The sequence below is a fragment of the Paraburkholderia sp. JHI869 genome (genome assembly GCF_038900775.1).
In the GTDB taxonomy this organism is placed as follows: Bacteria; Pseudomonadota; Gammaproteobacteria; order Burkholderiales; family Burkholderiaceae; genus Paraburkholderia.
Genome location: NZ_JAYMSC010000022.1, coordinates 1 through 56511, shown reverse-complemented (window position 1 = coordinate 56511; position 56511 = coordinate 1). Strand labels below are relative to the sequence as shown.

The following is a 56511-nucleotide window of genomic DNA, read 5'->3' as shown; positions in this document are numbered from 1 at the left end:
CAGTTCCAGAACCTCGGCTCGGTCAATGCAGGCGGAAGCTACGGCACGCTGTACCACGGCGGTACGGCCACGTTCAATTCTGGAGAACTGAACGTCAAGTACGCCGTCAATCCCAGTCTGACGCTTGCCGCAGCCTATATCTATACCCACAACAGCGGCGCCGGCAACTACGATAGTGCGCACTACAACCAGGTCAACCTGGGCGCGACTTATGCCGTCACGAAGCGCACTTCGCTCTATGCGGATGGCTTCTATCAAGCGGCTGCAGGTACGGATTCGACTGGCAAGGCCGCCGTGGCGAACTTCAGCGGCTCGACGTACTCGAGCACGAGCCACGCGGTTGCGGCTATAGTCGGGATCACGCATCGCTTCTAGAATTTGGTTATATCGATCCATCGGTTCACATGCGTGACCCGCATTGATACGATCGCTGGGTCTTCTCCGAGACACCTTGAAGTGGAGTTGCCCGCCGCACGAAACGCGGCGGGCATTTTTTATTTCCGATCGCTCAGTGTCACGAGCCATATCCAGGCGGTGCCTGAAACCCGCCGTACGCTTCCTCAAGCAAGCGGGCGAACGCGATTGGCGTGCGATCTTCCAGCCATGGTCCGAGCGCCTGCGCGCCGACCGGTAGTCCATCGTGGTCGAGGCCGAGCGGAAAGCTCGTCGCGGGCAGGCCGGGCAGCACCGGTAAACCGGCCCAATAGAACAGGTCGCTAAAGCGCAAATTACGCACGCCGTCCGCAAACGCCACCGGAAATTCGCGCTGGTCCTTTGGCTCGCTGTGATCGTGACGGAAAGCGGGGGTAGGCGCGACAGGCGTGACGACGACGTCGAACGCTTCGAAGAGCGCTTCCCATTGTGCCCGCAGCACGAAGCGGCGCTCGTTGGCGACAAGCCAGTCACGATGCGAGATCGAAGGCGCGCGCAGCGTGGCGGCTTCGTGGCTGTCGTCGTCGGGCGTGAGCGCGGCGAGGCGGCCTTGCGTGGTCTTGTCGGGTAACGGCTGCACGGTCGATGAACCGAGCAGCGTCCGATACAGCGTATGCGAGGCGCGCAGTTCGGGCAGCAGGCCTTCGGGCAGATCGGCGGGACGCTGGATTCTCACGCCGTGCGCGAGCAAGCGCTCGGTCACGCGCCCGGCAACGAGCCGCTCCGACTCGCTCGGCTCGACGCCCGGCCACCGATCGATCACGAGCACGCGGAAATCGGCAAGCCGCGAGTGACGCGGCGGCGGCAGCGCAACGCGCCACGCCTTGTTTAACTCCGGGTCGCGGTTGAGCAGCAGGCCGAGCGCGAGATCGAGATCGGCAGCAGAGCGCGCAAGTGGTCCGGCCACGCCGAGATCGCGCGGCGCGCGGCGGCCCGGCGGCAGACCCGAACCGAGCGTGGCGATCAGACCATAGCTCGCCTTGTGCCCATAAACGCCCGTGAAATGCGCCGGGATACGAATGGAGCCGCCGATGTCCGAGCCGACTTCGAGCGCGACATAACCCGCCGCGACGGCGGCCGCACCGCCACCCGACGAGCCGCCGGGCGTGCGCGCGAGATCCCAGGGATTGCTGGTGCTGCCGTGTACGGCGTTATAGCTTTGCAGGTCGGTGAGGCCGAGCGGCACGTTGGTCTTGCCGATCACCACCGCGCCCGCTTCGCGCAGCGCCGCGACTACGGGCGAGTCACGCCGGGCGCGGTTCTGCGTCAATTCGGGCTTGCCGACCGTCGTGACGATCCCCTGTACGTCGAACGATTCTTTCACGGTGACGGGGACGCCGAGGAGCGGCTTGCGCTCGCCGCGCGCGAGCGCGGCATCCGCGGCGCGGGCGTCGGCGCGGGCACGATCGTCGTCGTGCACCACGACGGCGTTGATCGCGCCGTCGAAGCGGTCGATACGCGCGAGGCTGTGTTCGAGCAACGCGGTGGCGCTCACGCGGCCCTCGGCGAGGGCGCGGGCCTGTTCGCCAGCACTGGCGAAGGTGAGCGCATCCAGCGCGCTTGCGGTGTCGTTGTCGATTCCGTTCTCGATGCCAGGCAGGGCGGCCGTGCTCATGATGGGGTTGTCCTCGCGGTTAAGTCGGCTCAGGCCGGTGCGATCCACGCGTCGGACAGGTCGCCCGCGGTGAGATCGATGCTGTTGTTGAGGTCGTGCACGCGCCGGTTGTAGACCTGCACCGCGGAGGGTACGGTCACGAGCGGGAACACGGGCAAATCGCGTCCGACGATCTGCTGGATCTGCCTGAAATTCGCGGCGCGTCGTGCGTCGTCCTGTTCGACGGCCGCCGTCCTGAAAAGCGCGTCGACCTGCGGATTCTGGTAATGCGACGCGTTGATCCAGATGAGCGGATGGCTCACGCCGTCGCCCCAATAGATGCGCTGGACACCCACGGTCGGGTCATAGAGTCGCCCGAGCCCGTTGATGTTGAGATCGAAGTCGCGCGCCGTATAAGCGCGGCGCAGATACGTGGGTAGATCGCCGTCGAGAATCGTCGCCTTGATGCCTACGCGCGACAGCGCCGCTCGCAGGTAGTCGGCGCTGCGCCGGAAATCGCTGCCCGTGAGGTAGGTGATCTTCACCGGGAAGCGCTGCCCATCCGCGCCGCGCTTGTGACCTGCGGCGTCGAGCAGGGCGTGGGCCTTCGCGACATCGTATGGATAGGCAAATGTGCTGTCGTCGTAGTAGTCGGCGAGCACGGGCGGCACGGGCGAATTGACCACCTGCGAGCGGCCAAAAAACACATGGTCGCGCAGGAAGTTGCGATCGACGGCGTGCGCGACAGCGCGGCGCACGTCGGCGTTCGCGAACACCGGGTTGTCGAGATTGAATTCGAGGAATGCGGCGTTGTTGAGATACGCGTCGTAGCTGTCGTCCACCCGCAGATGTGGCAAATTCGCGAGCCGTGGCAGGTCCGCGAGCGCGACATTCGTCGCCGCGTCCACCTCACCCGTTTCGAGCGCGGCCGAAATCGCGCCTTGATCGGGCGTGATGCGATACACCACATGATCGAGATACGGCGCGCCTTTGCGCCAGTAGTCGGGGTTGCGCTTGAGGCTCACGTACGTGCCGCGCACCCATTTGTCGAACACGAAAGGACCTGTGCCGATGGGCGCGAGCACGTTCGGGCTCGTCGTGGGGTCACCGTCGCCGTAGCGATGCTGCGGCACGATCGGTAACTCGGCCGACGCGAGGGCCTTGAGCAGATACGGCGTAGGCCTGTCGAGCACGATCACGGCGGTGAGCGGGTCGGGCGTCTCCACCCGCGCGACGTTCGCGAGCGTGATGCGTCCACGCGGGCCGAGCCGCTTTTGCGTGAGCACGGAAAAACGCACGTCGTTCGAGGTGAACGGCTGGCCGTCGTGCCACCGCACGTCGGGACGCAGCGAGAACGTATAGCGCAGGCCGTCGCCGCTCACGGACCAGCGCACCGCGAGCAGCGGCTGGGCCCGGAACTGCGCGTCATAGCGCAGCAGTCCTTCCGAAATTTTCGCGCTGATGTTGCGGATCACCGTGTTGGTGTCGAGCAGCGAGACGAGGCCGGGAGGCTCCTGCTGGACCGCGTAGGTGAGCGTGCCGCCTGTCACCGGAGCGGCGGACGTGGCGCCAGTCTGTGCGCGCGCCGCGAGCGGCATGCTGGCGCCGCTCGCGAACAGACTGGCGGAAAGTTGCAGGAAAGTCCTGCGATCAATACTCATTGTGCCTCCAGTGGCGGAAGTGGGGAAAGGCGCGACTCACGATAGACCGGGCACGCCCAGCCATAGCTGCCCGATCAGCTCATGCGTCGCGTCGGCGTTAGGCGGATGGAAGGCGCCGGCTCGCACGTCGCGAAAGAGCCGCTCGAGTTCCTGGCGACGCGAGAGGGAACCCGCGCCGGCTACCTGCAGAGCGAGATTGACGACGCGCAGCGCGCCATCCACAGCATGTTGTTTGGCTGCAAGCAGTTGCGCGAGCCACGGTTCGCCCGGCGCATAGCCGTCCCACCAGCGCTGTGCGGTGCGCTCGAGCAGCGCATCGATGCTCTCCAGATCGATGGCGGCTTGCGCGACGTGTGCCTGCGTGAGCGGCTTGAATGCGTATGGGCGGCCGCCCAGCACGAGCGAGCGACGCGTTTGTGCTGCCTCCAGCGCGAGATCGAAGGCGCGCTTCGCGATGCCGAAATAGACTGCGCCGAGGCCTGGCAGCACTGCGCCGAGAATACCGTCCACGAACGGATCGTCGGGCGGCCCCGCGGGCAGCACGCGCGTGACATGTTCCGGCTGGGCGACCGCGCCTTCGAGCCATGTGTCGTCGCTGCGCGTCGCGCGCAAACCGAGCGCGTCCCACGTGGGCTCGGTGCGATGGCCGTTCGCATCCCGGCGAATGAATGCGTGCACGATGCGGGGATTCGCGGGATCGCTGTCGTCGCGGCCGTGCACGCCGAGCCAGTCCCATGCGGGCGCAAGAGACGTGAAGATCTTGTGGCCATCGAAGCGCCATGCACCACCGGCCAGGGGCGTCGCACGCACGGTCGAGTCCGCGAGTCCCGCGTCGTTGCCGGGCTCGCCGTGGCCGGCGGCGAACACCTTGCCGGCGCCGATCTCGCCCAAGATCCAGTCGGCCGAATGATCGCCGCGCCGCCACAAATGCAGGGCCGCGCCTGCCCAGTAGAGATGCATGTTGAGGGCGAGTGCCGTCGCCGGCGCGTGATACGCGAGTCTGATCTGCTCGCGCAGCAATTCCGGCAATGTTAAGCCGAGACCGCCGAACTCGCGGGGCACGCTCGCACGCAGGAAACCCGCAGTTTGGAGATCCGCCAGATCGTCCGCGAAGAAGGCGTTCTCGCGGTCGTATTGCGCCGCTCGAGCACTGATTCGTTCGAGCAGCGACTCGGTGAGAAGCGGTGCAGTCGCGAGTTGCGAGGGCGTAACCCGCGGTGCGTGGTGTTCCAGAGTAGTACTCAAGACGTTACCTCCTGCATGCGGGCGCGGACGCGAGGGGTGTCGAGTGCTGCTCAAGCGTGCGCGGCTGCAGCGGTCCAGATACGGTTGAGAGGGCGCGGTTCATGCCGGAGCTAGCGCGCGTGTGCGGCGCGAGCCGCTCCATGCGATTATGGTTGCGGCGTCGAGACGCGGCCAATATCGATTCGCGAATTGCATATCGGCCATGGATGGTATGAAAGGCGAATTCGTCATGCCGTCATGCTGTCGACGGCCATATGAATATGCCAATATCCTGGTTGAATGGCCTACGTCGATGCAGAAGAATCGAGGTTCGAACCGTTCGAACCACGGGCGCATACGCACTTGAACGATCCCTCACGTGGAAAACGTGTCGTCGCATTCGTTGTGACATCGAACTCGCACCGGAAAAGTCGTTGCAGTGCTCGCGTCCGTCAGCGATCTTCGCCTATCGGGAGTATGGTGTAGCTATTGTTTTCCGGCAGCCAAAACCATGAACCGTATTCGACAGTTGCATCTCGGCGCATTCATGCGCCCCGTCAGCCTGCACACGGGGGCATGGCGTTTCCCTGGTGCGTATCCCGATGCGAATTTCAACTTCGCTCATCTGAAGCGCTTTGCTCAGACGCTCGAGCGCGCGCGTTTCGACGCGTTTTTCATCGCCGACCACCTGGCCGTGCTAAACATGCCGATCAACGCGCTTAAGCGCGGGCAAACCGCAACCTCGTTCGAGCCTTTCACGTTGCTCTCGGCGCTCACTGCAGTGACGGAAAAAATCGGGCTCATCGCGACGGCCTCGACGACGTTCGACACGCCGTACCATGTCGCGCGCCGCTTTGCTTCGCTGGACCATTTGAGCGGCGGCCGCGCGGGCTGGAATCTGGTGACGACCTCGAATCCGGACGCGGCACTCAATTTTGGCCTCGAAGAACACGTGGAGCACGACGAACGTTATCGCCGCGCACGCGAATTCTTCGACGTCGTGACGGGGCTCTGGGACAGCTGGGCCGACGACGCTTTCGTGCGCGACGTGACGAGCGGCGAGTACTTCGATCCGGCGAAGCTCCATGTGCTTGCGCACAAGGGTGACTACTATTCCGTACGCGGCCCGCTCAATATCGCGCGACCACCGCAGGGCTGGCCGGTGGTGGTGCAGGCGGGTTCGTCGGAGGCGGGGCGCCAGCTCGCGGCCGAAACGGCCGAGGCCGTCTTCACCGCGCAGCCGAATCTCGAAGCCGGCAAGCGGTTTTACGCCGACGTGAAGGCGCGTATGGAAAGGCTTGGGCGCGATCCCGATCACCTGAAGATCCTGCCGGGCGCCTTCGTCGTGGTTGGCGAGTCGCTCGATGAAGCGCGTGAAAAGCGCGAGCGCCTCGACAGCTTTGTGCACTACGACAGCGGAATTGCCTCGCTATCCATCGCGCTCGGTCACGACGTGTCCGGCTTCGACCCCGATGGTCCACTGCCTGAGATTCCTGAGAGCAACGCGAGCCGCTCGGCGCGGCAGCGCGTGGTGGACTGGGCCCGCGACGAGGGCTTGACGATTCGGCAGCTCGCGCAGCGCGTGGGTGGTTACTCGGGCCTGCAGATGGTCGGCACGCCGTGCTCGATCGCGGACGAGATGGAGCAATGGCTGGTGGAAGCAGGCAGCGATGGCTTCAACGTGATGTTTCCGTATCTTCCCGCAGGCCTCGACGACTTCGTGGAGAAGGTCGTACCCGAGTTGAAGCGGCGCGGCATTTTCCGTCGCGAGTACGAGGGCAGTACGTTGCGCGAGCATCTCGGCTTGCCGAGGCCGGAGAACCGCTTCTTTTGAGGGCAACGATCACGAGCGCAGCGCTGTTTGGCCTCGACTGACTGCGGGCGCGCGAGCACGCACGAGGCGAACGGCGCTTAGCATCGGCTCGAATATTGTTGGATCGAATCATTCGTGGCAGCGCTGGCCGTCGAGACCGACAATCGTCGGGTGTCCTTATTCAAGAGCGGAGCGTTGATCCACCATGAGTCGAGACTTGCTGCTGATGCTGGAACCTGGCTTCACCGATCCCGCGTGCCCTGGCGAGCGTTTCATCTGTCCGCACGGCGCGCCGATAGAAGGACTGCTCGCGAGCGACCCCGAGCGCGTCGCAGCCCTCGATGTGAAACGCTTGCCGTTCGCGCGCCCGCGGGCGGCTGTGATCGAAGTGCTCGACGAAGCGCATCAGGGCTTGCCCGTGCTCGTGCTGGGCGACGAGCATCCGGTTCCCGAGGGCGTGCCGACTTTGAATGGCCGTCACTTCGTGACCGACACGAACCGGATTCTCGCGCTGCTTGCCGAGCGGCACGGCTTTCCCAAGGTGCATTGAGCCGGTTGAGCGCGCCGCGGCCACGGCGCTTCTTACGGGCGTTCAGAACGAGGGCAGCGCCTGCGTGAGCGTGGACACGAAGCGTGCCGTACGCGCATCGCGTGGACGCGCGAAGAGTTCACGTGACGGGCCAGCTTCGACGATCGCCCCATCCTTGAGGAAAACAGCGTCGTGCGCCACGGAAGCCGCGAGCCGCAGGTCGTGCGTTGCCATCAGCATGGTCGTGCCCTCCAGCGCGAGCTGCCTCAGCACGTCGACCACCTCGGCGGAGAGTTCGGGGTCGAGCGCCGAAGTCGGCTCGTCGCAGAGCAACACCTGGGGCGAGGGCGCAAGCGCGCGCGCAATCGCCACGCGTTGCTGTTGACCACCCGAGAGCGTGGAAGGCCACGCATCGGCCTTCTGGGCAATGCCCACTTTGGCGAGCAGCGCGGCGGCACGCTCGCGGGCCCGTTCCTTTTCCCATTTCAGGACCGTGACGAGGCCTTCCATCACGTTCTCGATGGCGCTCAGGTGGGGGAACAACTGGAAGTTCTGGAACACCATGCCGGTATGGCGGCGCACCGATGCGATTTTGGCGTGAGAAAGCTGCCGGCCCCGGCCGAATTCGACGCGGGCGTCGCCCACGCTCAGCGTGCCGGAGTCGGGCACTTCGAGCAGGTTGATGCAGCGAAGCAGCGTGCTTTTGCCACTGCCCGACGGTCCGATGAGCGCGGTCACGCTGCCGGCTTTGAGCGTCAGGTCGATGGCCGCGAGCACCTCGTGGTCACCGAACGACTTGTGGACCTTTTCAATCTGGATCATCAGCGTCCCGCCGTGAACAAGGCATGACGGCCATAGCGCGTCTCGAGGCGCCCTTGAGCCTGCGAGAGCACGGAGCTGAACACGAGATAGATCAGCGCGGCCTCGGTATAGAGAATCAGAGGTTCGTATGTCACGGCGGCGATGCGTTGTGCGGCCTGGAAGATTTCCGGCACCGTCAACACGGCCGCGAGGGACGTGTCCTTGACGAGCGAGATGAACGAGTTCGAGAGCGCGGGCAATGCCACGCGGGTCGCTTGCGGCAGGATGACGCGGCGCAGCGCCTGCGCGCGCGTCATGTTCATCGAATAGGCGGCTTCCCACTGTCCGCGCGGTATCGATTCGATCACGCCGCGAATGACCTCCGCGTTATAGGCGCCGACGTTGAGCGAAAAGCCGATGATGGCCGCGGTCAACGGATCGAACACGATTCCCACGTTGGGCAAGCCGTAGAAGATGACGAACAGCTGTACGAGCAGCGGCGAGCCGCGAAAGAGCCAGATATAGAAACGCACGGCCGCGACGGCCCAGCGTTGCCCGAAGAGGCGAACGAGTGCCGCGAAAAAAGCGACCAACATGCCGATCGCAAACGAAGCCAGCGTGAGCGGGACCGTAAAGACCAGTCCCGCGTACAGCAGTGGCCACAACGATTGCGCCATCAAATGCAGCCATGCCGGCATCGTTCAGTCCGCCTTATTGTGAAACGTCTTTGCCGAAATACTTCTGCGAGATTTTCGCGTAGGTGCCGTCGGCCTTGATGTCGGCGAGCGCCTTGTTGACGGCTGCGACCAGTTCGGGGTTGCCCTTGCGCAGCAGCACGCCCGACTGATCGTCGGCGGAGGACGCGTCGATGGCGGCGATCTTGAGCTTCGCGTCCGGCTTGTGCTTCTGGAAGTCGAGGAACGAGAGCGAGTCGTTGACGGTCGCGTCGACGCGGCCCGATGTCAGCAGGTCGATCGATTCGTTGAAACCCTGAACCGGCACGACGTCAGCACCATGCGACGCCGCGAGCTTGCCGAAATTGCTGGTCAGCGTGTTGGCCGACTTCTTGCCCTTCAGGTCGTCGAAGGAATGGATGTTCGTGTTTTCCGAGCGCACGATCAGGACGGCATGCGTCGAAATATACGGCGTCGAAAAGTCATACTTGACCTTGCGTGCGTCGGTGATCGAAACCTCGTTGATCACGGCGTCGTAGCGATTGACGTCGAGACCGGCGATCAGGCCATCCCACTTGCCTTCGATGAACTGCGGCTTGACGCCAAGCCGCTGTGCGATTGCCGTGGCGATATCGACGTCGAAGCCGGTCAGCTTGCCCGTTTCGTCGTGGTAGGTGAACGGCGCGTAGGTGCCTTCGGTGCCGACACGGAACACGCCGGACGACTTGACCTGTGCGAGTTCGTCGGCAGCGAGGGCCGGTGCCGCGGCAACGACCGACAGGAGAGCGGCAAATAGAGCGGAGCGGATGGCTTTCATGGTTGGAATGTTCGCGATGAGAGTTTCGTTTGCGGCATCAAATGGTGAGTCGCCGGATTCTACTGGCGGCGAATGTGACTGCCAAACAGGCACATTCGCTATGCATATGCTCTGGTGGAATATAACGACGGATATGACGTATCCACGGACACGCTACGAAGAAAAACAGCAATCGGCGCGCAATTGCGCGCCGATCGGGATGCGGCTCCGCACGTGGATCAGGCGCCGGGCCGGGCTTCGGGCAAGCGGCCCAGCAACCACGCTGCAGAGACGAGCAGGAAGCTTTGATAATGGATGTTCATTCGGTCCTCTCACCCGTCATTCGGCGAATGCGAATGCGCCTTCTGCCGAAATTGCGGCCAGCGGCAGACGTCCGTTCGGCAGCTCGCGGGCGCGCAGCGCCTCGCTCAACTGCGCAGGGTCACCCGCGCGGCCGATCGCAAGAGCCGCTTCGATGGCATAGTCGTCCGGTATGGCGAGTTCCGTGCGTATCCGCTCGCGCTCGATACCTGCCAGCCCGTGCGCCTTCCAGCCGGAAAGGCTGGCCTGAAGCCCAAGTTGCGCCCATGCGGCGCCGCTGTCGAACGAATGCGAGGGCGAGGCGACCGGATCCTTTGCGCCCGGCGGAACGAAGGTTTTCCTGGAGAGGACGATCACGATGGCGGCGGCATGTTGGGCCCAACCGCGGTTGAATTCGTTCAGGAAACCGAGGAAGCGCGACCAGTGTGCGGTGCCCCGGCGCGCATAGACAAAACGCCACGGCTGGGAGTTGTACGAAGACGGCGCCCAGCGCGCGGCTTCGAGAAACGTGAGGAGCGTGGTTTCGGGCAGCGTATCGTCAGTGAAGGCCCGGGGCGACCAGCGGTCGAGGAATTGTCGATCGATCGCATGGTCGGCGGTGCGTTGATTCGAGGTCGTCATGGAGATGTCCTGAGGATTGGCGCGAGGAAAGAGGAAGCCGTGCGTGTGCGCGGCCACTCGATGCGACGAGTATAGAAGTGAGCCCCCCCACGGCTAACGCATTTGTTTTGGGTTGCTTATGTTTATTCACGCGGCCGGGACTGGTCACGCAAGCGAATTCGTCATGCCGTCATGCTGACGACGCCCATATGAATATTCCAATATCTTGGTTGAATGGCCTGCGTCGAGGCAGAAGAATCGATGTTCGACCGTTCGAGCCACAGGCGCATACGCACATGAGCAATCCCTCACGACAGTTGCGCCTCGGCGCATTTCTGATGCAGACCGGCCACCATATTGCCGGCTGGCGCCATCCCGGCGCACAGGAAAACGCCGGCAGCAACTTCCGCCATTATGTCGAGCTGGCCCAGCTTGCCGAGGCGGCGAAATTCGATGCCATCTTTTTCGCGGATTCTTCGGGAGTGCGCAGCACTCACCTTGGGTCGCTTGCGCGCACGGCTCGCAGCGAGTTTTTCGAGCCGGTCACGCTCCTTTCTGCACTCGCTGCCGTCACTGAGCGCATCGGCCTGATCGCGACCGTCTCCACCTCGTTTCACGAGCCCTTTAACGTCGCGCGGAAGTTCGCTTCGCTCGACCAGATTTCGGGCGGTCGTGCGGGCTGGAATCTCGTCACGTCGAGCAGCACCTCCGAAGCGCACAACTTCAACTTCGAGGAGTTGCCGGATCACGCCAGCCGTTATCAGCGCGCGGCGGAGTTTCACGATGTCGTCCTCGGTCTTTGGGATTCGTGGGACGACGACGCGTTTCCGCGCGACAAGGCGAGCGGCATCTACCTCGATACGGCGAAGCTGCATGTGCTCAATCATCGCGGCGACTTTTTCAAGGTGCGCGGGCCGCTCAACGTTTCACGCTCGCCGCAGGGGCGACCCGTTGTCGTTCAGGCGGGTGCATCGGAAGCGGGCCGTGAGCTTGCGGCGCGAACGGCTGAGGTGATCTTCGTTGCGCATCAGACGTTCGACGAAGCCAAGGCGTTCTACGCCGACATTAAAGGCCGCCTGCCGCGCTATGGACGCGACCCCGACGACGTGAAAATCATGCCGGGTATATTTCCCGTCGTCGGGCGCACGCAGGCGCAAGCCGAAGAAAAGTTCGAACAACTTCAGTCGCTCGTCGACCCTGTGGTTGGCGTGGCACTACTTTCCAGCGTGATTGGCGGGGTGGATCTCTCGGGCTATGACGTCGACGGTCCGATCCCCGAACTTCCCGAAACCAATGGACCGAAAAGCCGCCAGCATCTGCTCGTGGATCTCGCCCGCCGCGACAAGCTCACGATTCGTGAACTGTATTTGCGCATAGCCGGTGCGCGGGGCCACCAGCAGGTGATCGGCACACCCCAAAGCATTGCCGATCAGTTGCAGCAATGGTTCGAGGAAGGCGGCGCCGATGGCTTCAACATCATGGCGCCTTACTTCCCGGGCGGCCTCGCCGATTTTGTCGAACTCGTACTGCCCGAACTGCGGCGGCGCGGCCTTTTCCGCAGCGAGTACGAAGGCCGCACCTTGCGCGATCACCTTGGGCTCAAGCGCCCCGCTCGCGGCAGCTATCCGGCTGCCTGACTTCGTCACATAGCCTGACTCAACCGGAATTCGCACTATGTCCCAAAACACGTCTGAGAATGCAACGAGCGCTGATATCGGCTTTGAACCCCACGCCGCATGGGGCGCACCCCCGAGCGAGCGCTACGAAACGCTCGCGCGGGACTGGCGCCCGATCTTCGCGCGCATTCGCGCGAGCGCCGTTGAACGGGATCTCGCTCACCGCTTGCCGCATGACGAGATCAGGTGGCTGCGCGACGCAGGCTTCACGCGGCTGCGCCTGCCGCGCGAGCAGGGCGGCGTGGGCGCGACGCTGCCTGAAGTGTTTGGATTGCTTATCGAACTTGGCGCCGCCGATACGAATGTGGTCAACGCGGTTCGTGCGCATCTCGGCTTTGTCGAAGACGTGCTCACCGCGCACGAAGCCGAATGGCAAGCGCATTGGCTAAACAAGCTCGCTGCGGGCGACTTGATTGGCGCTGGTCTTTCCGAAGCGGGTAGCGCCAGGGTCGGCACGTTTGCCACGCATCTCACGCGCACGCCGCAAGGCATTCGCCTGAACGGCCGCAAGTTCTACACCACGGGTTCGCTGTTCGCCGACTGGGTAGCCGTTGCCGCGCAAGACGGCGACGACACCGTTTATCTTCAGGTGCCGCGCACGGCGCGAGGCGTTGAAGTGATCGACGATTGGGACGGCTTCGGCCAGGCGCTCACGGCAAGCGGCACGGCGACCTTCGTGGATGTCGCGGTCGAACCCGAATGGATCCGTCCGTCTTCCACGCGGTTTCCCTACGCGGTGCCGTTCTATCAGCTCGTTCATCTGGCGTCGCTGGCCGGCATTGGCCGCGCGCTTGCCGACGACGTCGCGCGCCGCGTGCGCCAACGCGATCGCGTCTACAGCCACGGCAATGCAGATCGCGTCGCGGACGATCCGCAGATTCTCCAGGTCGTAGGCCGGCTGCACAGCGCCGCCTATGCCGCGCGCGCCGTGACGTTGCAGGCTGCGAAGGCGATCCAGCGCAGCTACGAAGCACATCAGGATGCGGCCACGAGCGGAGTGTCGCGTCAGGATGCGCTCACCCAGGCGCACACCGAAGCACACGTCGAAGTGGATCAGTCTGTTTCGGTGATCACGCGGCTCGTGCTCGACGCGAGCACGGATCTGTTCGACGCGCTCGGGGCATCGGCCACGCTTCGCACGGAAGGGCTCGATCGCTATTGGCGCAACGCGCGCACCATTTCGTCACATAACCCGCGCGTGTATCGTGAGCGGCAAGTCGGCGCGTACGCCGTGAACGGCACTGTGCCGCCGAGCTTCTATCGCGTGGGCAAAGGTTGATTGCTCGCACCGCATTCAATGGACGTAGCCGCCCTTGACGTAACGCACCGGCTGAGCGTCGATGCGCAGCAGTAGCGATGTGAGCGGGTCGGTCCTGCTGCGGTCGACGCCTTCGGCACGGCCGCCGCCTGCTGCGCAAAGCAACGTGGCGTCGGCCCATGCGGGGTCACCGGGTTTCGCTTCGGCTCGCAACCAGCCGTCGCGATCCGCGATCAACTGTGAGCCCGCGAAGCGCTGAGTGCTCACGCCGGCTATGCCCGCGAACACATTCCACGCACCGGGCGAGACGGCCACGCAAGACGCGTAGCCGTTCGCCGCCCAACGCGCCGTTTCGTGCGGCGATGGTAACGCGCCGTCGCGGAACAGCAGCAACGTCTGCCAGCGCGGATCTTCGAGCGGCGGCGCGCGTGAGTCGATTGCCACTGCACGTACGCGCTGGCCGGCGCGCCAGCGGGCCAGCGGCTCGGCAGGCGCGTCGCCGCAACGCACGTCGAGCGCGGGGAGGGCGACGGGCACCGGCCAGCCGTCGCCGTCCTGGACACCGCCGCCCGCCGCCAACACCTTCAGATAATCGAGAATCGCCCACGCGTCGGCGTCGGTGAGACGTGCTTTGAAGCCGGGCATGGATTGCGTGCCGTCGCGCGCATGCATGCCATGCTGCACGCGCCAGAACAACTCGCCGTCGAGCCGGTGACCGAGCAATGGGCCGACGATGGTTGGCGGCCAGCGCACAAGCGTGGCGGCACGCGGGCCGTCACCGCGGCCCGTGTCGCCGTGGCACGCCGCGCAGTCGCGCGCATAGCGCGCCGCGCCCCTCGCGACGGCTTCGACTGAGAACGACGTCGTCTGGAAACTGGTGGGTACGGCGTCCGCGAGCCATAACGAGGTATCGGGCCACGGCGCGAACCAGGCCGCGAGCACGGCGGCGGCGAGCAGCGCAATGCGCAGCCTGCGCCAGAAGAGGCCCGCGATCGCGAGGAGCAGTGCGCCGCTCGTGGCGGCAAGCGCAAGTGCTAGCTGCCGTGCGACGCCCGCATCGATGAGCAGAACCTCGACCGCGAGCCGCTTCGTCCACGGCCACGCAGGCTGGCCGTGGCTGTCGCCAGCCATGCCGAGTGCGTGCGCTGCGCTGCCGAGCGCGACCTGAGCGGACTCCAGCGCACCGAGAAACGGATTGACCCAGGCATTGCCGGAGAGCAGCGCGCTCATCGCCGCGCGCCGTGTGAAACGCGCCGCACCGCTTACCAGCTCGCGTCGAGGCCGAGGTGACGCAAGGCGTCGCGGCGCAGCGCGGCAAAGGCCGGGTCGCCGCGATGGCGAGGATAGGGCAGATCGACATGCAGTTCAGCCGCAACGCGCGCGGGCCTCGGGCTGAATACGATCACGCGCTGCGCGAGAAAGAGCGCCTCTTCCACGTCATGCGTGACGAGCAATGCGGAGAAGCGATCGCGCTGCCACAGGTCCACGAGTTCGCTTTGCATCGAAAGACGCGTGAGCGAGTCGAGCTTGCCGAGCGGCTCGTCGAGCACGAGCAGCCGCGGATCGTTGACGAGCGCGCGGGCGAGCGCGACGCGCTGCGACATGCCGCCCGAGAGCTGGTGCGGAAACGCGTCCGCGAATTCCGTGAGGCCGACGCGTTCGAGCTCGACGTCGACTCGCCCGCGCTCCCGTTTATGTACGCCGAGCGCTTCGAGCCCGAGCGCGACGTTCGCGCGCACGCGGCGCCATGGGTAGAGCGTCGGGTCCTGGAACACCACGACACGCGATGGATCGGGCCGCTCGATGGGCGCGCCATCTTGCAGGAGCCTGCCCTGTGTCGCCGCATCGAGCCCCGCGACGAGCCGCAGCAGCGTGGACTTTCCGCAGCCACTCGGCCCGAGCAGCGCGACGAATTCGCCCGGCGCGACAGAGAGGCTCACGTCGTCGAGCACCGCGAGCGGGCCCTTGGGCGTGTCGAACTGGTGGCTCACGCGTTCAACGGTGATGCGCGCGCCCCGGGTGACGGGTTCGCGAGAAGGCGTGGCTTGGGCCACAGCGGCATTTACCATTTGACGGTTCCTTTTTGCCACACGAGCGTGCGATCGCGTACGAGAAAGAGCAGGCTGATGAGGCCCGAGAACAGAACGGCCATCACGAGCAGCGCCGCGTACATGTTCGAGTACGACGCCCACCCCTGCGCCCACGTGAGATACCAGCCGAGGCCCGACTTCACGCCCATCATCTCGGCTGTCACAAGCACGGTGAACGAGGCGCTCAGGCCCATGAAGAGGCCGACGAAAACCTGCGGCAGCGCAGCCGGAATCGCGACGCGCAGTACGAGGAAGCGCTGGCTCGCACCGAGCGTGCGCGCCACGTCGTAGTAGGCCTTGCTGACGCTCGCGACGCCTGACCATGTAAGTACGGTGACGGGAAACGCGGTAGCGAGCGCGATCAGAAAGATGGCGGCCGAGCGGCTCGACGGGAAAATGTAGAACGCGAGCGGCAGCAGCGCCGTGGCGGGCACGGGGCCTAGCACGCGCATGACCGGATGCACCCAGTAGCCCACGGCGCGCGACCAGCCGATCGATACGCCAACGAGGAAGCCAACCACGCCGCCGTAGAGAAAGCCGACGGCGAGCAGACCGATCGAATGGATCACGCAATCGGCGAGGCGCGCCCAGTCGTCGCGATACACCTCGACGAGCGCCTGCGGCGGCGCGAAGAACGGCGTGGGCAGGATCGCGGTTTTAGCCGTGAGGATCTCCCAGAGCGTGAAGGCAAGAGGCAGGGCGACCAGCCACGGTCCCGCTTTTCTCAGGCCGCGCAGCGCGGGCCGCAGCCGCGCGCTGGCGCGTTCGATGGCGGGAAATGTGAGGGCGAGGAGCGCGATCCATGCCGCGATCGCCCAGGCGGCCGCGCCAAGCTCCGCGGTATAGGCCCAGTCGGAAAAACCGGTGATGCGATTCGGCCACAAGCGCGTGACGGCGCCGAAGGCAACCCATGCTGCCGCCACCGCGAAACCGGTGTACCAAACGCCCGGTAATCCGGGTGTGCGTTGGCGGCGCAGGTCGATATCGGAGAAAGGAGACTGGCCGTCGCCGCCTTCGAGTGCATTGGCAGCGCCTGCGCGGACCAGCGCCGTTTGTTCGAGCGAAGACATCGCGTTACCCCAGTACGTTGGTGTAGACGGCCGCGGCAAAGCGCTGCGGATCGGTGGTCGGCTTCAGCACGCCGGCGCGCTTGAAGTCTTCGGCGAAGTAGGCGATCTCCTGCTGGAGATCGACGTTGATCGGATGGTGATCGTAGGTCAGCGTCGAGTAGAGCTTCACGAGGTCATCGACCGCGAACTTCGGCGTGTACTTCGCGAACGACTTCGCCGCTTCCCTTGGGTTCTCGCGCGAGAAGTCGGTGGCCTCGATGAGCGCGCGCGCGAGCGAGGCGGCGGTGGCGCGATCGCTGCGCAGCAGCGACCCGCGCGCGGCGATCACGCAGCAGACCTTGTGGGCGTACTCGTCGGAAAGATTGCTGGCGAGATGCGTATAGGCACCAGGACGCTGCCGCTCCAGCAGATAAAGATTCGGATCGCCGTCGGCGATGGCCTGGATCTCGCCCTTTTGGACCGCGACATCGAGCAGGTCGGCGGGATACTGGCGCCAGCTTACGTCGCGGTCCGGATCGATGCCGTGCTTGAGCAGCAGGATGGCGAAGAAGTTCTTGCCGGGCGAAGCGAGATCGCTCACGCCCACGGTCTTGCCTTTGAGCGCGGCGAGCGAGGTCACACCTGCTGCGCTCGCACCGATCAGGCGCACGCAGCCACCGTGCACGCTGCTGATGATCTTGACGTCGAACCCCGCCTCCAGCGGCTTGAGCCAGCGGTGAATCATGCCAACGGCAGCATCTGCCTTGCCCGTGGAAAGCGTTTGCAGGAGCTGATCGTTCGAACCTGCGTAACTGACGAGATTGACCTTCAGACCGTTCTTTTCGAAAAAACCCTGCTCTTGCGCAACGGCGACAGGCGTCAGGCAAAACCCGTTCGGCGCCCACGCAAAAGTGAACGGCTTGAGTGGTGGCGCCGACCATGCCTTGCGGCCGAGCGTCAAAACCGGGGCGCTCAGCGCCGTGGCACCCGCCGCGCGCAGCCATTTGCGGCGTTTCCCGTTCGGGGCTGCTGGGGTGAGGCTGGAACCGGGCAAAGCGGCCATGAATCGGTCTCCGTATGGATCGAAGTAGGGATTTCGGTTGAGGTTGAGTGGTTCGCATACGCACGGCGAGAAATTACTTCGTATGCAATCCTTATCAGATGGCGCGTGATCCACCGCACAGCTCGCTTGCCGAAAAGCGATGCGAACGCGTGCAGGCGACAACGGAGATCAGCGTAATCCCGAATCTGGACAACCGCGAAATAACGATTTGCGCAAACCATATCTGCTTTGCGTTGAATCGAAGCATGCTGGGCGCGAATCACATCGTAATGACGAAGTGACGCTCGCGTTGATTTGCTATCGCCAAAGCGTTCTTTGGCGTCGCGTGTCGCGCGCACTAGCATGAAGTACCGCGGACGGCCGGTTCCGCGCCTGACTTCACGGGAGCCTTCATGCGATACAAGGGATATAGCGTCGAGCCGTCTGCACACGCGTTGCCGAGCGGGCTCTACGCGGCGAACCTGACCATCGAGAACAGGTCGCCCGCGCTCGAATCTTCGTTTTCTTTCGAAGCGCTCGATTATTTTTTCGAGCCCGACCACGCTATCGCGTACGCCTCTCGCTGGGCTCGACTATGGATCGATCAGCGCGGCAAGCTGGCGGCCGGGTGATGCGGTGAATCATCGGTCACAACTGGCTGGTGCGAGCGGCGAGGCGTGGTCGTCATCGAAGCCGTCATTTGCATATGCCACACACGCGTGCAAGCTTATGGCTTTTTCATCGTTGACCCTGGCTGTTTCATTTGATGATATGGACGCCCTTCAAGTCGACAGGGCGGAACATGTATCTGGGATCGAAAAAGCCATTGCGCCATGCTGCGAAGGCGTTGATCGTGCTGGGCGCGGTTGTGCAACTCGCGGCGTGCAACCAGTCGAATAGCGCGCAGGCCGCGCAGCAGAGCGCCGCGGGCAGGCCCACATCGGGCGGCACGCTCACGTGGGGTGTGACCACCGAGCCCGCGTGCTTCGATCCCCATCGCTCGTCGCAACAAAACGCGTTCTGGGTGATCCGTAATTACGTCGATTCGCTAATCTACAAGCAGCGCGATGGTTCGTATTCGCCCTGGCTCGCGAAGTCATGGAGCGTCTCGGACGACGGCAAGACCTATACGTTCAATCTGCGCGACGATGTACATTTCACCGACGGCACGCCATTCGATGCCCAGGCGGTGAAGGCCAATTTCGATTACATCATCGCCAATGCGGCGACGACGGCGCCTTCCGCTTCGCTGCTCGTGCATCTCGATCATGTCGAAGCGGTCTCGCCGTCAGTCGCGCGCATCGTGCTCAAGCAACCCGATTCGACCACGCTTGAATCGTTGTCCAGCGTGAAGCTGGGTTTCATTTCGCCCAAGGCGCTCGCGTCGAATCACGATTTGTGCGGGGGCGGCCCCGGCATCGTTGGCACGGGGCCATTCGTGTTCAGTGCGTATCAGCGAGGACAGTCGGCGACTTTCACGCGCAACCCCGACTACCACTGGGCGCCCGCAGCCGCGCAGCACCAGGGGCCGGCATGGCTCGACAAGGTGGTGTACCGCTTCCTGCCGGAAGCTTCGGTGCGCACGGGCGCGCTGAGTTCGGGACAGGTCGATCTGATCGAAGGCGTGCAGCCTACCGACGCCAGCGTGTTCGATCATGTCGCAGGCTTCCAGTTCCTGACCGGCCCTTCCGCCACGACGTCCTTTACGCTCAACGTGAATTACACGGCTTGGCCCGCCGACGATGCGCGCGTGCGCCGCGCCTTGCGCGACGGCTTCGATCTGGATGGCATCGTCAAGAGCGTCTATCTCGGCACGGTGCGGCGCGCCTGGTCGAACATCGGCCCCGACAATCCCGACTACGCGAAGGCGCTGCAGGGCTCGTGGGGAAACAAGGTCGCCGAGGCGAACCATCTGCTCGACCAGGCGGGCTGGACCGCGCGTGACAGTGATGGCTTCCGCACGAAGGACGGCAAGCGTCTAACGGTCGAAGTGGGCTATCCGCAGCCGTACATTCGCGACAGCCGCGACGTGCTGATCCGGGCGATCCAGTCGGCGCTGCGGCAGAACGTTGGGCTCGACCTGCGTTTGCGTATCACCACGGCGGGCGAGTTCGCGAGCCAGCAACATACGGGCATCTGGAGCATCTATCCGAACACGGACAACCCGTCAGACGTCGCAATGGAACTGTGGGACATGCTTGGCGATCGCGGGTTTCTGTACCAGGCGATTCCCGCGTCCGATGCCTCGCTCACGGGCAAGATCAACGAAGCGCGCAGGCTGCCGGTGGGCGACCAGCGGCGCAAGCTGCTTGGCGAGATCCAGCAATACGCGGTCGATCAAGGCTACATCGTGCCGCTGTACGCGCCGCAATATCATCTGGCCGCAAAGTCGTCGGTGCATGGCGTCGGCTTCGAGCCGCAACTCGACGGTCCCGCGAGCGCATACGAGCTCTGGGTCGATAAGCAGGGGGGATGAGATGGCGCGCAAAGTGGCGATCCGTCTGCTGACGGGCTTGCTGGTTCTCTGGCTGGCGGCCAGCGCTGCATTCGTGGCGATACACGCCTTGCCCGGCCGCATCGAGGACATACTCGCGGGCGACCTCTCGTATCCTGGCCTGCGCGAGGCGATCGCGGCCCAATGGGGCCTCGACCACAGCCTGCTCTGGCAGTACGGACAGTTCGTGCTGCGCCTCGCGCGCGGCGATCTCGGCACCTCGTTTGTGCTGCAGCAGCCCGTGGGCACGGTGCTCGTCAGCCAGCTGTGGCCGACGGTCGAACTGTCGGCTTCGGCGGGCGTGCTCGCTGTACTGCTGGCGCTCGTCGTGGCCACGGCCACTGCGGGCGTGGCAGCACGCGGCACGTGGCCGACACGCCTCGCATCGGCTGCCGAACTCGTGTTCACGTCCACGCCGGTCTTCTGGGGCGGGCTGCTGCTGCTCATCGCGTTCTCGTTCCACTGGCGCCTGTTCCCGGTGTCAGGCGGCGCGGGGTGGCGCGCACTCGTGCTGCCGGCCATCACGCTCGCGCTGCCCACCGCGGGCATGCTCTCGCAGGTCATGCGCGAGGCGCTCGACGACGCCTTCGAGCGGCCGTTCGTGATTACCGTGCGTGCGCGCGGCGTTTCGGAAGCGGGGCTGCGCGTGGGGCATCTGCTGCGCCATGCGTTGCTGCCGGTCGTGACGCTCGGCGGCTGGCTGATCGGCGGTCTGCTCGGCGGTGCCGTCATCACGGAGAAGCTGTTTGGCCGGCCGGGACTCGGCAGTATCACGCTCGATGCCGTGACTTCGCAGGACGTCCCCGTGGTGCTGGCCGTCGTGCTGCTGGCCGCCTTCGTGCACGTGGTGATCTCGACCGCGCTCGACATCGCCTACCTCTTCATCGATCCGAGGTTGCGCAGCAAATGAGCGACATTTCCGTTTCCCCGACGCCGGCTTCGACCGGCCTGCGCGCCACCGCTGGTTTGCGGCAACTGAGGCGCGTGCCGACTTCCGTGGTGCTCGCGGCCGCGTTTCTCGCCTTGCTTGTATTCGCCATCGTGCTGCCCACCGCCATCACGCCTTACGACCCGTTGGTGAGCGACGTCGCGCACGCCATGCAGCCGCCCGACGCGGCGCATTGGCTCGGCACCGACCGCATTGGTCGTGACGTGCTCGCGCGCATCGTCTACGGCGCGCGCTACTCGCTGCTCATCGGCCTGGCGAGCATGCTCGTGAGCCTGCTGATCGGACTCGTGATCGGTCTGTGTGCGGGACTCGGCCGGCGCCTTGTCGACGAATCGGCGTCACGCGTGTTCGACGTGCTTTCCGCATTCCCGCCCGTGCTGCTGTCGCTTTTCGTGGTGGCGTTTCTCGGGCAGGGCATCATCAATATCGCCGTTGCGGTCGGCATTGCGGGCATCCCGAAGTTCGGGCGCGTGTTGCGCGCGCAGACGCTCGTCGTACGGCGCGCCGACTACGTGACGCAGGCCGTGATCTTCGGCTTGTCGCGCCGCGAAGTGTTCTGGCGGCACGTGCTGCCGAACGTGCTGGCGGCGGTGCCAGTGATTGCGACGATCGACATCGGCAGCGCCATCATCGCGGTCTCGGGGCTGAGCTTTCTCGGGCTCGGTCCCCAGCCGCCGACGCCGGAGTGGGGCGTGATGCTCGCTGAAGGGCGCGACGTCCTGCGTGTTGCGTGGTGGCCGAGCGTGTTTCCGGGCCTGGCGATCACGCTAACCGTGATCGCGTTCACGACGATCGGCAAACACCTGGCGCGTATCTATGGAGTCCGCACGCGATGAACGAGATCCTCACCTCAGAAGCCACGCGCGCGCGCGTGCCTGGCCGCACGCTCGTCGATGTGACGGGCCTGTCGATTGGCTTCGACGACGTCAACGGCGGCCGTGCACTCGTGCGCGGCGTCGATCTGGCGATTCGCGCCGGCGAATGCGTGGCGCTCGTCGGCGAATCGGGGTCGGGCAAGAGCCTGACTGCACGAAGCCTGATCGGGCTTGCGGGCGCGCACGCGCGCGTCGACGCACAGCGCTTCGAGATTGACGGCCGCGCGGCGCTCGCGTTTCGTGAGCGTGACTGGCGCGCGGTGCGCGGCGGTTTCGCCGGACTCGTGATGCAGGACGCGCTCGTTTCACTCGACCCGTTGCGCACCGTGGGCCGCGAAATCGGCGAGGCGTTGACGCGCCACGTGAAGGGACAGTCGAGCGGGCAATGCGTGGCCGCCGTGCATGCGGTGATGCGCGACGTCGGCATTGCGCAGCCTGAGCGCCGCGCCGCACAGTATGCGCACGAGCTTTCGGGCGGACTGCGCCAGCGCGCCTTGATCGCCTCGGCGATCGCTGCGAGCCCCGCGCTCGTGATCGCCGACGAACCGACTACGGCGCTCGACGTGACCGTGCAGGCGCAGGTGCTCGCGGTGCTGGAGGCGCGTTTGCGGGCGGGCGTGGGCGTGCTGCTCATCAGCCATGATCTCGCCGTGGTGGCGGGCATCGCCGATCGCGTGATCGTGATGCACCGTGGCGAAGTCGTCGACAGCGGGCCAACGCGCGACGTGCTCGAGCGGCCCGCGCATGCCTACACGCGCCAGTTGCTTGCTGCACAGCCGGGCGCGCAGTCGCGCGGCTATCGCCTCAGCTCCGCGCGCTTCGACGAGCAGGGTGGGGGCGCCGTCGTGCGCGAGCCGCTGCCGCCCCGGGTGCGCGCGGTGGGCGGCATCGTCCTGCGAGCGCACGGCATCGGCAAGCGGTACGCGCGCGGCAAGGCCGACGCGAATGCGTTCGTCGCCCTCGACGACGTCTCGTTCGACGTGCGCGAGGGTGAGGTGCTCGGCATCGTCGGCGAATCGGGGTCGGGCAAAAGCACCTCGGCGAACATCGTGCTGGGCCTGCTCGCGCCGACGAGCGGTGGGGTCGAGTTTCTCGGCGAGCGCTGGAGTGGCACGGGCGTGAGCGAGACGCAGCGCAGCCAGCGGCGGCCGCTCATGCGCTATATCCCGCAGGATCCGTTGAGCGCGTTCGACCCGCGTCACAGCGTCGGCCGGCTGCTCGCCGATGGCCTGCATTCCCAGCGGCTGGCGCAGCGCGCCGTGCTGGATCGCAGCGTGACGCTGCTCGAGCAGGTCCGGTTGGATGCAAGTTATCTGGATCGTCTGCCGGTCTCGCTCTCGGGCGGTCAGCGCCAGCGCATCGCTATTGCGCGCGCGATTGCTTCGGAGCCCGCGTTGATCGTCTGCGACGAGCCCGTTTCCGCGCTCGACGTCTACGTGCAGGCGCAGGTGCTCGATCTGCTCGGCGAACTGCAGGCGCGGCTCGGCACCGCGCTGCTGTTCATCTCGCACGACCTCGACGTGGTTCAGCATGTGAGCGACCGCGTACTGGTGCTCAAGGACGGCCGCGCGGTCGAGACTGGCGCGACGGCCGAGGTCTTTTCGGCTCCTCAGGCTGAATACACGAAGCTGCTGCTGCGTTCCGCGCCAGATTTGCGGCCGCAGCGGCGGGCGGCTTGACGCGCGGCAAGCGCGAACGCGGCGTTCAGATCACAAAGAAGCCGTGGGTGCCGTCGCGGCCGAGCTGAGCGACCAGACCGTACTCCCATTCGAGGTAGGCGTTCATCGCTTCGCGTGCGTTGTCGGTGCCTTCATAGGGACGCCGATAGCGGTCGGTACGCGGCGAGGCCAGACGCGCATCGCCGCTCGCCACGGGCAGCCCGGCGCTTATCCATGCCGCGGTGCCCCCTTCGAGCACTTCCACCGGCTTGCCCGTCAACTCGGCAATGTCGGATGCAGCGAACGGTGCGAGCGCATTCGTCATACACACGGCGACGTAGCGCCGCGCATCCGGTAGCGTACGCAGGTCGTCGAAGCCGGGGGCGAGATGCGATCGCAACGCCCACCACGCGCCTGGGATATGCGCCTTGACGTGATTGGCGCTCGACGTGAAATCAAGCACGATGGTGCCGTGATCCGGTTCGGCGAGCCGTGCTGCTAGCGCTTCCGGCGCGATCGACGTGATACCGGGCGCCGCGGGTTTCGGCGCGTGCCATGCCCCCGCCTCGGTGAGATCGTCGGCGCGGGCTTCATCCACCACGTACACGTCGATATTCATCTGCGCGAGCCACGACGCCGTCATGTTGGCACGCACGCCATCGTCGTCGAACAGCACCACGCGCGCGCCACGCACCGGTGCAAACATTTCGGTTTCCTGAGCGAGCTGGCCGCCTTGCGCGCCCTGAAACCCCGGCGCGTGCGCGTGCTCGTACTCGGCGGGCGTGCGCACGTCGAAGCGGTACGTGGTGCGCGATGTATCGGCGGCCCAGCGAGCGGCTTCAGCGAGCGTCGTTCGCCCGACGCCCGCGCGGTTGGCGAGCGCGGTGGCGGCCGCTTGCGATGTCGACAGCGTGACGGCGTCGCGACCCGCTTCGAGATCGACGCGGCGTGCGCTGCCGTGCTCCAGCGTTTGCCCCGCGAGCGTCCAGCCGATAGTGCCGTTGCGCAGCGCCGCCACGGGATTCGGCAGCCCTGCGTTGACGAGCGACTGCGCACCGATGATGCTGCGCGTGCGCCCCGCGCAGTTCACGATCACGCGTGTGGCCGGATCGGGCGCGAGCGCGCGGGCGCGCAGCGCGAGTTCCGCGCCCGGCACGCTGATGCTGCCGGGAATGTTCATCGTCTGGTATTCGTCGAAACGGCGGGCGTCGAGCACGATCACGTCTTCGCCGCTCGCGAGGAGCGCGCCCACCGCCTGCGCCGAAAGTGAAGGCGTGTGGCGTTCCGATTCGACGAACTCGCCAAACGCCTTGCTGGGCACGTTCACGTCGCGGAACACTTCGCCGCCTGCGCGAATCCAGCCCGAGAGGCCGCCTTCGAGCATGGCGATATCGGTGTAGCCGAGTTCACTGAGCGTCACGGCCGCGCGCTGCGCAAATCCTTCGCCGTCGTCGAGCAGCACGATAGGCACGCTTCGACGCGGCAGCTTCGTCCAGGCATCGAGTTCGAGCTTCGAGAGCGGCAGGTTGGCGGCGAAGAGGGGATGGCTTTGCGCATGCGTATCTTCTTCGCGCACGTCGAGCAGTGCAATCTCTCGGCGGGCGAGCAGTGCGTCGCGCACGTTCTGATACGTGCGCGTGGGAAATGACTTCATGAGGCAGTGGGTTCCCTGGTGAGGTCCCAGAAGTTCGGGAGCGTGTCGTTCGAGTAGCCGGAGACGAAGGGCTTCGGCGGCGCGTCGAGCGGATAGGTGAATCGACGTACGGCGCCGATGTTCGCGCCGTACACGTGAATGCTGACGGATACGCGGTCGTCGAACGCGTTGCGCACACGGTGAATGTCGCCGATCGTGGGCGAGACGGCCTCGACTTCGCCGCGTTCGATCCGCACCTCGTCGCCGAGCGGCCGCAATGCGCCGGCCGCGTCGTGCGCGTAGGGCTGCGCATACTCGGCGCCGCGCAGCACGCCAATCAAGCCCCAGACGGTATGGTCGTGGATCGGCGTCTGCTGGCCAGGTCCCCAGACGAAGCTGACCACGGAGAAGCGCTGGCGGGCGTCGGCATGGAGCAGATATTGCAGGTAGCGCTCGGGCGAGGGCACGGCGTAGGCGTCGGGCAGCCAGTCGTCCTCGCGCACGAGTTCGCGCAGCGCATGCAGGCCGTGTTCGATCAGCCTGGGCTCGCGCGGCGCCCGGTCGAGCAGTTCCGCGATCGTGCCGACGAAGCGGCGAAGCTTGTGGATGCCCATCAGTCGAGCAGATCCGGTTCGTGCTCGACGAGTCCCGCGTAGAGGCTCTCGAACGCGTAGCGCGCGCCGCCTGGGCGTCCCACCTGTTCGTGCGTGAGCGTCGCGACATCGTGGGGAATCGGCTGCGGCTGGCCGGCGGCCTGCGCGAGCAGTTGTGTGTGGCAGGCGTTCTCCAGCGCGATGTACCACCACGCCGCCGCTTCGACGCTCGGCCCCGCGGTGAGAATGCCGTGGTTCTTGAGGATCACCGCCTTGCGATCGCCCAGTGCGTCGGCGATGCGCGCGCCTTCGCTGGTGTCGAGCACCACACCGCGAAAGTCGTCGAAGAGCGCATGGTCTTCGTAGAACGCGCAGGCGTCCTGCGTGAGCGGATCGAGCGTGCGGCCGAGCGTCGACCAGGCCTTGCCGTAAAGCGAGTGTGTATGAGCCGCGGCGACGATCTCGGGATGCGCTTCGTGAATGGCCGCATGAATGGCGAACGCGGCCTGGTTCACGGGCCCGGCGCCTACGACGATCTCACCGTGCCGGTTCACGAGCAGCAGGTCGGAAACCTTGATGCGCCCGAAATGCAGCCCGAGCGGATTGACCCAGAAGTGATCGGGCCATTCGGGGTCGCGCGCGGTGATATGCCCCGCGAGGCCCTGATCGAATCCATAACGCGCGAAGAGGCGGAACGCGCCTGCTAGCCGTTCCTGCCGATGGCGTCGCTCTTCGACGGGCGTGCGCATGGGCGCTTCGTCGTCGAACCAGAACTTGCGCACGGGGGCGTGTCGCAGGTCGGTACTGGCGAGGTCTGCGATGGTGGTGTGAGTCATGGCGGTTTCCCGGACGGTATCGGCTGGCTTCAGGCGGCGACGCGCACGTGCGAGGTCAGCTCACGCGTGGCCGGAATCAGCTCGCGGCCATAGTCGACGGCATCTTCGAGCGGATCGAAGCCGCGAATCAGGAACGTCGTGACGCCCAGCGCGTGATATTCGGCGAGCGTTTGCGCGACCTGCCCGGGCGTGCCGACGAGCGCGGTCGAGTTCGAGCGCCCGCCGATCTCCTTCGCGACGGCGGTCCACAGGCGTTCGTCGGCGCGCACGCCGTCGCCTTCACCGGCGGCGAGCAGCCGGCGCGCGCCTTCGCTCTGCAGCGGGTCGCCCTGGTCGAGACCCTGTTCGGCGCGCAGGCGGCGTGTTTCGGCGAGGATGTGTTCGGCGCGCTCCCACGCGGCCTTTTCCGTGTCGGCGAGGATCGGCCGGAACGAAACAGAAAAGCGCACGTTGCGACCGTGTTTCGCGGCCTCCGCGCGCACGCGGCCGATCAGGTCGGCCACGCCTTGCTTCGATTCGCCCCACAGCGCATAGACATCCGCGTGCTTGCCCGCGACCGCGAGCGCGGCCTGCGATGCGCCGCCGAAGTAGATCGGCACATGCGGCTGCTGACGCGGCTTCACCTCCGACCAGGCCTGCTCGAAGCGATAGAAGCGGCCTTCGTGGTCGAACGGTTTGTCTTCGGTCCAGACGCGTTTGAGGACCTGCAAATACTCGTCGGTGCGCGCGTAGCGTTCGTCGTGATTCAGATAGTCGCCGTCGCGGCGCTGATCGGCGTCGCTGCCGCCCGAGATGAAGTGCACGGCGAGACGGCCGCCGGAAAAGTGATCGAGCGTCGCGAGCTGGCGTGCGGCGAGCGTCGGCGCGACAAAGCCGGGGCGGTGCGCCAGCATGAAATGCACGCGCGAAGTCACGCTCGCTGCATACGCGATCGTGAGCGTGGCGTCGGGGCTGACCGAGCTGTGCGGCACGAGTATGCGGTCGAAGCCCGCGCGCTCGTGCGCCTGCGCGAAGTCGCGAACGTAATCGACGTCGATGGCCGGGCCTTCTGCGCGATGGGTTTCCGACACCTTGCGTTGCTGGATCATGCCGATGAATTCGATGCTCATGCGGGCTCCTCGGTTGGATGCGGGTCAGGCCGGAGCGATACGAAGAAGGCCGTGCCGACCGTGATTCGATCAGAAGAGGCTAGCATCCATCCATGCGAGTCTTAAATATTGAATGCTGATAAACATTCCATTTGCACATGAAGTGATGCTGCCCGGCGAAAAAGGAAAGTCCGATTCATTCTTTGGCAGGATGCAGGAGCTGGCCAATACTCGAAGCTTCCGCGCCTCTTCTGTGCGCGCCCTTCGCAGGACGTCCTCATGAGTGAACCCACGCTGCACGACCGCCACGCGCACGAAACTCTGCGTCTCATCGGCCCCGATCCGGAAGACTGGGTTGTCGCCCGTCCCGGCATCGATCACAACGTCGTCGTCGTGGGCGGCGGCCAGAGCGGCACGGCGTTCGCGTTCGGCTTGCGGCGCGCGGGAATCGGCAAGGTCAGTGTGATCGACAGCGCCGCTGCCGCGCCGCTCGCGGGCGTCTGGACCACGCGCGCGCGCATGCAGCGGCTGCGCACGCCCAAATCGCTGGCGGGGCCGGAGGCAGGCTTGCCCGCGCTGGGCTTCCAGGCGTGGTACGAAGCGCGCCACGGCGAGGCCGCTTACGCCGCGTTCGATCGCATCGGCCGCGAGGAGTGGGCGGACTATCTCGCGTGGTATCGGACGTTCCTCGGCATTGCGGTTCGATACGGGACGACGCTCACGCGCATCGAGCCTGTCGGCACGCACTTCAGGCTGCATCTGCTCGTTCGCGATGGCGAAGCCGTCGAGCAGCGCGTGGAAACGGCACGCAAGGTCATTCTTGCGAACGGCGTCGCGGGCAACGGCAAACCGAATCTCATCGCACCGCTGGCGTTACTGCCGCGCACGCACGTCGCGCATACGTCCGACGCGATCGACTTCGGCGCGTTGCGCGGCCGGTCCGTCGCGGTCGTGGGCGGCGCCGCCTCGGCTTTCGATGCGGCGGCGACGGCTCTCGAAGCGGGCGCCGCCGAGGTGCATCTTTTCGTTCGGCGCGCGTTGCTGCCGAGCTTGCCGGTCACGCGCGCCCGCGCGTATCCGGGTGCGTACGACAACTATCCCGCGCTGCCCGACGCGCTGCGCTGGCGTCAGGCGCTGCGTTTTCGCCGCGCGGGCTCGACGCCGCCCGCCGACGCTGTATCGCGCGTGACGCGCTTCCCAAATTTTCATCTGCATCTGGACGCAGTGTGGCAAGTCGCGAAGGTCGAAGGCGCGCGCGTGCAGGCGCGTGTGAACGACACGACGTTTGCATTCGATTTCGTGATTGCGGGGACGGGCTATGCCGTCGATCTGCACGCTCGGCCCGAGCTTGCCGAGTTCGCCGCGCATGTGCGGCTCTGGCGAGATCACCACACGCCCGCCGCGCACGAGCAAGACGATGCGCTGGGCGCGCATCCGTATCTCGGTGCGGCACTCGAGTACCTGGAGAAGACGCCCGGTGCAGCGCCGTTTTTGCGCAACGTTCACGTCTTCAATCCGGCGGCGTTCGTCAGTCGCGGGCTGCCGGTCGGCGACGTGCCCAGCATGAAGCGCGACATTCCCGCGGTGATCCGGCGCATCAGCGAGGATCTTTTCATCGAGGATCTGGACGCGCACGAGGCGCGCATGAGTGGCCCGGTGCCCTTCGATTTCGAGCCGTCGTTCTATGCGGACAGCGTGTATCGCGAGGTCCGTGCTGAGCCGGTGGACTCACGCTAGGGGCCGTGAAGGCTTTATGCGTTTTCGCGGGTTCGATAGCAGGAGATATTGGATTTAACGCGGCGCGCGCGGCGTTAGCATGGGCGTCCTATCTTTTACGCCTTCATGCAATGTCCCGTTCTTTCCCACGCTTTGGCATCTGGGCGCTCGTGCATGGAAGCCGCGCAGCGCTGCAGGACCCTGCCGAGCCCTACGACGCATCGTGGGTCCGCAACAAGGCGCTCGTGCTCGAAGCCGAGCGCCTCGGTTTCGATTCCGTGCTCGTCGCGCAGCATACGGTCAATCCACACGATCCCACGCTCGATCAACTGGAGGCGTGGACGGCCTCGGCCGCCCTGGCGGCGCTTACGTCGCGTATCGAGATTATCGCCGCCATCAAGCCGTTTCTCTACCATCCGGTCGTGCTCGCGAAGATGGCGCAGCAGATCGAGCACATTAGCGGCGGGCGTTTCGCGATCAACCTGGTCAATGCGTGGAACCGTCCGGAACTGGAGCGCGCGGGCATTGCGTTTCCGGAACACGACGATCGCTACGCCTATGGCCGCGAATGGATCACGGTAGTCGATGCCTTGCTGCGCGGTCAGAACGTGAGCCACCACGGCGAGCACTTCCAGATCGACGACTACCGGCTGCTTCCCGCCGATCCCTTCCGCGCACGCCCGCGCATTTACGTGGGCGGCGAGTCGGAGCCGGCGCGTGATCTGGTGGCCGCGCACGGCGACGTGTGGTTCATCAACGGCCAGCCGCTCGACGATGTCGCGGGCCTGATCGCCGACGTGTCGGCACGTGCGCGTCCCGATGGGCACGATGCCTTGCGTTTCGGTCTGTCCGCTTTCGTGATCGCGCGAGAGACCCAGGCGCAGGCCCAGGCGCACCTCGATCATCTGTTCACGCTGGCCGAGCGCGACAAGCCGCTGCGCGAGCGCCAGAAGGCCAACATCGATCCGAACGTCGAGATGTTCAAGACCTTCGCACGCTCGGCGCGCGTCGGCTCCAATGGGGGCACGGCAGCGGGGCTCGTGGGCGATTACGACACGGTTGCGCGGCGCATCGCCGAATTTCACCGCGCTGGGATCGAACTCTTCATGCTGCAGTTCCAGCCCTTCGAGGACGACATGCGTCGCTTTGCCCAGGAGATCGTGCCGCGCGTGCGCCGCGAGCTGGCGGCATAAAACAACGGGCGCGCGGCCCGGATCAGAAGAACGCGCCCGTTGGCGGGAGCTGCCCGGTCAGCAGGTTCTGACCGAGCAGGCGCTCCTTGTAGAGGCGCGGATTGTGCGAAGCAATCACCTTGATATTGCGCCAATGCCGGTCCAGCGCGGCCGCGTTCGACACCACCGAGCCCGAGCCCAGGTCGATGAGCCAGCTCGCGACTTGCGGCGCGAGATCGTCGATCACGACTTTGGCTTCCGAGGCGGCGAGCGTCGCGGCGAGGGTGCTCGCGTACTCGTCGCGCGTGCCGCGGCTCTCCGCAGCGCGTTGCAGCGCCTGCACGGCGCGTTCGGCGCTCGCCTCGATGCTCGCGGCGTAGGCGCGAATGCGCCCCAGCAATGCCTGTAGCGCCGGTTCATCAGCGGGCTGCGCGGCGTCGCCATGGTAGAAGTTGCGCCGACGCACGCGCAGCACGTCCACCGCATCCACAACCACGCGCCGCACGATGCCGGCAATGCAGTTGGTGAGATAGACCTGGTGGAAGGTGAAGCCCCACGGCGCGGCTTCGGGTGCTTTCGGCGGGTCTGGCGGGTAGACATGTTCGGCCTTCACCGCGACGTCGCGAAACCGCGCGGTGCCCGAGCCGGTCAGGCGCTGGCCAAAACCCTGCCAGTCGTCCTCGGTGCCGACGCCTTCGCCTCGTTCGAGCACGTATTGCACGGTGCCGTTCTCACGGCTCTCGACGGCGAGCCCGACGAATGCGTCGTTGTAGAGATTGCCTGTCGCGTAGACCTTCTCGCCCGAGCCCACGTAGGCCTGCCTGCGCTCGTCCCATTCCAGCCGGCTCAGCACGCGGCTCGGCCGCGCGCCTGCCGCCGTCGCATCGCTTTCGACGAAGCTCAGGCCGATCGTCTTGCGCCGGCGCACGAGGTCGAGCACATGCGCATGAAAAGGATGGTCGCGCCGTTCCAGGGCCGCCTCCACCTGCCAGAAGTGATTGCGAAAGGCGTGGGCGATATTCGAATCGGCCGCTGCGACGTCGCGCGCCACGGCGAAAAGCTCGCTCAACGACACGCCGTGACCGCTGTCGTCGGTGGAAAGGCGCAGTGCGCCGAAGCCCAGTGCCTTGAGCACGGCGATTTCTTCGTGCGGCAAGCGCTGCTCGCGCTCGCGCTGCGCCGCCGTCTCGGCGATTTCGGTTATGGCTTCGGAGAACCCGAGTGACGCCGATAACGGTGAGACGAGCGAGATACCGCCGGGCGGTGGGGTGTGGGTTTCAGACATACGCTTTCCGGTTCATGGCGCGTCATACCTTGACGCTGTAATCGGCGACCTTGATGGGCGCGCTGATGATCTTGCGTTGCGCGAGCCAGTCCGCGGCCCGTTGCAGTTGCGCCATGAAGGCCGCATCGTCCGGCTCGTGGAACTGGTTCACGCGCTTCAGGCTCGCCAGATAGTCGCGCACCTGATCCGGATATTTCGCTTCTCTTTGCACGAGCGCTTCCGACTCCGCCGAGTGCTGCGACTGCCAGGCGCCTTCCACGTAGTAAGCGTCGAGCACGGCGCGCACGAGTTCGGAGTTTTCCTCGGTGAACTTGCGGCGCGTTACGAGCGAGCTGTAGTCAATGAGGAAGTCGAGATCGCGTCCCTCGTTGAAAATGTCCTTTGCGTCGTTCGCATGGCGCGAGATATCGACGGCGGGCGACCACATCGACCACGCGTCGACCTTGCCTTGCGCAAACGCCGGCGCGGCATCGGGCGGATTGAGGTAGACGAACTCGACCTTGCTGCGGTCGACGTTGTGTTTTTCCAGCGCGGCGATGAGCAGAAATTCGCCCAGCCCCGAGCGGTTCACCGCGACCTTGCGGCCGGTGAGATCGGCGACCGAATTGATGCCGCTCGTCTTCTTCACGATGATGGCGGTGGAGCGCGGCGAATACACGTCGAAGCCCGTGAAGACGATGGGCGATCCCGCGAGCATGGCGGCGAGCGCAGGTGTCGTTGATCCCCAGAAACCAAAATCCGCGCTGCCGCCGACCACCGCCTGGATCGACGGAGCATGGTTCGGAAACGGCCCGATCCATTCGACTTTGATGTTCTTCGCCGCGAGCGCTTTCTCGAATACGCCGCGTTGTTTGGCGATGTCAGGCAGCGCGCCGTAGCCCCAGCCAATGCGGACCGTGTCGGTGTTGCGCGTGAGCCTGGCAGGCTGCGCTGCGCGAGCGGGAAGGAGATGCGCGGCAGCTGCGCCGGCCAGCAGGCCGCCCGCCGCGCGCAGGAGCTGGCGGCGGGTCAGTGAAGCGTCAATCATTCGTTATCCTTGCTTATATGCCGAGGAGCTTGGCTCATTGGGGCTGAACGCCGAGTTCCTCGAGCAGCGTGAGCCGCAATTTTTGCGGCGTGTGGCCTTTGGGTTGAAACGAAGCGGCGATGCGCCCCGCACGCATGACGAGAATGCGGTCAGCGAGCGCCAGCGCCTCGTCGACGTCATGCGTCACGATGAGCACGCCCGGCGAATGGCGTGCGACCAGTTCCTTGACGAGCCCGTGCATCTTGATGCGCGTGAGCGCGTCGAGCGCGGCGAACGGTTCGTCGAGCAACAGCAGCGCGGGGTCTCGCACGAGCGCGCGCGCCAATGCGACACGCTGCGCCTGGCCGCCGGAAAGATTGCGCGGCCAGTCCTGCTCGCGACCCGCGAGGCCGACTTCTGCCAGCGCGCGCGACGCGCCGGCGCGGCCGACGCTCGACTCGTGGCCGAGCGCGACGTTCTCCCACAACGTGGCCCAGGGCATCAGACGATGCTCCTGAAACACCACGGAAGGCCGCTCGGGTGCGCGAATCTGCCCGGCATCCGGCGTGTCGAGGCCAGCGAGCGCGCGCAGCAGCGTGGTCTTGCCGCAGCCGCTTTCGCCGAGCAGTGCGACGAATTCGCCTTTGCGGATATCGAGGTCGAGTGCATCGATCACGACACGCGCGCCATAACGGCGTTGGAGCCCGCGTACCGATACGGCCAATGGCGATGTGGCGGTCTCGGCTTCGCTTTCGCGGCGAGTGACGGTGTTCGCGTGGCGCGGCAACGTGGCGGTGGCGCTCATGGCTTCTCTCCCTTCGCGTAGTTCGCGTGCCACGACAGGAAGCGTGCTTCGAGCGAACGCACAAGTGCGTCGGCGGCAACGCCGATGATCGCGTAAATGATCATGGTCAGCAGGATGACGTTGGTCTGGAGGAATTCGCGGGCATCCATGGCGAGAAAGCCGATGCCTCTGGTCGTCGCGAGCGTTTCGGCGATCACGAGTGCGAGCCAGGCGTGCGCGAGCGCATAGCGCACGCCCGTGAGGATCGCGGGCATCGCGCCCGGCAGAATGATCCGGCGCACGACCGCCGGCCATTTCAGTCCGATCACCTTGGCGAGTTCCATCAGCTTCGGATCGATCTGCCGAATGCCGAGCATCGTGTTGATGTAGATGGGAAAGAGAACCGCGAGCGCGACGAGAAAAATCTTCGCGACTTCACCCACGCCGAACCACACGATGACGAGCGGCAGCATCGCGAGAAAGGGAATCGCGCGCACCATCTGGATCGACCGGTCGATGAGCGCCTGCGCGAGCTGCGAAAAGCCGACCAGTACGCCAAGCGCGAGCCCGATTGCGCCTCCGATCAGAAAACCCGCGATAGCGCGCAGCAGCGAGACGCCGAGGTGAACGAACAGGTCGCCGTTGCGGGCAAGATTCCACGCGGTGACGGCGACGCTGCTTGGCGCGGGAAGCACTTGTGGCGTGATCCACTGCGCGCGCGCCGCTATCTCCCAGAGCACGACGATGAGCACAGGGACAGCCCAGGAGAGCCAGTAGTAGAAGCGGTCCGTCGAAAGCCGCGAACCCGAGCGCGACGACGGGACATAGCGGTTTGAAGAAGTGGTCACGTCAGCCATGTCGTTTCCTTGGTAATCCGTGCCGAGGTCATTGGGAAGCGCTCACGGCTGACGAGAACTGTTTATCGAAGCTCGGTGCGACGTCGACACGCGTCTTGATCACGCCCGCACGCAGGTAGAGATCGGCGGTGCGTTGCTGCTCGGCGATCAAGCTGTCGTCGATTGGAATGGGATGCAATTGCGCGCGCTGATAAACCGTCTTCAGCACGTCGGCGGGCAGGCCGGTCACGCGCGACTGGATCGCCGAGACTTCGTCGGGATGCGAGAGCGCCCAGCGCTGGCCGGCCGCCACACGGCGCAGGAAATCGGCAAGTTCTGCGTGCTTGTCGCGGATCGCCGTGTCGGTGGCGGCCTCGAAGCTCAAGCCCGAGGAGACGCCCACGCCGTTCGCGATACTGCGCGCGTGTTGACGCGCTTCGCTCAACGCCACATAAGGGTCCCATGTCGCCCATGCATCCACGTTGCCTGAGACGAGCGCCGCCTGTGCGTCGACGGGCTGCATATACGACAAGGTCACATCGGTGAGCTTGAGGTTCGCACGCTCGAGCGTGGCGACGGCGAGATAGTGGCCGATCGAGCCGCGTGTCGTCGCGATGCGCCGGCCTTTGAGGTCGGCGGCGCTGTGGATCGGTGAGTTATCGGGTACGACGATCGCGAGATCTACGGGCGTCGAGCGTGAGGCCAGAACCGCACGGATCTTCGCGCCCGCCGAGTACGCGAAGATGAGCGGCGCGTCACCCAGGCCACCGACATCGATCGCGCCCGCATTGAGCGCCTCACCGAGCGGCTGCGCGGCGGGGAAATTGAACCATTCGATCTGATAGGGCACGTCCTTCAACTGGCCCGACGCTTCTAGAATGCCGCGCGTCTGGAGTTGCTGGTCGCCGACCTTGAGTGTCGTGGCAAACGCCACAACCGGCATCATTGCAGCGATCGCGACGAGATAACGGACATAAGCGCGGACATAAGCGCGGCGCATGAAATATTTCCCAGATAATGCGTATGACGAGCAGACACGATACGGAGCGCGTCCCTATAAGGCAAACGCGTTGTTCTTCTATGGAAATATGCAGATGGCAAATACGAAGCGGCTTGAACGGATCGCAGCGATGACGCTAAGCTACTCGATCATTAAATCGGGACCATCATGAAACTCGACGAGATCGAAGCCTTCGTCGCTGTCGTGCGTAGCGAGTCGCTGAGCCACGCAGCCGAACGGCTCGAGCTAACGCAACCGGCGGTGACACGGCGCATCCAGAATTTCGAGGAATCACTGGGCGTGGAACTGCTCGATCGCAACACCAAACCCATGCGCGCGACGCCGATGGGCCGCGCGGTCTATGACCAGTGTCGCGCGATCGTGCGAGAGATCGACGTGCTGCGGCAACTCGTGAACGAGGAGGGGCCGCTAGCGGGCGTGCTGCGCCTGGGCGTGGCGCAAACCGTCGCCGACATCGCGATGCTCGATGCGCTGCAGTCGCTGCGCCAGGCACATCCTGAGTTGCAGGCGCGCGTGTCCACGGGATGGGGTGCGCCGCTGCTGCAAAAAGTGGAGGACGGCGAACTCGACGCGGCCGTCGTGCTGTTGCCCGCGAATCGCGCGTTGCCCGAGACGCTCGTTGGCGAGTCGCTCAGTTCGCTCAAGCTTGCCGTGGTCGCGCAAAAGGGGTTGCTCAAGCGCCGCGCATATACGCTCGCCGAATGTCAGTCGCACGGCTGGGTGCTCAATCCAGACGGTTGCGGTTTTCGCGCCGGACTGCAGCATGCGCTCGCTGCACAAGGCCATGTGCTAAAGCTGAACCTCGAGACGTTGGGCACGGAATTGCAGCTGGGGCTCGTCGCGGACGGTGTAGGCCTCGGCGTTGTGCCGTACCCGCTCGTAGCGGCGAGCGTGCATTGCGCTTCGCTCGACGTCGTGCAGGTGAGTGACTTCAAGCCGGAGATCACCGTGCGGATCGTGCGTTCGCGCGCCATCGGCAAGATGGAATCGGCGATCGCCGTGCTGACGCAGAGCATTGCGCGAAGTTTCAAGTCAGCGAAACTCGCGCGCGCGGCCTGAACGGCGGGTGAAGAGCTCGTCCGCCAATCGAATCACGAAAGCGAGCGCCTCTGGCCGCTACAACCCGAGCGGCTATTCGCTGAAGACGCAGAATGATCCAGAACCAACGATTTTTCATCCCGTTATCTGGTTTGCGCATTGATCCGGAGGTCGTCGACGCCATTGCAATGGAAGCGCCGTGCCGGCATGCAGCGTGCCGATCGTGGGCCTCGCGCCGCGCGAGAGCCAGGTTCTGCTCGAACTGCGCTGGGAGCACCTCACGAGGCCGGAATTCACGGTGCGGTTCAAGTGGGACGCGGGCAGCGTCGCGTTTTGGGACAACCGCTCGACTGCGCACCTCGCGCCTACCGATATTTTCGATCTCGACTTCGACCGACAGCTGTATCGCACGACGCTCGTTGGCGATGTCCCGGTCGGTCCGGACGGCCAGCCTTCCGTTGCTATCGAAGGCTCACCTGTGGGCGCGGCAGCCGCGGTCGCGCTGAATTGACGGTCAGATGAGCCGTTGCGACGAGTCACCTTTCTGCAGCGGCTGTACCTTCGACTGTTCGCGGGGCAAGCAAACGCATTCGCGTGTGATGCGCCGATCATTCCTCACGCTGCGCGCCGAAGCGGCGATAAAGCAGCCTCGCTCCACTGTCGAGCAGAAACCCCAACGCGCCGATCTCGAGCACGACCGCCATCAACTCCGAATACGCGAGCCGGTCGTGCGTATCGAGAATCAGATAGACGAGGCGCTATCAAGTCGACGAACACCTGCAGGAGGGCGAAACATGCTGCCCGCGAACCGGCAAGGAACGAGCGCTTCAGCCGGGGCAGACATCGCCCATGTCTCGCGCTTCAGAGCGTCTGCCTGATTCCGAGGTTGACGGCTGCTGTGCTCAACTCCTTGCGCGCGTTTCGACTCTACGCGCGCCAACTGTCAAATCGTCATCGGCCGTTAGTCACCGTGCCCGTCGACTCGGAAAATGCAACTACCGGTCTATCAATATTTCACCCCGACACCGCGGCGCGGGGAAAGCCGGTCTTCAGGTAGAGGGGGATCGCCCAGGCGCGCGGCTGGCACGCCGATGTCGTGATCCTGCGCCGCAGCCTGCGTCGTAAGCGCCCGACACCTCGCACACCCTGCGCAGGCTCGCATTTCCATATCCCATGACGAGACTTTCCGTCGGCAGGTACCGCATCGACGACGAAACGTTGGCAAGTTGGCTCGCCGACGTACGACGCCAGCCTCGCTGATCTGGAGGGGGCATTCGCGGATTGAATATATATATATATATCGTAATCCGTAGTAATTTTGTGTGTGATTGATCGTATTTTTACCCGTGTTGCCCACAGGGCAAGACGGCGTTACCGATAGGGTTGCACTCATAGCCGCCGTCCGCGGAGGCGAACGTCGGCAGATGACTGATGACAATTGAAGCCAAAGACGCTTGACGACCCGGAGCGCACTGTCGGGGAGACGAACATCGTTGGCTCATCCTGAACTGAAGCGGCCATTCCTCCTGCAATGTTCATGGACGCATCGCGGCAGTTTCCCGTCGGCGATCGTTCAACACCATTCAGGTCCGGTCCAGCATCTTTATTGCGAGCGCGGCGGCAGCGGCACGCGTTTCGACGTGCAGCTTGCGGAACAGATGCTCGAGGTGCTTGTTGACCGTGCGTGGCGCGGTACCGAGAATGTCGCCGATGTCGCGATTCGTTTTGCCACGCGAAACCCAGAGTAGCACTTCAGCTTCGCGCGCCGTCAGGCCGAAGCGCGCGCAGAGCGCATTGCGATGCACGGTATCGTCTATTTCCTTGAGGATAACGATCCATTCGCCAGGCTCAGGCGCAGGCCTTGCACTCGCCGAGCGACGAACGTTCTCCGCCGCGAACTCGTAGACGGCATCGGGTTCGCATCCACGCGCGAGCCAGTCCGCGAACCAGGCGCGCAGCAGCGGAGGCAACGTGGGGCGCGCAACGGCGAGCGTTGCCTCATCCGCGTGAACGGCTTCGGCGGTGGAGTAGGCCGCGATCTGGCGCTCGGCCTGCGGACTTTGCCAGCGGATCGCGCCATCGGCACCCACGATCAGCGCCGCGCGTGCATCGAGCGAAAGCGCCGCTTGCGCATAGAGCTGTGCGCGCGAGCGTCGCACGTGCGCGCCAATGCGTGCGCTAACCTCCTCGGGCCGAACAGGTTTCGTCACATAGTCGATCCCACCCACGCGAAAGCCGCGCACAACGTGCTCGCTTTCCGTCAACGCGGTCATGAAGATCACGGGAAGATGCTCGTGGCGAACGTCCTGTTTCATGCGGCTACAGGTTTCGAAGCCGTCCATGCCCGGCATCATTGCGTCGAGCAGCACGACGTCGGGTGTCACGCGCGCGAGGCATTTGAACGCGTCTTCGCCGGAGAGCGCGACCAGTACCGCGTAACCGTTTGCCTGGAGCGCATCGGAGAGAAACGCTAGGTTGTCCGGTGTATCGTCGACGATCAGCACGACAGGCCGCTCATCGAGCCACCCAGGCGTCGCGTTGGCGCCGCTCATCGTCCACGCGTCACGCATCGGCGGAGCGTGGCAGTCGGTCGAGTTCATGTTCGAGTTCCCTTAGCTGAAACCGCTCCGCCAATGCGCGCAGCACGTCGATCTGCTCCTGCAGCGCGGGCCATGTCGCGCGCGCCGCGTCGAGTTGTTCGATCACGCCTTGCACGTAGCCCACTTCGAGGTGCGCCCGCAGACGTTCGAGTACCACTGGCGGCCATACCGCGTGCGCTGTCGCCTCGCCGGGTGCCGCGCGCGCGTGCAACGCATCGGATGCAATCCAGTCGAGCGCGAGCAGTTGCGCGAGTTTGTCGAGCAGCACGTTCACCTGAAGCGGCTTCACGAGATAGCCCGCGCAACCGGTCGCGCTCGCGCGTTCGCGGTCGTCGGCGAACGCGTTTGCCGAAAGCAGCACGACGGGCGCGTTCGATAACTGGCTTTCACGGATCAAGCGACTCGTTTCGTAGCCGTCCATGAGTGGCATGGAAATGTCCATGATGATCGCGTCGGCGCTGTGCGTGGCGAGCCAGCGCAGCGCCTCGGGGCCGCTCTCCGCCTCGGCGACGTCAAAGCCGAGCGGCGTCAGCAATTGCACGACGATGCCGCGCTGATCCGCGAGATCGTCGACGACGAGAATCGCGCGGCGCTGGCCTGTATAGCCGCGTATGGCTGCGAGTTCGGTGCGCGCGTCGGCGGCGCTGTCGACGGCGGGCGCAAAGAGCCGAACCACGAAGCGCGTGCCGCGCCCCACCTCGCTGTCGACTTCGAGACTGCCGCCGAGCGCCTGCGTGAGCAAGCGGCAGATCGTCAGCCCGAGTCCCGCGCCGTGGTCATGCGCGTGTGCGGCGTCGCCACGCTCGAACGGCAGGAACAGGCGCTCCATCTCGGGCGCGGGAATGCCGGGTCCGGTGTCGATCACTTCGAACTTGAGCGTGTCGAGCACGTGACTGACGCGTAGCGTCACGGTGCCGGCGGAGGTGAAGCGGATGGCGTTGCCGATCAGGTTCGTGAGGATCTGGCCCATGCACTTCTGGTCGGAGCGCACCGTGGCGGGCAGGCGGCCGAAGGTCTGCACGTCGAAGGCCAGCGCCTTTTCGAGCGCCTGAGGACGCAGCATCGACGTGACGTGCGCGACGAAATCGGCGAGCGGCACACGCGCGATGTTCAGTTGCAGCTTGCCCGCTTCGATACGCGCGACGTCGAGCAGCCCGTCGACGAGCGCGAGCAGATGCTCGCCGCTGCGGTGGATCGTGCGGACCGCGTTATAGCGGTTCGCCGAAAGCTCGTCTTTCGCCTGCAACAACAATTGCGCGTAGCCGAGAATGCTATTGAGCGGCGTGCGCAACTCGTGGCTCAAGCCGGAAACGTAGCGGCTCTTCGCTTGATTCGCCGATTCGGCGGCGGCCGTCGCGCGTTTGAGCGCGGCGTCGGTTTTCTGGTGCGCGTCGATTTCGAGCACCAGCAATTCGTTTTGCCGCTGCGATTCTTCCTGCGTGACGCGCCGGCTTTCGCGCTCGAGCACGAACCACCAGGCGGCGATGCAGCCCACCAGCGAGAGCGAGAAAAATATTTTCAGGAAACTGCTCGCCATGGCGCCGTCGAACGACGCACCGTTGGCGGCGAGCGACGTCACGCTCTGCGACCAGATCAGATACAGCACGCTCGCCAGCACCGCAAGCATCGCTATCACGAGGCTCGCGTAATGGGTGAGACGCAGCGCGGCGGGGCCGAGCCGCAGGCCCGGAAACACGCGGCGCAGCGCGCGGTCTGCCTGCGAGGCGAAGCGCGCGTGCGGCTTGCAGCGGTCGTGGCAGCGCGAGTCGAGCGAGCAGCACAGCGAGCAGATGGTGCCGCCGTACGCGGGGCAGTATGCGGTGTCGTCGGGTTCGAAGGTGTTCTCGCAGATCGCGCAGCGCAGCGAGGTGGCGTCGCCCGTGGGCTGCGCATCACGCGCGAGGTAGTAGCGCCCGCGCGTGACGATCGCAAGCGCGGGCGCGCAGACGAACGCTACGCCGAACGCGATGAACGATGACATGGCCTGTGCAAGCACGCCGAGCATGCCGCTCTGCGCGAGCATCGCGACCGCTGCGGCGATCAGCATGGCGCCCACGCCCACGGGATTCACGTCGTAGAGATGCGCGCGCTTGAACTCGATGTAGCGCGGGCTGTAGCCGAGCGGCTTGTTGATGACGAGATCGGCAAATAGCGCGCCCACCCACGCGATCGCAATGTTCGCGTAGAGCGACAGCACCTTGCCGATCGCCTCGAATACGCCCATTTCCACGAGCAGTAACGCAATCATCACGTTGAACACGAGCCAGACCACGCGGCCTGGGTGACTGTGCGTCAGTCGCGCGAAGAAGTTCGACCACGCGAGCGAGCCCGCATAGGCGTTCGTCACGTTGATCTTCAACTGCGAAACGATCACGAAAAGCGTCATGACGGGCAGCGCCCAGCTCGCGAGCCCGAGCGGATCGAGCAGCAGATGATAGGCGACGAGATACATCTGCGTGGGCTGTGCCGCATGAGAGGCATCGACCTCGTGCTGTATCGCGACAAAAGCAAGAAACGCGCCGCCGAGCATTTTGAGCGCGCCGGGCACGATCCAGCCGGGTCCCGCCGAAAGCAGCGCGAGCCACCAGCGCGTGCGGTTGCGCGCCGTGAGCGGCGGCAAGAAGCGCAAGTAATCCACTTGCTCGCCGACCTGCACGATCAGCGCGAACACCACGGTCGATGCCTGCCCGAACGCGATCACGCTGAATGCGCGCCCTTGCGGCGCAAAGCCCGCGAACGTCGTCCAGTCACGGACGAGGCCCGGATGGTGCCACAGCACGGCCGCATACGGCAGCGCGAGCAGCACGAGCCAAAGGGGCTGCGTCCAGCTTTGCAGGCGGTTGATGAGGGTGATGCCGAACATCACGATCGGGATCACGACGAGCGAACTCAGCACATACGCGATCCATAGCGAGATGTGGAAATAGAGTTGCAGCCCGAGCGACATGATGGCCGCTTCGAGCGCGAAAAAAATAAACGTGAAGATGGCATAGAGCAGCGAGGTAAGCGTCGAGCCGATATAGCCGAAGCCCGCGCCGCGCGTGAGCAGGTCCATGTCGACGCCGTAGCGCGCCGCGTAATAGCTGATCGGCAGGCTCGTGAGCCAGATGAGCACCGAAACGGCGGCGATCGCCCAGATCGCGTTCGTAAAGCCGTAGTTGATGACGAGACTTCCCCCGATCGCCTCGAGCACGAGAAACGACACCGCGCCAATTGCGGTATTCGCCACGCGCAGTTCCGACCAGCGGCGAAACGAGCGCGGCGTGAAGCGCAGCGCGTAGTCTTCGAGCGTTTCGTCACCGACCCAGGCGTTGTAGTCGCGTCGCACCTTGACGATGCGCTGCGTGCTGGGCGCGCCCACTGACGGGGGACTTTGGGACATGAAGATGATCCGGATTGGTGCGAAAGCGGCGGGATCGAAGCTCGATGCAAATTACATTCCAGTGCGAAAACGGGGAATACGTCAATCGACGTATTTCGATCGCCAATTTGGCTTTCTACATTGCGTCCAACCTCGACCCAGCCCTGGCATGAAGCGCAGGGCACCCGATAAGGAGAACGTGATGTCCGCAGACGATAGATTCGATGACGATGCCCGCATGCCGTCGCCGCTGCGCCGCAAACTGATCGGCGGCCTCGCCGCCGCGCCGCTGATGGCGCTCGGCATGCCGCGCACCTCGTTTGCGCAAACGCCGCCCACGGCGAAGGTCAACACCACGGGCCTCGCCGTGACCGACACGACGGTCACGGTGGGGCAACTGCACTCGGCTACGGGCACGATGGCGATCTCCGAGACCGGCTCGATTCAGGCCGAACGTCTCGCGATCGAGCAGATCAACGCGATGGGCGGCGTGCTCGGCCGCAAGATCCAGATCATTCAGGAAGACGGCGCTTCCGACTGGCCGACCTTCGCGGAGAAGTCGAAGAAGCTGCTGGAAAACGATCACGTCGCCGCGGTGTTCGGCTGCTGGACATCGGCCTCGCGCAAGGCGGTGCTGCCCGTGTTCGAGAAGGATAAAGGCCTGCTTTACTACCCGACCTTCTACGAAGGTCTCGAGCAGTCGAAGAACGTGTTCTACACGGGCCAGGAAGCGACCCAGCAGATTCTCTGGGCGCTCGACTGGGCGTCGAATACGAAGAAAGCCAAGACGTTTTTCCTGATCGGTTCGGACTACATCTGGCCGCGCACCTCCAACAAGATCGCGCGCCGGCATATCGAGCAGCATCTGCACGCGAAGGTCGTGGGCGAAGAGTATTACCCGCTCGGCACGACCGAATTCAATTCGCTGATGAACAAGATCAAGCTCGCGCGCCCCGACTGCATCTTCGCGACCGTGGTGGGCGGCTCGAACGTGGCGTTCTACAAGCAACTGAAGGCGGCCGGCATCACACCGCAGAAGCAGTTCCTGCTGACGCTTTCGGTGACCGAGGACGAAGTGCTCGGCATTGGCGGCGACAACTTCGCGGGCTTCTATTCGTCGATGAAGTACTTCCAGTCGCTCGATAACGACAACAACAAAAAGTTCGTCGCGGCGTTCAAGGCGCGCTACGGGCAGAAGGCCGTGATCGGCGACGTCACCCAGGCCGCGTATCTCGGCCCGTGGATCTGGAAGGCCGCGTGCGAGCGCGCGGGCAGCTTCGACGTGGACAAGGTGGTGGCGTCGTCGGCGGGCATCGAGGTCGGCAACGCGCCGCAGGGCTACGCCAAGGTCGATGCGAACCATCACCTGTGGAGCCGCTCGCTGATCGGCGAGGGCCAGGCGGACGGCCAGTTCAAGGTCGTCGCGGAGTCGGCGCAGCCAATCCAGCCGAATCCGTTCCCGAAGGGCTACATGTAATCCGTCAACCGAAGCTGCGCGGCGACGCCATGCGCCGCCGCGCGAGGAGCGCTCGATGTCCGCTACCGACATTTTCAACATCACGCTGATGCAGGGGTTCGCCGGTTTGAGCCTGTTCAGCGTCCTGCTCCTGATGGGGCTCGGGCTTGCCGTGATATTCGGCCAGATGGGTGTGATCAACATGGCGCACGGCGAATTCATGACGATCGGCGCCTACACCGTCTACATGTTTTCCTGGTTCGCGCAGAACGTCTGGCACGCGTTCACGCCCGTGTACTTCTTCTTCGCGATCTTCGCAGCGTTCGGGCTCGCATTCGCGGCGGGCTGGCTCGCCGAATGGGCGCTCATCCGGCATCTCTACCGGCGTCCGCTCGACACGCTGCTCGCCACCTGGGGCCTGAGCCTCGGCATGCAGCAGGTGTTTCGCTCGACCTTCGGGCCGAAGGAAGTGAGCCCCGCGCTGCCCGACTGGCTGACGGGATCGTGGGAGCCGGCACAGGGCCTCGACATTCCCGTGAGCGGCATGTTCGTGATGGGACTCGCGCTGGTCATGACGGGCGGCCTGCTGCTCGCGCTCTATCGCTCGCGCTGGGGCCTGCGTGTGCGCGCCACGGTCGCCAACCGGCCGATGGCGAACGCGGCAGGCATCAACACGCGCCGCACCGACCGCATGACCTTCGCGATCGGCTGCGGCATCGCAGGCGTCGCGGGCGCGGCGTTCACGGCGATCGGCTCGACCGGGCCGACGAGCGGCTCGCTTTACATCGTCGATTCGTTTCTCGTCGTCACGTTCGGCGGCGCGGCGAGCCTGCTCGGCACCGTGGCCTCGGCGTTCGGCATCGCGCAGATGCAGTCGATCAGCGAGTTCTTCCTCTCGGGTTCGAACGCGCGCGTGCTCACGCTGCTGACCGTCGTCGTGATCCTGATGCTGCGCCCAGAGGGGCTGTTCGCCTCGAAGGTGCGGCGCGTGTAAGGACACCCCGGGACATCGCGGGGCGCGCGCTCAGGCGCACGGCTCATTCACTGTTTCATTCTTATGGAGAGGTGGACATGGAACCCATCCAACCCGCGGCGGGCGGCGTCTCCCCGCGATCCGGTCCTGGCGCTGCGCCGGGCGGCTGGCGCGCGATCGCGGCGCGGCTCGACGTGTCGGGCTATGCGGGCATCGCGATACTCGCAGTGCTGATCGTGATCGTGTTTCCGCTCGCGCTCGACACGTTTCGCCTGAACCTGATGGGCAAGTACCTGACCTACGCGTTCGTGGCGATGGGCCTCGTGATCGCGTGGGGCTACGGCGGCGTGCTGAGCCTCGGCCAGGGCGTGTTCTTCGGCCTCGGCGGCTATGCGATGGCGATGTTCCTCAAGCTCGAGGCGTCCGACCCGGCCGCGACGCGCACGCAGACCACGCCCGGCATTCCCGACTTCATGGACTGGAACCAGCTCACGGCGCTGCCCGCGTGGTGGAGTCCGTTCCACTCGCTGCCGTTCTCGATTCTCGCGGTGCTCGTCGTGCCGACGGCGCTCGCGTTCGTGATCGGCTACGCCATGTTCAAGCGGCGCGTGGGCGGCGTGTACTTCGCGATCATCACGCAGGCCGTCGCGCTGATTCTCTCGGTGCTGATCATCGGCCAGCAAGGCTACACGGGCGGCGTGAACGGCATCACCGACTTGCGCGCGCTGCTCGGCTGGGACATTCGCACCGACCACGCGAAGCTCGTTCTGTATTTCGTCAACGCGGTGCTGCTGATCGGCGCGTTGCTCGCGTGCCGCTGGGTCCAGCGCAGCAAGGCCGGCACGCTGCTGCTCGCGATGCGCGACAAGGAAGACCGCGTGCGTTTTTCCGGATACGACGTCGCCATGTTCAAGGCGTTCGCCTTCTGTCTCGCGGCGCTTCTCGCGGCCATCGGCGGCGCGATGTTCACGCTGCAGGTGGGCTTCATGTCGCCTTCGTTCGTCGGCATCGTGCCGTCGATCGAGATGGTGATCTACGCGGCGATCGGCGGGCGCATGTCGCTCGTGGGCGCGGTGTACGGCGCGATTCTCGTCAATCTCGGCAAGAGCTGGTTCTCGGAGAGCTTTCCGAATCTCTGGCTCTACCTGATGGCGGTGATGTTCATCGGCGTGGTGATGGCGTTTCCGAACGGGCTCGCGGGCCTCTACGACGAGCATGTGCGGCCGCGCGTGCAGCGCTGGCTCGGCGCGGCGAACAAGGAGGCATGAAGCATGAGCAACACTGACTTTTTGCTGGCAATCGAAGACTTGACCGTGTCGTTCGACAGCTTCAAGGCGATCGATTCGCTGAATCTCTATCTCGAGCGCGGCGAATTGCGCGTCGTGATCGGACCGAACGGCGCGGGCAAGACGACTTTGCTCGACCTCATTTGCGGCAAGACGAAGGAAACGGCGGGCAGCATCAAGTTCCGCAACGAGGAAATCACGAAGCTCGCGGAATTCCGGCGCGTGCGCAAGGGCATTGGCCGCAAGTTCCAGACGCCGTCGATCTACGAAAACCTGAGTGTCGCGCGGAACCTCGAAGTGTCGTTTCCGCGCGGACGCAGCGTGTTCGGCGCACTCGCGTACCGCGAGGACGACGAAGTGGCCGACCGCGTGCGCGCCGTCGCCGACGAAATCGGCCTTGCCGCATGTCTCGATCTGGAGGCGGGGCTGCTCTCGCACGGCCAGAAACAATGGCTCGAAATCGGCATGCTGCTCATGCAGGACCCCGAACTATTGATGCTCGACGAGCCGATTGCGGGAATGAGCGTGCGCGAGCGCGAACTGACCGCGGAGCTGCTCGACCGCATCTGCCGCAATCGCTCGATGATCGTGATTGAGCACGACATGGCGTTCGTCGAGCGCATTGCGCACAAGGTCACGGTGATGCATCAAGGCAAGATTCTTGCAGAAGGGCCGATGGCGGAGGTGCAGGCCGATCCGCGCGTGATCGACGTTTATCTTGGCCACTGAGTCGGCCACTGAACGACAGCAACGACTGAACGGAGGACACATCATGCTGGAAGTCGACGATCTCGTCGTGAGCTACGGCCAGAGCGAGGTGCTGCACGGCATCGGCTTTTCGGTCGCCAACGGCGAAAGCGTAGCGGTGATGGGCCGCAACGGCATGGGCAAGACCACGCTCTTCAAGGCGCTCATCGGCATGCTGCCCGCCAACCGCGGCACGGTGCGCGTGGGCGGCGCCGACGTTTCGAAAGACGAAAGCTATCGGCGCGTCGCGAACGGCATTGGCTACGTGCCGCAAGGGCGGCAGATTTTCGCCTCGCTGACGGTCGAGGAAAACATACGAACGGGGCTCGAACGCGCGCAGAGCCAGCGCATCCCCGACGATATTTACGCGCTCTTTCCCGTGCTGTTCGACATGCGGCGGCGCAAGGGCGGCAATCTCTCGGGCGGCCAGCAGCAGCAACTCGCCATCGCACGCGCGCTCGCGACCGACCCGAAAGTGCTGTTGCTGGACGAACCGACCGAGGGCATCCAGCCGTCTGTGATCAAGGACATTGCGAAGGCGCTGAACCAGATTCGCCTGACGCGCAACATTGCCATCGTTGTGTCCGAGCAAGTCTTGAGTTTCGCGCTCGATGTCGCGGACCGGCTCTTCGTGATCGAGGGCGGGCGCTTCGTGCATCAAAGCACGCGCGATGCCGGCGACACCGACCGCATTCGCGAATACCTCTCCGTGTGAGCGCCGAGCTTCACTATCCGCCAACCCTCGAACCTTCGAACCAAGGAGCGAACGCAATGCCTGAAACCCTCATCAAGGTCGACCTGAACCAGTCCGCCTACGAAAACGAACAGGTCCACAACCGCTGGCACCCGGACATTCCCATGGCCTGCTGGGTGAATCCCGGCGAAGATTTCGTGCTCGAAACCTACGACTGGACCGGCGGCTTCATCAAGAACGACGACAGCGCCGACGACGTGCGCGACATCGACCTGTCGATCGTGCACTTTCTCTCGGGCCCCGTGGGCGTGCGGGGTGCGGAGCCGGGCGACCTGCTCGTGGTCGATCTGCTCGACATCGGCGCGAAGCCGGACAGCCAGTGGGGCTTCAACGGCTTCTTCTCGAAGTCGAACGGCGGCGGCTTTCTCACCGATCATTTCCCCGACGCGCAAAAGTCGATCTGGGATTTCCATGGCGTGTATACGAGTTCGCGCCATATTCCGGGCGTGAATTTCGCGGGCCTGATTCACCCGGGCCTGATCGGCTGCCTGCCCGATCCGAAGCTGCTCGAAACGTGGAACGCGCGCGAAACCGGTTTGATCGCGACCGCGCCCGAGCGCGTGCCGCCGCTGGCGAATCCGCCGTTTGCGGCAACGGCGCACATGGGCAAGCTGGCAGGCGACGCGCGCAACAAGGCCGCGGCCGAAGGCGCGCGCACCGTGCCGCCGCGCGAGCACGGCGGCAATTGCGACATCAAGGACCTGTCGCGCGGCTCGAAGGTGTTTTTCCCCGTCTACGTGGATGGCGCGGGCCTTTCCGTCGGCGATCTGCATTTCAGCCAGGGCGACGGCGAGATCACGTTCTGCGGCGCGATCGAAATGGCGGGCTGGGTGCATATGCGCGTGAATCTCATCAAGGGCGGTATGGCGAAATACGGCATTCGCAATCCGGTGTTCCAGCCGAGCCCGATCACACCCGCATACAACGACTACCTTATCTTCGAAGGCATTTCGGTCGACGAGCAAGGCGGCCAGCATTATCTCGACGTGACCGTCGCGTATCGGCAGGCGTGCCTGAACGCCATCGAGTATCTGAAGAAGTTCGGCTATTCGGGTGCACAGGCGTATTCGCTGCTCGGTTGCGCGCCAGTGCAGGGGCATATCAGCGGTGTCGTCGATATTCCTAACGCGTGTGCGACGTTGTGGCTGCCCACGCAGATCTTCGACTTCGACATTCGACCCAATGCCGAAGGTCCGATCCAGCACATCAAGGGCGGTGTCGATCTGCCGTGCTCGCCCGATCTCGCGAAGGCGTAACCGATTGTCACTCAAGGACCTGTCATGCCGATCTATGACTTCGAATGCGCAAGTTGCGGCCCGTTCGCCGTCATGCGCCGCATTGCCGAGCGCGAAAAACCGTGCCGCTGCCCCGATTGCGGCGGCGAAGGCTCGCGCGTGATCAGCGCGCCGTCGCTCGCGTTGATGGCGGGCACGCGCCGCCACGCGCACGCGACGAACGAACGCGCCGCGCACGCGCCGCGTCAGTCCGGCGACGGGCCGTCGCTGCGCCACCGCCCCGGTTGCAGTTGCTGTTCTGGCGGCGGCGCGAAGCTCGCAGGCGAGTCTTCCGGCGGCCTCAAGCGGCCAGCGGGGCGGCCGTGGATGATCAGCCACTGATCTGAACTTTCAGGAGAACACATCATGCGACATGGTGATATTTCGAGCAGCCGTGACTGTGTGGGCGTCGCGGTCGTCAACTACAAGATGCCGCGTCTGCACACGAAGGCCGAGGTGCTCGCGAACGCGCGGCGCATTGCCGAAATGGTGACCGGCATGAAGCAGGGATTACCGGGCATGGATCTCGTGGTCTTCCCCGAGTATTCGACGCACGGGATCATGTACGACCGCCAGGAGATGTTCGACACGGCGTCCACGGTGCCCGGCGAGGAAACCGACATCTTCGCCGCAGCGTGCCGCAAAGCCAACGTGTGGGGCGTGTTCTCGCTGACCGGCGAGCGCCACGAGGCGCATCCGCACAAGGTGCCGTACAACACGCTCGTGCTGATCGACAATCGCGGCGAGATCGTGCAGAAGTATCGCAAGATCATGCCGTGGACGCCGATCGAAGGCTGGTATCCCGGTGATCGCACCTACGTGACGGAGGGGCCAAAGGGCCTCAGGATCAGCCTCATCATCTGCGACGACGGCAATTATCCGGAGATCTGGCGCGACTGCGCGATGGGCGGCGCGGAACTGATCGTGCGCTGCCAGGGCTACATGTACCCGGCCAAGGAGCAGCAGGTGATGGTCGCGAAAGCCATGGCGTGGATGAACAACACGTATGTGGCCGTGGCGAACGCCACGGGCTGGGACGGCGTGTATTCGTACTTTGGCCATTCAGCGATCGTCGGCTTCGACGGACGCACACTCGGCGAATGCGGCGAGGAAGAGATGGGCGTGCAGTACGCCGAACTCTCGCTGAGCATGATTCGCGATGCGCGGCGTAACATGCAGTCGCAGAATCATCTGTACAAGCTGCTGCATCGCGGCTACACGGGCACGCTCAATTCGGACGACGGCGCCAACGGAGTGGCAACGTGCCCGTTCGGGTTCTACCGGAACTGGGTGGAGGATCCCGAAGGCACACGGCGCGCGGTGGAAGCACTCACGCGCAGCACGCCTGGCACCGCGGAGTGTCCGATAGAAGGCATTCCAAACGGCGACCAGTAAGGCTCACTCACTGCGTGACATTGAGTCACTGAATGAAGCGTCGCAGCTCCTGCGTCGACGGTCGGCCGAAGATTTCCTCGGCCGGCCCGCTTTCCCATACGCGGCCTTCGTGCATGAACACCACGGTGTCGCTGACTGCACGCGCGAAGCGCATTTCGTGGGTGACCATGATGAGCGTCATATCCTCGCGCGCGAGGCTTTCCACGACACTCAACACCTCGCCGACCAGTTCGGGATCGAGCGCGGACGTGATTTCGTCGCAGAGCAGCACGCTCGGCTTCATGGCGAGCGCTCGTGCAATCGCGACGCGCTGCTGCTGTCCGCCCGAGAGTTGATCGGGATACGCGTCGAATTTACCGCCCAGGCCAACCCGCTCTAGCATCTCCTGTGCGATGGCACGAGCCTCCTTGCGCGACGTCTTCTTGACGACCGTTTGCGCAAGCATCACGTTTTCGCTGGCGGTGAGATGCGGAAACAGGTTGTATTGTTGAAAGACCATGCCAACCTTCAGTCGCAGCGCGCGCAGGTCCGCGTGCCGCGCATCGACGTGCTCTCCGTCGATTTTGATCGATCCCGCGTCGATGCTTTCGAGCCCGTTCAGCGCCCGCAGCAATGTGCTCTTGCCGGACCCGCTGCGCCCGATGATGCTGACCACCTGGCCGCGTTCGACTGTGAAGTCGATTCCCTTCAGTACATGGTGGGCGCCGAACTGCTTCTCGACGCCCTCGGTCTTAACGAGCGGCATGCCATTTCCTTTGCAGCACCCGTGCATACCGCGTAAGCGGATAGCACAAGGCAAAATAGATTATCGCGACGAGTCCGTACACGAGAAACGGACGAAACGTCGCGTTCGAAATTTGTGTGCCAGCCTTCGTGAGTTCGGCAAAGCCAATGATCGATACGAGTGCCGTGTCCTTGATGGCCTGAACACCGAAACCTACAGTCGGACCGATGGCGATGCGCGCGGCTTGCGGCAGGATCACGTGACGCAACTGCTCGAAATAGTTCATGGCGAGACTGGCCGACGCTTCCCACTGGCCCTTCGGCACCGCCTCCACACAACCGCGCCAGATCTCGGCGAGATAGGCACTAGTGAAGAAGGTGAGGCCGAGCGTGGCCGCCATCCATGCCGAGACGTCGATGCCTAGCAGCGGCAACCCGAAGTACACAATAAACAGTTGCAGCAGTAGCGGAGTGCCCTGGAACACCTCGATGTAAACACGCACGAGCGAGCGCAGCAAGCGCGAGTTCGACACCCGCATCACAAGCAGCAACAAACCCGCCACACCGCCCGTAATGAACGAAACGAGCGAGAGCAGGACGGTCCAGCGCGCGGCCAGGAGCAACCCTTCGACGATCTGCGCGAACGTGAAGTCGATCATCGCGCACCTCGCATGTTGCGCGTGAAGAGTCGCCGGCCGGCGGCAGTCAGGGCGGCGCGCAAGAGGAGCGCCATCACAAGATAGATCCCGGCAATGAGGAAATACGTTTCGAACGCGCGGAAATTGCGCGACTGCACGTAGCTTGCCGCATACGTGAGATCCGCGACCGAGATCTGCGAGACGACGGCCGAGCCGAGCATCGTGATGACGATCTGGCTCGCCAGGGCGGGAAACACTTTCGCGAACGCTTGCGGAAGCAGCACATGCACGAAGGTTTCGCGGCGCGACATCGCGAGTGCTGCAGCGGCCTCGTGATGTCCGCGCGGCACCGCTTCAATGCCTGCACGCAGGATCTCGACGGAATACGCGCCGAGGTTCAGCGTCATGGCGAGCACCGCCGCCGTGTATTCGCCGATGTGTACGCCGAGTGCCGGCAGCCCGAAGAACACAAAGAAAAGCTGAACGAGAAACGGCGTGTTGCGAATTGCCTCCACGTAGGCGTGCACGGCCGTGCGCGGCGCCGCGCGGCGGCTCTGGTAGGTGGCCGCGCCCGCGACACCGAGGCTGATGCCGAGTAGCGTCGAGGCCGCCGTGAGCGCGAGCGTGACAGACGCGCCGCTCGCGAACATACCGGCATAGGCGGCGAGGTCGCCGAACTGAAGCTGATAGCTCATGAAGGTAGGAGGGTTGTGCAGAGGTGAAAGCGCCCGCCCCGCGCGTGGCGGGGGCGGGTGGCAGCGTCAAAGATTGGCGGGCAATGGCTGACCAAACCACTTCTTCGACATCGCCTGGAGCGAGCCGTCCTTCTTCGCTTGCTCGATGGCCGAGTTGACCTTGGTGAGCAGTTGCGGCTCGTTCTTGTTGAGGCCTACGAAGCACGGCGAGTCCTTGATGACGAACTTCATCTGCGGTTCGCGTGGCGGGTGTTTCGCGAGGATCGTCGCGGCGACGATATTGCCCGCGGCGATCAACTGCACCTGCCCGGAGAGAAAGGCCTGGATGGTTGCGTTATTGTCGTCGAAGCGGTGAATGGTGGCGTTGGGCGCCATATTGGTGAGCGCGACTTCTTCGAGCGCGCCGCGGGTCGCGCCGACGGTCTTGCCGGTGAGGTCCGCCGGTCCAGCGACCTTGATATCGGCCGGCCCGAACACGCCCTGGAAGTAGGGGGCATAGGCCTGCGAAAAGTCGATGACCTTTTCGCGGTCCGGCGTTTTGCCGAGCGAGGAGATCACGAGATCGACCTTGTCGGTCTGCAGGTAGGGAATGCGGTTCCCGCTATTGACTGGCACGAGCTGCAGCTTGACCTTCATCGACTTCGCGAGCAGTGCAGCCATGTCGATATCGTAGCCCTGCGGCTGCATGTCGGGGCCAACGGCGCCAAACGGCGGATAGTCCTCGGGGACGGCCACGCGCAGCGTGCCGCGCTTGGTGATGGCGTCGAGTGCGTCGGCGTTGGCGGCCTGTGCTGCGAAGAGGGTCAGCGCGGGCGCGGCAAGCAGCGCGGCGAGCCAGCGGCGACGTTGAAGCGAATTGGGCTTGTGTTCCATCCTGGGATTTCCGAAGTGATGTGTTGCACGCAATGGATTTCAATCGCGAGCGTGCCGTGGTCCAAGCAAGGACCGCGCCAAGGCTGGCGTGCCAAGCCTGTGAAGTCGTCGCCCATAAGTGACTGAGCAAATGGCCACGTGATGCGGGATGGAATTCACCAGATCGGTGCAATGGAACGCTTGTGATGCAAGCGCGGTGATTTAGGTGTCGCTCAGTACGAAGTGCCGTTTGACATCGAAATCCGACAACCGCGATGGAAGACTGTGCCGCTCGCTGAAGACAGCGAGAATGTCTCAGCGAGAATCACAGGATGCGGCGGGATGATGGCCTACCTTTGCGCGGCCTTCAGACAGGAAATGATCCGCCGTGCCTAAGAGAAACCACGGACGCCTCTGGCTTCATCGCCAGCTGACCCTGGAGTCGTCTCGTCTGGCTGGGATACGCAAGATGGACTGTTCCTGGACAGCTCGTCGTTCATTCTGTGCCATCACAGTGTCTGCCGGTCAGATCTCTCAGATCTAGTCGATGGCGATTTCGGATTCAAGGAATATAACGTAGTCCATATTAATCGTGATGTGGAATCGACCGCCGTTTTGGGACTTATACTCACGTCGTCCGCAAGATAAGAAGGATTATCGTAACAGACGTGTTATGTATCGATTCCTTTGAAAAACGTGGCGTGCGTTGGACGCCCTGAAAAGCCTCCACGCCAGTCGGACGGCACGACGCCCGGCGTGGCGCATTTCGCGGCGTACATTGCCCGGGCCTGGGCCCGATGGCCCGCGGCTGTATTCACTGGTGCTGATCGCGGATAACGTTTGCACGGAACTCGTGGCCCTCGTGCGCCGTCGCACCGTCCGACGTGCGAAGGTCTCTCTGCCGCTTCCGCAGGGCGCACGGCAGCGGGGATTGTTTTCCTGAAACGCGACCTGGCAGAGATGCTTACTGAACTTGTGCAATCCCACAGCGCTGCTGCGGGGCCAGCTAGCAATCGCCCAATATTGAAGCAAGCTAAGATCGCCAACATGTGTTTGGATGGGGGAGACGAGTCATGGCGACGTTCAGGGAACTGAAGGCACAAATGGCAGCGCTTGAGGAGCAGGCGGCGGCAGCACGGGCGGCAGAATATGAGGATGTGCTCGCGGACATCAGAGCCAAGGTTGCCGACTACGGGTTTACCTAGCAGGACATCTTCGGTCGAAGGCGGCGTGCGCGCACGGCGACAACGGGAGGCGTTGTGCCGGCCAAATATCGTGACCCGAAGTCGGGGGCGACGTGGTCAGGGAGGGGGCGTGCGCCCAACTGGATCAAGGACGTGAAAAGCCGCGACAGGTACCTGATACGCGACTGATGTCGGGCAAAAAAAGCCCGCTCTGGGCGGGCGGCAGGTTTGGAGACCGAGGGGCGCTGGACCACTCAAGGGAAACTGTAGCGCGCGCCGTTACGACCCACACCTATCCGTTCGGGCAGGGCGTGGGCGACCAAGCACGAATGGATGAACTCGCTGCGCGAAAAACCAGGAGGGAGTGTCACTTGGGACGGCGCGCACCGGTTTGCGGGTTGTACAAGCCGTTCCGGAGGGTTTCGCGCAAACTTCGGCCCCCACTCTACATGCTCGATCCGTCAACACCAGGCAGGTGCTGCCTTGCGTCGCGCCGTCAAAGCGGATTTCAAGGGGATTCTGGGAGGTCTATTTCGTGCGCTCTGTGGGAGCCCCCCAAGTAGCTCATGGGCCGCAATTGCGTCGACAGACGGTTCGCCGGTCACTGATTGGTGTTGTCGAACGTATCTCATGCTCCGCCACTCTTCGGTCTCCGGCGGCACTGTGTTCGCACGAGCAGATTGCGCGTATCCCGACGATATTTTCAGAAAATCCTTACTCGCCGTCGAAAATGTGATTGGCTAGACTTTGGCTGACGAGCGACACTGTGAGAGGGCTCGTTAGGTCTGAAACTCGGACGCTTACGCGCTCGGTCGCGATCGGCAGTTTTCCCCTTCGCGCGTCATGTCCACCCGCATGACGCGCCCTTTTCCATTCGGTTTTTCTTTCTTGGCGCAGCTTGAATCTTTGATGTAGCGACCCCTAACCTTCTGGTGACGCAGGATGATCGTACTGCTCCACCGAACCTCGGCTGTGAGCAGTACTTAGTCAACAGACTCGCGCATGCAGTTGATTGCTTCGATCGCATCGGTTTCGAGTGGCGCAGGAATAGCTCGACGACTCGGGGCATCGCCGTTGTCAATCAACTTGTGTCCGACGTTGAACTCGACGCTCTGGACGATGATGGAGTAGTGGGCATTCGGTTTAATCAGGTGCAAGCCGGCGCGACGTCGTTCCCGATGCTCCATTCTCTCGCGCGGCGAATCGGACGACTCGATTGGCACATTCAGCTTCACCTTACAGGACAACAACTCCTCGACAGCACTGAGCTTCTTTTGGGCCTCGGTGTTCCGATTGTACTCGACCACTACGCCCGGATACACCACGTCCCGTGCTTGGCGAATGCAGTAAGAGAAAGCTTGGCGAAGCTCATGGATTCCGGTCGCGTTTGGCTCAAACTTTCCGCGCCCTATTTATCCAGTGAGGCTGAATACCCTCCTTACACCGACCTAGCCAAAAGCGTCGAATATTTGACTCAGAGTTTCCCCGAGCGGCTTGTATGGGGTTCCGCTTGGCCTCATGCATGCGACTGAAGACCGTAAACCAGATGATGCCGAGATGCCGGATTGGCTGGCTGAACAGATTCCTTCTTCCAGGCTACGAGCATTGGTTTTTGTAGAACCCGTACGCCTTTTCGGCGAAACGGCGTCGCCCAATCACCACTTGCGTTCGAGGGGTTGCTCCGCATCTGGTCGCCGCGAGATGCGGGGCGCAGCGACCATGAGCGAGTCAGGGTTTATTTACCAGACTTTCCGGTTCAATATATACTGCGCCCATGTCAATCACGGAGACGCGCATGTCCCCTTTTATCGCCTGGATTCTCGAAAGTCCGATTACGTTGATCGTCGGTCGGGTATTGCTCACGACGCTCTTTTGGAGTGCCGGTATATTCGGGCTCTTCAACTTTCCAGTCATCGTTTCGGAAATGAAGGCGGTAAACCTGCCTGCGCCAGTTGGCTTTGCGGCGGCGACGATAGCCGTTCAGCTCGTCGGATCCGTGCTTTTGATCGGGAATTTCAAGGGGTGGGGG

The 56511-nt window shown here is 64.3% G+C and carries 49 protein-coding genes and 3 pseudogenes (1 of these 52 only partly in view); 24 read left to right on the top strand and 28 right to left on the bottom strand.

Annotated features, from left to right (window positions below; translation table 11 throughout):
• Positions 1-375 carry the final stretch of a porin gene (locus VSR72_RS30025; RefSeq protein ID WP_342955911.1) on the top strand. Its footprint begins 816 nt before the window's first position, so the window shows 375 of its 1191 coding nt (coding positions 817-1191); its start codon lies off the left edge, out of view; it ends in the stop codon at positions 373-375.
• A gap of 139 nt (positions 376-514) precedes the next feature.
• Here VSR72_RS30025 and VSR72_RS30020 read toward each other — a convergent pair whose 3' ends face one another.
• The 3 genes from VSR72_RS30020 to VSR72_RS30010 are packed head-to-tail and all read right to left on the bottom strand — an operon-like array spanning position 515 to position 4932.
• Complete coding sequence (locus VSR72_RS30020; protein ID WP_342955910.1) at positions 515-2047, bottom strand: amidase; 1533 nt, start codon at positions 2045-2047, stop codon at positions 515-517.
• A 29-nt stretch (positions 2048-2076) separates the two neighbouring features.
• Positions 2077-3687 carry an ABC transporter substrate-binding protein gene (locus tag VSR72_RS30015; RefSeq protein WP_342955909.1) on the bottom strand — a complete coding sequence of 537 codons (1611 nt, stop codon included), beginning with the start codon at positions 3685-3687 and terminating at the stop codon, positions 2077-2079.
• A 36-nt stretch (positions 3688-3723) separates the two neighbouring features.
• A complete protein-coding gene (locus VSR72_RS30010; protein WP_342955908.1) occupies positions 3724-4932 on the bottom strand; it encodes an acyl-CoA dehydrogenase family protein in 1209 nt (402 codons plus the stop codon).
• Between the two features lie 490 nt (positions 4933-5422).
• Between VSR72_RS30010 and VSR72_RS30005 the strand changes: the two genes are divergently transcribed.
• Both VSR72_RS30005 and VSR72_RS30000 read left to right on the top strand, forming a co-directional pair.
• Entirely contained in the window at positions 5423-6745 is a 1323-nt protein-coding gene (locus VSR72_RS30005; protein ID WP_342955907.1) for an LLM class flavin-dependent oxidoreductase, read from the top strand.
• 184 nt (positions 6746-6929) lie between these two features.
• Entirely contained in the window at positions 6930-7274 is a 345-nt protein-coding gene (locus tag VSR72_RS30000) for a DUF3088 domain-containing protein (protein WP_342955906.1), read from the top strand.
• A 42-nt stretch (positions 7275-7316) separates the two neighbouring features.
• Here the strand turns inward: VSR72_RS30000 and VSR72_RS29995 are convergent, their stop codons facing one another.
• From VSR72_RS29995 to VSR72_RS29980, 4 genes are all read right to left on the bottom strand, one after another.
• A complete protein-coding gene (locus VSR72_RS29995; protein ID WP_342955905.1) occupies positions 7317-8075 on the bottom strand; it encodes an amino acid ABC transporter ATP-binding protein in 759 nt (252 codons plus the stop codon).
• Positions 8075-8752 carry an amino acid ABC transporter permease gene (locus VSR72_RS29990; protein ID WP_342955904.1) on the bottom strand — a complete coding sequence of 226 codons (678 nt, stop codon included), beginning with the start codon at positions 8750-8752 and terminating at the stop codon, positions 8075-8077. The genes VSR72_RS29995 and VSR72_RS29990 overlap by 1 nt, the downstream gene beginning before the upstream one ends.
• A gap of 13 nt (positions 8753-8765) precedes the next feature.
• Positions 8766-9545 carry an amino acid ABC transporter substrate-binding protein gene (locus VSR72_RS29985; protein ID WP_342955903.1) on the bottom strand — a complete coding sequence of 260 codons (780 nt, stop codon included), beginning with the start codon at positions 9543-9545 and terminating at the stop codon, positions 8766-8768.
• A 318-nt stretch (positions 9546-9863) separates the two neighbouring features.
• The gene (locus tag VSR72_RS29980) at positions 9864-10466 is read right to left on the bottom strand and encodes a nitroreductase family protein (RefSeq protein WP_342955902.1); all 603 of its coding nucleotides are present in this window, start codon (positions 10464-10466) and stop codon (positions 9864-9866) included.
• Between the two features lie 275 nt (positions 10467-10741).
• On the opposite strand from VSR72_RS29980, the gene VSR72_RS29975 reads away from it, so the two are divergent.
• Both VSR72_RS29975 and VSR72_RS29970 read left to right on the top strand, forming a co-directional pair.
• Positions 10742-12082, top strand: a complete 1341-nt coding sequence (locus VSR72_RS29975) for an LLM class flavin-dependent oxidoreductase (RefSeq protein ID WP_342955901.1) — start codon at positions 10742-10744, stop codon at positions 12080-12082.
• A gap of 37 nt (positions 12083-12119) precedes the next feature.
• On the top strand, positions 12120-13400 hold the full coding sequence (locus tag VSR72_RS29970; protein ID WP_342955900.1) for an acyl-CoA dehydrogenase family protein: 1281 nt from the start codon (positions 12120-12122) through the stop codon (positions 13398-13400).
• Between the two features lie 15 nt (positions 13401-13415).
• On the opposite strand, the gene VSR72_RS29965 is transcribed toward VSR72_RS29970, so the two are convergent.
• Genes VSR72_RS29965 through VSR72_RS29950 form a run of 4 tightly spaced genes read right to left on the bottom strand, consistent with a single transcriptional unit; the run spans position 13416 to position 17581 of the window.
• A complete protein-coding gene (locus VSR72_RS29965; protein ID WP_342955899.1) occupies positions 13416-14609 on the bottom strand; it encodes a cytochrome c in 1194 nt (397 codons plus the stop codon).
• Positions 14610-14641: 32 nt separating this feature from the next.
• The gene (locus VSR72_RS29960) at positions 14642-15448 is read right to left on the bottom strand and encodes an ABC transporter ATP-binding protein (RefSeq protein ID WP_342955898.1); all 807 of its coding nucleotides are present in this window, start codon (positions 15446-15448) and stop codon (positions 14642-14644) included.
• Positions 15442-16539: an ABC transporter permease subunit gene (locus VSR72_RS29955; RefSeq protein WP_342955897.1), complete on the bottom strand. Its 1098-nt coding sequence runs from the start codon at positions 16537-16539 to the stop codon at positions 15442-15444. The genes VSR72_RS29960 and VSR72_RS29955 overlap by 7 nt, the downstream gene beginning before the upstream one ends.
• A gap of 4 nt (positions 16540-16543) precedes the next feature.
• Positions 16544-17581, bottom strand: coding sequence for an ABC transporter substrate-binding protein (locus tag VSR72_RS29950; protein ID WP_342955896.1), 1038 nt, complete (start codon positions 17579-17581; stop codon positions 16544-16546).
• A gap of 392 nt (positions 17582-17973) precedes the next feature.
• On the opposite strand from VSR72_RS29950, the gene VSR72_RS29945 reads away from it, so the two are divergent.
• The 5 genes from VSR72_RS29945 (at position 17974) to VSR72_RS29925 (ending at position 23557) form a co-directional block, all read left to right on the top strand.
• Positions 17974-18192: a hypothetical protein gene (locus tag VSR72_RS29945; protein WP_342955895.1), complete on the top strand. Its 219-nt coding sequence runs from the start codon at positions 17974-17976 to the stop codon at positions 18190-18192.
• A 170-nt stretch (positions 18193-18362) separates the two neighbouring features.
• On the top strand, positions 18363-20036 hold the full coding sequence (locus VSR72_RS29940) for an ABC transporter substrate-binding protein (protein ID WP_342955894.1): 1674 nt from the start codon (positions 18363-18365) through the stop codon (positions 20034-20036).
• A gap of 1 nt (position 20037) precedes the next feature.
• On the top strand, positions 20038-20964 hold the full coding sequence (locus VSR72_RS29935) for an ABC transporter permease (protein WP_342955893.1): 927 nt from the start codon (positions 20038-20040) through the stop codon (positions 20962-20964).
• Positions 20961-21839, top strand: a complete 879-nt coding sequence (locus VSR72_RS29930) for an ABC transporter permease (protein WP_342955892.1) — start codon at positions 20961-20963, stop codon at positions 21837-21839. Before VSR72_RS29935 ends, VSR72_RS29930 begins: the two co-directional genes overlap by 4 nt.
• The gene (locus VSR72_RS29925; protein ID WP_342955891.1) at positions 21836-23557 is read left to right on the top strand and encodes an ABC transporter ATP-binding protein; all 1722 of its coding nucleotides are present in this window, start codon (positions 21836-21838) and stop codon (positions 23555-23557) included. Before VSR72_RS29930 ends, VSR72_RS29925 begins: the two co-directional genes overlap by 4 nt.
• A gap of 25 nt (positions 23558-23582) precedes the next feature.
• On the opposite strand, the gene VSR72_RS29920 is transcribed toward VSR72_RS29925, so the two are convergent.
• From VSR72_RS29920 to VSR72_RS29905, 4 genes are read right to left on the bottom strand one after another with little or no spacing between them, the layout of a single operon-like run.
• On the bottom strand, positions 23583-25190 hold the full coding sequence (locus VSR72_RS29920) for a rhodanese-related sulfurtransferase (protein WP_342955890.1): 1608 nt from the start codon (positions 25188-25190) through the stop codon (positions 23583-23585).
• Positions 25187-25783 (bottom strand): cysteine dioxygenase, encoded by a 597-nt coding sequence (locus tag VSR72_RS29915; protein ID WP_342955889.1) that lies wholly within the window; start codon positions 25781-25783, stop codon positions 25187-25189. The genes VSR72_RS29920 and VSR72_RS29915 overlap by 4 nt, the downstream gene beginning before the upstream one ends.
• Positions 25783-26598, bottom strand: coding sequence for a class II aldolase/adducin family protein (locus VSR72_RS29910; protein WP_342955888.1), 816 nt, complete (start codon positions 26596-26598; stop codon positions 25783-25785). The genes VSR72_RS29915 and VSR72_RS29910 overlap by 1 nt, the downstream gene beginning before the upstream one ends.
• A 29-nt stretch (positions 26599-26627) precedes the next feature.
• Positions 26628-27707: an LLM class flavin-dependent oxidoreductase gene (locus VSR72_RS29905; protein ID WP_342955887.1), complete on the bottom strand. Its 1080-nt coding sequence runs from the start codon at positions 27705-27707 to the stop codon at positions 26628-26630.
• A gap of 258 nt (positions 27708-27965) precedes the next feature.
• Here VSR72_RS29905 and VSR72_RS29900 point away from each other — a divergent pair, with 258 nt between their 5' ends.
• Together VSR72_RS29900 and VSR72_RS29895 are read left to right on the top strand one after the other, a co-directional pair.
• A complete protein-coding gene (locus VSR72_RS29900) occupies positions 27966-29423 on the top strand; it encodes an NAD(P)-binding domain-containing protein (RefSeq protein WP_342955886.1) in 1458 nt (485 codons plus the stop codon).
• Positions 29424-29533: 110 nt separating this feature from the next.
• Positions 29534-30595, top strand: a complete 1062-nt coding sequence (locus tag VSR72_RS29895) for an LLM class flavin-dependent oxidoreductase (protein WP_342955885.1) — start codon at positions 29534-29536, stop codon at positions 30593-30595.
• Between the two features lie 22 nt (positions 30596-30617).
• Here the strand turns inward: VSR72_RS29895 and VSR72_RS29890 are convergent, their stop codons facing one another.
• The 5 genes from VSR72_RS29890 to VSR72_RS29870 are packed head-to-tail and all read right to left on the bottom strand — an operon-like array spanning position 30618 to position 35431.
• Entirely contained in the window at positions 30618-31859 is a 1242-nt protein-coding gene (locus VSR72_RS29890; protein WP_342955884.1) for an acyl-CoA dehydrogenase family protein, read from the bottom strand.
• 22 nt (positions 31860-31881) lie between these two features.
• Positions 31882-32886: an NrtA/SsuA/CpmA family ABC transporter substrate-binding protein gene (locus VSR72_RS29885; RefSeq protein WP_342955883.1), complete on the bottom strand. Its 1005-nt coding sequence runs from the start codon at positions 32884-32886 to the stop codon at positions 31882-31884.
• Between the two features lie 34 nt (positions 32887-32920).
• Complete coding sequence (locus VSR72_RS29880) at positions 32921-33670, bottom strand: ABC transporter ATP-binding protein (RefSeq protein ID WP_342955882.1); 750 nt, start codon at positions 33668-33670, stop codon at positions 32921-32923.
• Positions 33667-34506 (bottom strand): ABC transporter permease subunit, encoded by an 840-nt coding sequence (locus tag VSR72_RS29875; protein WP_342955881.1) that lies wholly within the window; start codon positions 34504-34506, stop codon positions 33667-33669. Before VSR72_RS29875 ends, VSR72_RS29880 begins: the two co-directional genes overlap by 4 nt.
• 28 nt (positions 34507-34534) lie before the next feature.
• Complete coding sequence (locus tag VSR72_RS29870) at positions 34535-35431, bottom strand: ABC transporter substrate-binding protein (RefSeq protein ID WP_342955986.1); 897 nt, start codon at positions 35429-35431, stop codon at positions 34535-34537.
• Between the two features lie 222 nt (positions 35432-35653).
• Between VSR72_RS29870 and VSR72_RS29865 the strand changes: the two genes are divergently transcribed.
• Together VSR72_RS29865 and VSR72_RS29860 are read left to right on the top strand one after the other, a co-directional pair.
• The gene (locus tag VSR72_RS29865; protein ID WP_342955880.1) at positions 35654-36565 is read left to right on the top strand and encodes a LysR family transcriptional regulator; all 912 of its coding nucleotides are present in this window, start codon (positions 35654-35656) and stop codon (positions 36563-36565) included.
• A 160-nt stretch (positions 36566-36725) separates the two neighbouring features.
• Positions 36726-37055 (top strand): annotated as a pseudogene (locus VSR72_RS29860) (TauD/TfdA family dioxygenase); the annotation flags it as partial.
• A gap of 97 nt (positions 37056-37152) precedes the next feature.
• On the opposite strand, the pseudogene VSR72_RS29855 reads toward VSR72_RS29860, so the two are convergent.
• The 3 genes and pseudogenes from VSR72_RS29855 to VSR72_RS29845 all read right to left on the bottom strand — a co-directional run.
• Positions 37153-37299: pseudogene (locus tag VSR72_RS29855) on the bottom strand (ABC transporter permease); the annotation flags it as partial.
• An 828-nt stretch (positions 37300-38127) separates the two neighbouring features.
• Positions 38128-39096, bottom strand: coding sequence for a response regulator transcription factor (locus tag VSR72_RS29850; RefSeq protein ID WP_342955985.1), 969 nt, complete (start codon positions 39094-39096; stop codon positions 38128-38130).
• Positions 39097-39106: 10 nt separating this feature from the next.
• On the bottom strand, positions 39107-42526 hold the full coding sequence (locus VSR72_RS29845) for an ATP-binding protein (RefSeq protein WP_342955879.1): 3420 nt from the start codon (positions 42524-42526) through the stop codon (positions 39107-39109).
• 181 nt (positions 42527-42707) lie between these two features.
• Here VSR72_RS29845 and urtA point away from each other — a divergent pair, with 181 nt between their 5' ends.
• From urtA to VSR72_RS29805, 8 genes are all read left to right on the top strand, one after another.
• Positions 42708-43982: an urea ABC transporter substrate-binding protein gene (urtA, locus tag VSR72_RS29840; RefSeq protein ID WP_342955878.1), complete on the top strand. Its 1275-nt coding sequence runs from the start codon at positions 42708-42710 to the stop codon at positions 43980-43982.
• Between the two features lie 55 nt (positions 43983-44037).
• Complete coding sequence (gene urtB / locus VSR72_RS29835) at positions 44038-44955, top strand: urea ABC transporter permease subunit UrtB (protein WP_342955877.1); 918 nt, start codon at positions 44038-44040, stop codon at positions 44953-44955.
• 77 nt (positions 44956-45032) lie between these two features.
• Positions 45033-46202 carry an urea ABC transporter permease subunit UrtC gene (gene urtC, locus VSR72_RS29830; RefSeq protein ID WP_342955876.1) on the top strand — a complete coding sequence of 390 codons (1170 nt, stop codon included), beginning with the start codon at positions 45033-45035 and terminating at the stop codon, positions 46200-46202.
• A gap of 3 nt (positions 46203-46205) precedes the next feature.
• On the top strand, positions 46206-46949 hold the full coding sequence (urtD, locus tag VSR72_RS29825; protein ID WP_342955875.1) for an urea ABC transporter ATP-binding protein UrtD: 744 nt from the start codon (positions 46206-46208) through the stop codon (positions 46947-46949).
• Positions 46950-46992: 43 nt separating this feature from the next.
• The gene (gene urtE, locus VSR72_RS29820; protein ID WP_342955874.1) at positions 46993-47682 is read left to right on the top strand and encodes an urea ABC transporter ATP-binding subunit UrtE; all 690 of its coding nucleotides are present in this window, start codon (positions 46993-46995) and stop codon (positions 47680-47682) included.
• Positions 47683-47738: 56 nt separating this feature from the next.
• Positions 47739-48977: a formamidase gene (gene fmdA / locus VSR72_RS29815; protein ID WP_342955873.1), complete on the top strand. Its 1239-nt coding sequence runs from the start codon at positions 47739-47741 to the stop codon at positions 48975-48977.
• A 24-nt stretch (positions 48978-49001) separates the two neighbouring features.
• On the top strand, positions 49002-49337 hold the full coding sequence (locus VSR72_RS29810) for a zinc ribbon domain-containing protein (protein WP_342955872.1): 336 nt from the start codon (positions 49002-49004) through the stop codon (positions 49335-49337).
• 24 nt (positions 49338-49361) lie between these two features.
• The gene (locus VSR72_RS29805) at positions 49362-50390 is read left to right on the top strand and encodes an aliphatic amidase (protein WP_342955871.1); all 1029 of its coding nucleotides are present in this window, start codon (positions 49362-49364) and stop codon (positions 50388-50390) included.
• Positions 50391-50415: 25 nt separating this feature from the next.
• Here the strand turns inward: VSR72_RS29805 and VSR72_RS29800 are convergent, their stop codons facing one another.
• The 4 genes from VSR72_RS29800 to VSR72_RS29785 form a co-directional block, all read right to left on the bottom strand.
• Positions 50416-51135 carry an amino acid ABC transporter ATP-binding protein gene (locus tag VSR72_RS29800; protein WP_342955870.1) on the bottom strand — a complete coding sequence of 240 codons (720 nt, stop codon included), beginning with the start codon at positions 51133-51135 and terminating at the stop codon, positions 50416-50418.
• Positions 51122-51772: an amino acid ABC transporter permease gene (locus tag VSR72_RS29795; protein WP_342955869.1), complete on the bottom strand. Its 651-nt coding sequence runs from the start codon at positions 51770-51772 to the stop codon at positions 51122-51124. The genes VSR72_RS29800 and VSR72_RS29795 overlap by 14 nt, the downstream gene beginning before the upstream one ends.
• On the bottom strand, positions 51769-52446 hold the full coding sequence (locus VSR72_RS29790; RefSeq protein ID WP_342955868.1) for an amino acid ABC transporter permease: 678 nt from the start codon (positions 52444-52446) through the stop codon (positions 51769-51771). The genes VSR72_RS29795 and VSR72_RS29790 overlap by 4 nt, the downstream gene beginning before the upstream one ends.
• A gap of 66 nt (positions 52447-52512) precedes the next feature.
• Positions 52513-53319, bottom strand: coding sequence for a transporter substrate-binding domain-containing protein (locus tag VSR72_RS29785; RefSeq protein ID WP_342955867.1), 807 nt, complete (start codon positions 53317-53319; stop codon positions 52513-52515).
• Between the two features lie 1052 nt (positions 53320-54371).
• Here VSR72_RS29785 and VSR72_RS29780 point away from each other — a divergent pair.
• Positions 54372-54671: pseudogene (locus tag VSR72_RS29780) on the top strand (H-NS histone family protein).
• Between the two features lie 794 nt (positions 54672-55465).
• On the opposite strand, the gene VSR72_RS29775 reads toward VSR72_RS29780, so the two are convergent.
• Positions 55466-55807, bottom strand: a complete 342-nt coding sequence (locus tag VSR72_RS29775) for a hypothetical protein (RefSeq protein ID WP_342955866.1) — start codon at positions 55805-55807, stop codon at positions 55466-55468.
• A gap of 470 nt (positions 55808-56277) precedes the next feature.
• On the opposite strand from VSR72_RS29775, the gene VSR72_RS29770 reads away from it, so the two are divergent.
• Positions 56278-56511: DoxX family membrane protein (locus tag VSR72_RS29770; protein WP_342955865.1), on the top strand; the 234-nt coding region annotated here is incomplete at its 3' end.

Excerpts from the sequence above, each read along its gene's own strand:
- VSR72_RS30020 (WP_342955910.1), bottom strand. The coding sequence starts at position 2,047 with ATGAGCACGGCCGCCCTGCCTGGCATCGAGAACGGAATCGACAACGAC.
- VSR72_RS30015 (WP_342955909.1), bottom strand. The coding sequence starts at position 3,687 with ATGAGTATTGATCGCAGGACTTTCCTGCAACTTTCCGCCAGTCTGTTC.
- VSR72_RS30005 (WP_342955907.1), top strand. The coding sequence starts at position 5,423 with ATGAACCGTATTCGACAGTTGCATCTCGGCGCATTCATGCGCCCCGTC.
- VSR72_RS30000 (WP_342955906.1), top strand. The coding sequence starts at position 6,930 with ATGAGTCGAGACTTGCTGCTGATGCTGGAACCTGGCTTCACCGATCCC.
- VSR72_RS29995 (WP_342955905.1), bottom strand. The coding sequence starts at position 8,075 with ATGATCCAGATTGAAAAGGTCCACAAGTCGTTCGGTGACCACGAGGTG.
- VSR72_RS29990 (WP_342955904.1), bottom strand. The coding sequence starts at position 8,752 with ATGCCGGCATGGCTGCATTTGATGGCGCAATCGTTGTGGCCACTGCTG.
- VSR72_RS29985 (WP_342955903.1), bottom strand. The coding sequence starts at position 9,545 with ATGAAAGCCATCCGCTCCGCTCTATTTGCCGCTCTCCTGTCGGTCGTT.
- VSR72_RS29980 (WP_342955902.1), bottom strand. The coding sequence starts at position 10,466 with ATGACGACCTCGAATCAACGCACCGCCGACCATGCGATCGATCGACAA.
- VSR72_RS29975 (WP_342955901.1), top strand. The coding sequence starts at position 10,742 with ATGAGCAATCCCTCACGACAGTTGCGCCTCGGCGCATTTCTGATGCAG.
- VSR72_RS29970 (WP_342955900.1), top strand. The coding sequence starts at position 12,120 with ATGTCCCAAAACACGTCTGAGAATGCAACGAGCGCTGATATCGGCTTT.
- VSR72_RS29965 (WP_342955899.1), bottom strand. The coding sequence starts at position 14,609 with ATGAGCGCGCTGCTCTCCGGCAATGCCTGGGTCAATCCGTTTCTCGGT.
- VSR72_RS29960 (WP_342955898.1), bottom strand. The coding sequence starts at position 15,448 with ATGGTAAATGCCGCTGTGGCCCAAGCCACGCCTTCTCGCGAACCCGTC.
- VSR72_RS29955 (WP_342955897.1), bottom strand. The coding sequence starts at position 16,539 with ATGTCTTCGCTCGAACAAACGGCGCTGGTCCGCGCAGGCGCTGCCAAT.
- VSR72_RS29950 (WP_342955896.1), bottom strand. The coding sequence starts at position 17,581 with ATGGCCGCTTTGCCCGGTTCCAGCCTCACCCCAGCAGCCCCGAACGGG.
- VSR72_RS29945 (WP_342955895.1), top strand. The coding sequence starts at position 17,974 with ATGCGATACAAGGGATATAGCGTCGAGCCGTCTGCACACGCGTTGCCG.
- VSR72_RS29940 (WP_342955894.1), top strand. The coding sequence starts at position 18,363 with ATGTATCTGGGATCGAAAAAGCCATTGCGCCATGCTGCGAAGGCGTTG.
- VSR72_RS29935 (WP_342955893.1), top strand. The coding sequence starts at position 20,038 with ATGGCGCGCAAAGTGGCGATCCGTCTGCTGACGGGCTTGCTGGTTCTC.
- VSR72_RS29930 (WP_342955892.1), top strand. The coding sequence starts at position 20,961 with ATGAGCGACATTTCCGTTTCCCCGACGCCGGCTTCGACCGGCCTGCGC.
- VSR72_RS29925 (WP_342955891.1), top strand. The coding sequence starts at position 21,836 with ATGAACGAGATCCTCACCTCAGAAGCCACGCGCGCGCGCGTGCCTGGC.
- VSR72_RS29920 (WP_342955890.1), bottom strand. The coding sequence starts at position 25,190 with ATGAAGTCATTTCCCACGCGCACGTATCAGAACGTGCGCGACGCACTG.
- VSR72_RS29915 (WP_342955889.1), bottom strand. The coding sequence starts at position 25,783 with ATGGGCATCCACAAGCTTCGCCGCTTCGTCGGCACGATCGCGGAACTG.
- VSR72_RS29910 (WP_342955888.1), bottom strand. The coding sequence starts at position 26,598 with ATGACTCACACCACCATCGCAGACCTCGCCAGTACCGACCTGCGACAC.
- VSR72_RS29905 (WP_342955887.1), bottom strand. The coding sequence starts at position 27,707 with ATGAGCATCGAATTCATCGGCATGATCCAGCAACGCAAGGTGTCGGAA.
- VSR72_RS29900 (WP_342955886.1), top strand. The coding sequence starts at position 27,966 with ATGAGTGAACCCACGCTGCACGACCGCCACGCGCACGAAACTCTGCGT.
- VSR72_RS29895 (WP_342955885.1), top strand. The coding sequence starts at position 29,534 with ATGTCCCGTTCTTTCCCACGCTTTGGCATCTGGGCGCTCGTGCATGGA.
- VSR72_RS29890 (WP_342955884.1), bottom strand. The coding sequence starts at position 31,859 with ATGTCTGAAACCCACACCCCACCGCCCGGCGGTATCTCGCTCGTCTCA.
- VSR72_RS29885 (WP_342955883.1), bottom strand. The coding sequence starts at position 32,886 with ATGATTGACGCTTCACTGACCCGCCGCCAGCTCCTGCGCGCGGCGGGC.
- VSR72_RS29880 (WP_342955882.1), bottom strand. The coding sequence starts at position 33,670 with ATGAGCGCCACCGCCACGTTGCCGCGCCACGCGAACACCGTCACTCGC.
- VSR72_RS29875 (WP_342955881.1), bottom strand. The coding sequence starts at position 34,506 with ATGGCTGACGTGACCACTTCTTCAAACCGCTATGTCCCGTCGTCGCGC.
- VSR72_RS29870 (WP_342955986.1), bottom strand. The coding sequence starts at position 35,431 with ATGATGCCGGTTGTGGCGTTTGCCACGACACTCAAGGTCGGCGACCAG.
- VSR72_RS29865 (WP_342955880.1), top strand. The coding sequence starts at position 35,654 with ATGAAACTCGACGAGATCGAAGCCTTCGTCGCTGTCGTGCGTAGCGAG.
- VSR72_RS29850 (WP_342955985.1), bottom strand. The coding sequence starts at position 39,096 with ATGAGCGGCGCCAACGCGACGCCTGGGTGGCTCGATGAGCGGCCTGTC.
- VSR72_RS29845 (WP_342955879.1), bottom strand. The coding sequence starts at position 42,526 with ATGTCCCAAAGTCCCCCGTCAGTGGGCGCGCCCAGCACGCAGCGCATC.
- urtA (WP_342955878.1), top strand. The coding sequence starts at position 42,708 with ATGTCCGCAGACGATAGATTCGATGACGATGCCCGCATGCCGTCGCCG.
- urtB (WP_342955877.1), top strand. The coding sequence starts at position 44,038 with ATGTCCGCTACCGACATTTTCAACATCACGCTGATGCAGGGGTTCGCC.
- urtC (WP_342955876.1), top strand. The coding sequence starts at position 45,033 with ATGGAACCCATCCAACCCGCGGCGGGCGGCGTCTCCCCGCGATCCGGT.
- urtD (WP_342955875.1), top strand. The coding sequence starts at position 46,206 with ATGAGCAACACTGACTTTTTGCTGGCAATCGAAGACTTGACCGTGTCG.
- urtE (WP_342955874.1), top strand. The coding sequence starts at position 46,993 with ATGCTGGAAGTCGACGATCTCGTCGTGAGCTACGGCCAGAGCGAGGTG.
- fmdA (WP_342955873.1), top strand. The coding sequence starts at position 47,739 with ATGCCTGAAACCCTCATCAAGGTCGACCTGAACCAGTCCGCCTACGAA.
- VSR72_RS29810 (WP_342955872.1), top strand. The coding sequence starts at position 49,002 with ATGCCGATCTATGACTTCGAATGCGCAAGTTGCGGCCCGTTCGCCGTC.
- VSR72_RS29805 (WP_342955871.1), top strand. The coding sequence starts at position 49,362 with ATGCGACATGGTGATATTTCGAGCAGCCGTGACTGTGTGGGCGTCGCG.
- VSR72_RS29800 (WP_342955870.1), bottom strand. The coding sequence starts at position 51,135 with ATGCCGCTCGTTAAGACCGAGGGCGTCGAGAAGCAGTTCGGCGCCCAC.
- VSR72_RS29795 (WP_342955869.1), bottom strand. The coding sequence starts at position 51,772 with ATGATCGACTTCACGTTCGCGCAGATCGTCGAAGGGTTGCTCCTGGCC.
- VSR72_RS29790 (WP_342955868.1), bottom strand. The coding sequence starts at position 52,446 with ATGAGCTATCAGCTTCAGTTCGGCGACCTCGCCGCCTATGCCGGTATG.
- VSR72_RS29785 (WP_342955867.1), bottom strand. The coding sequence starts at position 53,319 with ATGGAACACAAGCCCAATTCGCTTCAACGTCGCCGCTGGCTCGCCGCG.